50 protein-coding genes, 1 other RNA gene and 1 pseudogene (2 of these 52 running past the window's edge) are annotated in these 57,198 nt (G+C 68.0%); 24 read left to right on the top strand and 28 right to left on the bottom strand.

What is annotated here, in order from left to right:
* Positions 1–103, top strand: the 3' portion of a protein-coding gene (gene rlmB / locus V7Q48_RS07245; RefSeq protein ID WP_333837196.1) for a 23S rRNA (guanosine(2251)-2'-O)-methyltransferase RlmB. It extends 746 nt beyond the left edge of the window; the window shows 103 of its 849 coding nt (coding positions 747–849); its start codon lies off the left edge, out of view; the stop codon is at positions 101–103.
* A gap of 70 nt (positions 104–173) precedes the next feature.
* Here the strand turns inward: rlmB and V7Q48_RS07250 are convergent, their stop codons facing one another.
* Positions 174–446 carry an HU family DNA-binding protein gene (locus V7Q48_RS07250; RefSeq protein WP_333837197.1) on the bottom strand — a complete coding sequence of 91 codons (273 nt, stop codon included), beginning with the start codon at positions 444–446 and terminating at the stop codon, positions 174–176.
* 333 nt (positions 447–779) lie between these two features.
* Positions 780–3,185: an endopeptidase La gene (gene lon, locus V7Q48_RS07255; protein WP_333837198.1), complete on the bottom strand. Its 2,406-nt coding sequence runs from the start codon at positions 3,183–3,185 to the stop codon at positions 780–782.
* Between the two features lie 270 nt (positions 3,186–3,455).
* Here lon and V7Q48_RS07260 point away from each other — a divergent pair, with 270 nt between their 5' ends.
* Entirely contained in the window at positions 3,456–4,292 is an 837-nt protein-coding gene (locus V7Q48_RS07260; RefSeq protein ID WP_333837199.1) for a hypothetical protein, read from the top strand.
* 4 nt (positions 4,293–4,296) lie between these two features.
* On the opposite strand, the gene V7Q48_RS07265 is transcribed toward V7Q48_RS07260, so the two are convergent.
* The 3 genes from V7Q48_RS07265 to V7Q48_RS07275 all read right to left on the bottom strand — a co-directional run bounded on the left by V7Q48_RS07265 (position 4,297) and on the right by V7Q48_RS07275 (position 7,778).
* Positions 4,297–5,478: an MlaA family lipoprotein gene (locus V7Q48_RS07265; RefSeq protein ID WP_333837200.1), complete on the bottom strand. Its 1,182-nt coding sequence runs from the start codon at positions 5,476–5,478 to the stop codon at positions 4,297–4,299.
* A 93-nt stretch (positions 5,479–5,571) separates the two neighbouring features.
* The gene (locus V7Q48_RS07270) at positions 5,572–5,907 is read right to left on the bottom strand and encodes a YbaB/EbfC family nucleoid-associated protein (protein WP_333837201.1); all 336 of its coding nucleotides are present in this window, start codon (positions 5,905–5,907) and stop codon (positions 5,572–5,574) included.
* Positions 5,904–7,778, bottom strand: coding sequence for a DNA polymerase III subunit gamma/tau (locus V7Q48_RS07275; protein ID WP_333837202.1), 1,875 nt, complete (start codon positions 7,776–7,778; stop codon positions 5,904–5,906). Before V7Q48_RS07275 ends, V7Q48_RS07270 begins: the two co-directional genes overlap by 4 nt.
* A 107-nt stretch (positions 7,779–7,885) precedes the next feature.
* On the opposite strand from V7Q48_RS07275, the gene V7Q48_RS07280 reads away from it, so the two are divergent.
* Positions 7,886–8,368: a DUF4188 domain-containing protein gene (locus tag V7Q48_RS07280; RefSeq protein WP_333837203.1), complete on the top strand. Its 483-nt coding sequence runs from the start codon at positions 7,886–7,888 to the stop codon at positions 8,366–8,368.
* Positions 8,369–8,397: 29 nt separating this feature from the next.
* Here V7Q48_RS07280 and ffs read toward each other — a convergent pair.
* From ffs to wrbA, 8 genes are all read right to left on the bottom strand, one after another.
* An RNA gene (ffs, locus tag V7Q48_RS07285) (signal recognition particle sRNA small type) lies at positions 8,398–8,493 on the bottom strand.
* A gap of 49 nt (positions 8,494–8,542) precedes the next feature.
* Entirely contained in the window at positions 8,543–8,821 is a 279-nt protein-coding gene (locus V7Q48_RS07290) for an ETC complex I subunit (RefSeq protein ID WP_333837204.1), read from the bottom strand.
* A 49-nt stretch (positions 8,822–8,870) separates the two neighbouring features.
* On the bottom strand, positions 8,871–9,335 hold the full coding sequence (locus V7Q48_RS07295) for a low molecular weight protein-tyrosine-phosphatase (protein ID WP_333837205.1): 465 nt from the start codon (positions 9,333–9,335) through the stop codon (positions 8,871–8,873).
* A gap of 85 nt (positions 9,336–9,420) precedes the next feature.
* Positions 9,421–10,524, bottom strand: coding sequence for a glycerophosphodiester phosphodiesterase family protein (locus V7Q48_RS07300; RefSeq protein WP_333837206.1), 1,104 nt, complete (start codon positions 10,522–10,524; stop codon positions 9,421–9,423).
* A gap of 73 nt (positions 10,525–10,597) precedes the next feature.
* A complete protein-coding gene (locus tag V7Q48_RS07305; protein WP_333837207.1) occupies positions 10,598–11,509 on the bottom strand; it encodes a carbon-nitrogen hydrolase family protein in 912 nt (303 codons plus the stop codon).
* Between the two features lie 7 nt (positions 11,510–11,516).
* Positions 11,517–12,107: a GNAT family N-acetyltransferase gene (locus V7Q48_RS07310; protein ID WP_333837208.1), complete on the bottom strand. Its 591-nt coding sequence runs from the start codon at positions 12,105–12,107 to the stop codon at positions 11,517–11,519.
* The gene (locus tag V7Q48_RS07315) at positions 12,104–12,517 is read right to left on the bottom strand and encodes a ketosteroid isomerase-related protein (RefSeq protein WP_333837209.1); all 414 of its coding nucleotides are present in this window, start codon (positions 12,515–12,517) and stop codon (positions 12,104–12,106) included. The genes V7Q48_RS07310 and V7Q48_RS07315 overlap by 4 nt, the downstream gene beginning before the upstream one ends.
* A 211-nt stretch (positions 12,518–12,728) precedes the next feature.
* The gene (wrbA, locus tag V7Q48_RS07320; protein WP_333837210.1) at positions 12,729–13,328 is read right to left on the bottom strand and encodes an NAD(P)H:quinone oxidoreductase; all 600 of its coding nucleotides are present in this window, start codon (positions 13,326–13,328) and stop codon (positions 12,729–12,731) included.
* Positions 13,329–13,652: 324 nt separating this feature from the next.
* On the opposite strand from wrbA, the gene purC reads away from it, so the two are divergent.
* A complete protein-coding gene (gene purC / locus V7Q48_RS07325) occupies positions 13,653–14,435 on the top strand; it encodes a phosphoribosylaminoimidazolesuccinocarboxamide synthase (RefSeq protein WP_333837211.1) in 783 nt (260 codons plus the stop codon).
* Between the two features lie 66 nt (positions 14,436–14,501).
* Here purC and V7Q48_RS07330 read toward each other — a convergent pair whose 3' ends face one another.
* Positions 14,502–18,626 carry a calcium-binding protein gene (locus V7Q48_RS07330; RefSeq protein WP_333837212.1) on the bottom strand — a complete coding sequence of 1,375 codons (4,125 nt, stop codon included), beginning with the start codon at positions 18,624–18,626 and terminating at the stop codon, positions 14,502–14,504.
* Between the two features lie 234 nt (positions 18,627–18,860).
* On the opposite strand from V7Q48_RS07330, the gene V7Q48_RS07335 reads away from it, so the two are divergent.
* The 4 genes from V7Q48_RS07335 (at position 18,861) to V7Q48_RS07350 (ending at position 23,591) form a co-directional block, all read left to right on the top strand.
* On the top strand, positions 18,861–21,713 hold the full coding sequence (locus tag V7Q48_RS07335) for a M16 family metallopeptidase (RefSeq protein ID WP_333837213.1): 2,853 nt from the start codon (positions 18,861–18,863) through the stop codon (positions 21,711–21,713).
* An 88-nt stretch (positions 21,714–21,801) separates the two neighbouring features.
* On the top strand, positions 21,802–22,038 hold the full coding sequence (purS, locus tag V7Q48_RS07340; RefSeq protein WP_333837215.1) for a phosphoribosylformylglycinamidine synthase subunit PurS: 237 nt from the start codon (positions 21,802–21,804) through the stop codon (positions 22,036–22,038).
* Entirely contained in the window at positions 22,038–22,718 is a 681-nt protein-coding gene (purQ, locus tag V7Q48_RS07345) for a phosphoribosylformylglycinamidine synthase subunit PurQ (RefSeq protein ID WP_333837216.1), read from the top strand. The genes purS and purQ overlap by 1 nt, the downstream gene beginning before the upstream one ends.
* Before the next feature lie 195 nt (positions 22,719–22,913).
* Complete coding sequence (locus V7Q48_RS07350; protein ID WP_333837217.1) at positions 22,914–23,591, top strand: CDP-alcohol phosphatidyltransferase family protein; 678 nt, start codon at positions 22,914–22,916, stop codon at positions 23,589–23,591.
* Positions 23,592–23,682: 91 nt separating this feature from the next.
* On the opposite strand, the gene glmS is transcribed toward V7Q48_RS07350, so the two are convergent.
* The 4 genes from glmS to glmU form a co-directional block, all read right to left on the bottom strand.
* On the bottom strand, positions 23,683–25,506 hold the full coding sequence (gene glmS / locus V7Q48_RS07355; protein WP_333837218.1) for a glutamine--fructose-6-phosphate transaminase (isomerizing): 1,824 nt from the start codon (positions 25,504–25,506) through the stop codon (positions 23,683–23,685).
* A 19-nt stretch (positions 25,507–25,525) separates the two neighbouring features.
* Entirely contained in the window at positions 25,526–25,891 is a 366-nt protein-coding gene (locus V7Q48_RS07360; protein ID WP_333837219.1) for a PIN domain-containing protein, read from the bottom strand.
* A gap of 11 nt (positions 25,892–25,902) precedes the next feature.
* Positions 25,903–26,097: a ribbon-helix-helix protein, CopG family gene (locus V7Q48_RS07365; protein ID WP_333837221.1), complete on the bottom strand. Its 195-nt coding sequence runs from the start codon at positions 26,095–26,097 to the stop codon at positions 25,903–25,905.
* A 108-nt stretch (positions 26,098–26,205) separates the two neighbouring features.
* Positions 26,206–27,588, bottom strand: a complete 1,383-nt coding sequence (gene glmU, locus V7Q48_RS07370) for a bifunctional UDP-N-acetylglucosamine diphosphorylase/glucosamine-1-phosphate N-acetyltransferase GlmU (RefSeq protein ID WP_333837223.1) — start codon at positions 27,586–27,588, stop codon at positions 26,206–26,208.
* A 61-nt stretch (positions 27,589–27,649) separates the two neighbouring features.
* On the opposite strand from glmU, the gene V7Q48_RS07375 reads away from it, so the two are divergent.
* From V7Q48_RS07375 to V7Q48_RS07395, 5 genes are all read left to right on the top strand, one after another.
* Positions 27,650–28,321 carry an HAD-IA family hydrolase gene (locus V7Q48_RS07375; RefSeq protein ID WP_333837224.1) on the top strand — a complete coding sequence of 224 codons (672 nt, stop codon included), beginning with the start codon at positions 27,650–27,652 and terminating at the stop codon, positions 28,319–28,321.
* 111 nt (positions 28,322–28,432) lie between these two features.
* Entirely contained in the window at positions 28,433–29,554 is a 1,122-nt protein-coding gene (locus V7Q48_RS07380; RefSeq protein WP_333837225.1) for a 5-methyltetrahydropteroyltriglutamate--homocysteine S-methyltransferase, read from the top strand.
* Between the two features lie 105 nt (positions 29,555–29,659).
* Positions 29,660–31,243 carry an amidase gene (locus tag V7Q48_RS07385; RefSeq protein ID WP_333837227.1) on the top strand — a complete coding sequence of 528 codons (1,584 nt, stop codon included), beginning with the start codon at positions 29,660–29,662 and terminating at the stop codon, positions 31,241–31,243.
* The gene (locus tag V7Q48_RS07390; RefSeq protein ID WP_333837228.1) at positions 31,240–32,256 is read left to right on the top strand and encodes a serine hydrolase domain-containing protein; all 1,017 of its coding nucleotides are present in this window, start codon (positions 31,240–31,242) and stop codon (positions 32,254–32,256) included. The genes V7Q48_RS07385 and V7Q48_RS07390 overlap by 4 nt, the downstream gene beginning before the upstream one ends.
* Positions 32,257–32,322: 66 nt before the next feature.
* On the top strand, positions 32,323–33,171 hold the full coding sequence (locus tag V7Q48_RS07395; RefSeq protein ID WP_333837229.1) for a transporter: 849 nt from the start codon (positions 32,323–32,325) through the stop codon (positions 33,169–33,171).
* Between the two features lie 9 nt (positions 33,172–33,180).
* On the opposite strand, the gene V7Q48_RS07400 is transcribed toward V7Q48_RS07395, so the two are convergent.
* The 4 genes from V7Q48_RS07400 to V7Q48_RS07415 form a co-directional block, all read right to left on the bottom strand.
* Entirely contained in the window at positions 33,181–33,927 is a 747-nt protein-coding gene (locus V7Q48_RS07400) for an IclR family transcriptional regulator (RefSeq protein WP_333837230.1), read from the bottom strand.
* 135 nt (positions 33,928–34,062) lie between these two features.
* Positions 34,063–34,458, bottom strand: coding sequence for a nuclear transport factor 2 family protein (locus V7Q48_RS07405; protein WP_333837231.1), 396 nt, complete (start codon positions 34,456–34,458; stop codon positions 34,063–34,065).
* Positions 34,459–34,493: 35 nt separating this feature from the next.
* Positions 34,494–35,627 (bottom strand): cobalamin-independent methionine synthase II family protein, encoded by a 1,134-nt coding sequence (locus tag V7Q48_RS07410; RefSeq protein WP_333837232.1) that lies wholly within the window; start codon positions 35,625–35,627, stop codon positions 34,494–34,496.
* A 92-nt stretch (positions 35,628–35,719) separates the two neighbouring features.
* Positions 35,720–36,559, bottom strand: a complete 840-nt coding sequence (locus tag V7Q48_RS07415) for a helix-turn-helix domain-containing protein (protein WP_333837233.1) — start codon at positions 36,557–36,559, stop codon at positions 35,720–35,722.
* A 127-nt stretch (positions 36,560–36,686) separates the two neighbouring features.
* Between V7Q48_RS07415 and pobA the strand changes: the two genes are divergently transcribed.
* Positions 36,687–37,856, top strand: a complete 1,170-nt coding sequence (gene pobA, locus V7Q48_RS07420) for a 4-hydroxybenzoate 3-monooxygenase (protein WP_333837234.1) — start codon at positions 36,687–36,689, stop codon at positions 37,854–37,856.
* Between the two features lie 231 nt (positions 37,857–38,087).
* Positions 38,088–38,759 (top strand): response regulator transcription factor, encoded by a 672-nt coding sequence (locus V7Q48_RS07425; RefSeq protein WP_333837236.1) that lies wholly within the window; start codon positions 38,088–38,090, stop codon positions 38,757–38,759.
* A 10-nt stretch (positions 38,760–38,769) separates the two neighbouring features.
* Here the strand turns inward: V7Q48_RS07425 and V7Q48_RS07430 are convergent, their stop codons facing one another.
* Positions 38,770–39,486, bottom strand: coding sequence for a UTRA domain-containing protein (locus V7Q48_RS07430; RefSeq protein ID WP_333837237.1), 717 nt, complete (start codon positions 39,484–39,486; stop codon positions 38,770–38,772).
* A complete protein-coding gene (locus tag V7Q48_RS07435) occupies positions 39,483–40,877 on the bottom strand; it encodes a formimidoylglutamate deiminase (RefSeq protein WP_333837238.1) in 1,395 nt (464 codons plus the stop codon). The genes V7Q48_RS07430 and V7Q48_RS07435 overlap by 4 nt, the downstream gene beginning before the upstream one ends.
* 59 nt (positions 40,878–40,936) lie before the next feature.
* On the opposite strand from V7Q48_RS07435, the gene hutI reads away from it, so the two are divergent.
* From hutI to hutU, 4 genes are read left to right on the top strand one after another with little or no spacing between them, the layout of a single operon-like run.
* Positions 40,937–42,136, top strand: coding sequence for an imidazolonepropionase (gene hutI, locus V7Q48_RS07440; protein ID WP_333837239.1), 1,200 nt, complete (start codon positions 40,937–40,939; stop codon positions 42,134–42,136).
* Positions 42,133–43,692, top strand: a complete 1,560-nt coding sequence (hutH, locus tag V7Q48_RS07445) for a histidine ammonia-lyase (protein ID WP_333837241.1) — start codon at positions 42,133–42,135, stop codon at positions 43,690–43,692. Before hutI ends, hutH begins: the two co-directional genes overlap by 4 nt.
* A complete protein-coding gene (gene hutG / locus V7Q48_RS07450) occupies positions 43,689–44,480 on the top strand; it encodes an N-formylglutamate deformylase (RefSeq protein ID WP_333837243.1) in 792 nt (263 codons plus the stop codon). The genes hutH and hutG overlap by 4 nt, the downstream gene beginning before the upstream one ends.
* Positions 44,481–44,483: 3 nt before the next feature.
* Positions 44,484–46,151 carry a urocanate hydratase gene (hutU, locus tag V7Q48_RS07455; RefSeq protein ID WP_333837244.1) on the top strand — a complete coding sequence of 556 codons (1,668 nt, stop codon included), beginning with the start codon at positions 44,484–44,486 and terminating at the stop codon, positions 46,149–46,151.
* Positions 46,152–46,329: 178 nt separating this feature from the next.
* Here hutU and V7Q48_RS07460 read toward each other — a convergent pair whose 3' ends face one another.
* On the bottom strand, positions 46,330–46,989 hold the full coding sequence (locus V7Q48_RS07460; protein WP_333837245.1) for a polysaccharide biosynthesis/export family protein: 660 nt from the start codon (positions 46,987–46,989) through the stop codon (positions 46,330–46,332).
* Positions 46,990–47,466: 477 nt separating this feature from the next.
* Between V7Q48_RS07460 and V7Q48_RS07465 the strand changes: the two genes are divergently transcribed.
* The 3 genes from V7Q48_RS07465 to V7Q48_RS07475 all read left to right on the top strand — a co-directional run bounded on the left by V7Q48_RS07465 (position 47,467) and on the right by V7Q48_RS07475 (position 52,682).
* Positions 47,467–49,662: a GumC family protein gene (locus V7Q48_RS07465; RefSeq protein WP_333837246.1), complete on the top strand. Its 2,196-nt coding sequence runs from the start codon at positions 47,467–47,469 to the stop codon at positions 49,660–49,662.
* A gap of 259 nt (positions 49,663–49,921) precedes the next feature.
* Complete coding sequence (locus V7Q48_RS07470; protein WP_333837362.1) at positions 49,922–50,959, top strand: glycosyltransferase; 1,038 nt, start codon at positions 49,922–49,924, stop codon at positions 50,957–50,959.
* Between the two features lie 217 nt (positions 50,960–51,176).
* Positions 51,177–52,682, top strand: coding sequence for a hypothetical protein (locus V7Q48_RS07475; RefSeq protein WP_333837247.1), 1,506 nt, complete (start codon positions 51,177–51,179; stop codon positions 52,680–52,682).
* Positions 52,683–52,990: 308 nt separating this feature from the next.
* On the opposite strand, the gene V7Q48_RS07480 is transcribed toward V7Q48_RS07475, so the two are convergent.
* Positions 52,991–53,557, bottom strand: a complete 567-nt coding sequence (locus V7Q48_RS07480) for a carboxymuconolactone decarboxylase family protein (RefSeq protein WP_333837248.1) — start codon at positions 53,555–53,557, stop codon at positions 52,991–52,993.
* Between the two features lie 161 nt (positions 53,558–53,718).
* Between V7Q48_RS07480 and V7Q48_RS07485 the strand changes: the two are divergent.
* Positions 53,719–53,805, top strand: a pseudogene (locus tag V7Q48_RS07485) (RNA polymerase sigma factor SigJ); the annotation flags it as partial.
* Positions 53,806–54,020: 215 nt separating this feature from the next.
* Positions 54,021–54,524 carry a hypothetical protein gene (locus V7Q48_RS07490; protein ID WP_333837249.1) on the top strand — a complete coding sequence of 168 codons (504 nt, stop codon included), beginning with the start codon at positions 54,021–54,023 and terminating at the stop codon, positions 54,522–54,524.
* Here the strand turns inward: V7Q48_RS07490 and mdoH are convergent.
* Positions 54,521–56,356, bottom strand: a complete 1,836-nt coding sequence (mdoH, locus tag V7Q48_RS07495) for a glucans biosynthesis glucosyltransferase MdoH (RefSeq protein ID WP_333837364.1) — start codon at positions 56,354–56,356, stop codon at positions 54,521–54,523. The genes V7Q48_RS07490 and mdoH overlap by 4 nt on opposite strands.
* 5 nt (positions 56,357–56,361) lie before the next feature.
* Positions 56,362–57,198: the 3' portion of a glucan biosynthesis protein gene (locus tag V7Q48_RS07500; RefSeq protein WP_333837251.1), read on the bottom strand. The gene runs 759 nt beyond the window's last position; only the last 837 of its 1,596 coding nucleotides appear in the window; its start codon lies beyond the right edge, outside the window; it ends in the stop codon at positions 56,362–56,364.

The raw sequence follows: 57,198 nt of genomic DNA on the forward strand, positions 1-57,198 counted from the left end.
CGCCCGGCTGCCGATCAGCGGCGCGATCGAGAGCCTCAACGTCTCCAACGCTGCCGCCATCGCGCTCTATGCCGCCGCGGTGCGCGACACGGCCGAGGACTGATGGACGAAGGGCCGCGTCACCTGTGACGGTGACGCGGCCCTTACCAGCGGCTTGGCGCCGGTCGCGCGTATCAGTTGACGGCGTCCTTCAGGCCCTTGCCCGGCTTGAACTTGGGCTGCGACGAGGCCTTGATTTCCATCGGCTCGCCCGTCCGCGGGTTGCGACCGGTCGACGCCTTGCGCGTGGCCACCGAAAAGGTGCCGAAGCCGACGAGACGAACTTCGTCGCCCTTGGTCAGCGCCGCACTGATGGAATCGAAAACGGCTTCGACAGCCTTGACCGCATCGCTCTTCGACAGGCCGCTCACATCCGCCACGGCACCGATCAGATCGTTCTTGTTCATATGCGGAACCCCCTAGGTCTCTTAGGAAATGTACGCTTGTAACGGTAACTTTCGTTGGCCGGGAAAAGAGCGGAGAAAGGCATACCTGTCAAAGGCTATTGCACCGAAACGGTAGCAATCCGGACGTGTTGATGCAGGTTTTTCGCGGAGTCGTGCATCGCGTGCAACATCGTTGCGCGCAGGTACCGTCGAACTACGGTGAACCCAAGAAGCGAGATCCGCCGGCCATAGGCAAAGGGCGCACAACGGCACGAGACGCGCGCGAATCCGCGTGAGCGTGGGAAGGAGTCGAACGCGGGAATCCTCCCCGCCCAGCGGCGGGGAGGATATCCGTCAATGCGCGGTCGCGCCGCCTGCAGGCGCGGGCACGACCGTGACCGGCTGGGTCGCCAGGTCGTCGGCTTCGGTCCACTCGATCGCCTCGACCGGTGCCGCCAGGGCACGGGCAAGGACCTCGTCGACGTGGCTGACCGGCACGATCTCCAGACCCTCCCGGATATTGGCCGGAATCTCGGCCAGGTCCTTGCGGTTCTCCTCGGGGATCAGCACGGTCTTGATGCCGCCGCGCAGTGCGGCGAGCAGCTTTTCCTTGAGCCCACCGATCGCCAGCACACGGCCGCGCAACGTAACCTCGCCGGTCATCGCCACGTCGGCGCGCACCGGCACGCCGGTCAGCGTCGAGACCATCGCGGTCACCATGCCGATGCCCGCACTCGGCCCGTCCTTGGGCACCGCGCCCTCGGGCAGGTGGATGTGCAGGTCCTTGCGCTGGAAGATCGAGGGCTTGATGCCGTAGGCCGGGCTGCGCGCCTTGACGAAGCTGAACGCCATCTGGACGCTCTCGCTCATCACCTCACCCAGCTTGCCGGTCGTGCGCACCGCGCCCTTGCCGGGCACCGTGACGCTCTCGATCGTCAGCAGTTCGCCGCCGACTTCGGTCCAGGCCAGGCCCGTGACCGCGCCGACCTGGTTCTCGTCGTCGGACTCGCCGTGGCGGAACTTGCGCACACCCGCGAAGTCGGCAAGGTTTTCGGGCGTGATCGTCACGCTCTTGTCCTTGCCTTCAAGGATGTTGCGCAGCGACTTGCGCGCCAGCCGGGCGATCTCGCGCTCCAGCGTACGCACGCCCGCCTCGCGGGTGTAGTAGCGAATGAGATCGCGCAGGGCCGCCTGGGTCAGCGTGAACTCGCCCTTGCGCAGGCCGTGGGCCTCCACCTGCTTTTCGACGAGGTGCCGCTCGGCGATCTCGACCTTCTCGTCCTCGGTGTACCCCTCGAGGCGGATGATCTCCATGCGGTCGAGCAACGGCTGCGGCAGGTTGAGGCTGTTGGCCGTGCACACGAACATGACGTCCGACAGGTCGACGTCGAGCTCCAGGTAGTGGTCCTGGAACTTGGCGTTCTGCTCGGGGTCGAGCACCTCGAGCAGCGCCGAGGCCGGATCGCCGCGGAAATCCTGACCGAGCTTGTCGATCTCGTCGAGCAGGAACAGCGGGTTGGCCGTGCCGGCCTTGCGCAGGTTGGTCACGATCTTGCCTGGCAGCGAGCCGATGTAGGTGCGGCGATGCCCGCGGATCTCGGCCTCGTCGCGCACGCCGCCCAGCGACTGGCGGATGAACTGGCGCCCGGTCGCCTTGGCGATCGACTTGCCCAGCGAGGTCTTGCCCACGCCCGGCGGGCCGACGAGGCACAGGATCGGCCCCTTCAGCTTGTTGGTGCGCGCCTGCACCGCGAGATACTCGACGATGCGGTCCTTGACCTTGTCGAGCGCATAATGATCGGCATCGAGGATCGCCTGCGCGCCCGGGATGTCCTTCTTGAGCTTGGAGCGCTTGCCCCACGGCAGGCCGAGCAGCACGTCGAGGTAATTGCGGATGACCGTCGCCTCGGCGCTCATCGGCTGCATGGTCTTGAGCTTCTTGAGCTCGGCATTGGCCTTGGCGCGCGCTTCCTTCGACAGCTTGAGCTTGTCGATCTTGTCCTGCAGCTCCTGCAGTTCGTTGGCCTCGCCCTCCTCACCATTGCCGAGTTCGGACTGGATCGCCTTGAGCTGCTCGTTGAGGTAATACTCGCGCTGCGTCTTTTCCATCTGGCGCTTGACGCGCCCGCGGATCTTGCGCTCGACCTGCAACACGCCGAGTTCGCCCTCCATGAAGGAGAGCACCATCTCGAGGCGCTTGAGCGCATCGCTCTCCGACAGCACGGCCTGCTTGTCGGCCACCTTGGCGGCAAGGTTCGCGGCGACGGCATCGGCGAGCTTGCCGGCGTCCTCGATGTCGCCCAGCTGGCCGCCGGCATCCTGCGGCAGCTTCTTCGACAGCTTGGCATATTCGCCGAACTGGTCGACCACCGAGCGCATCATCGCCGAGACCTCGGTCCCGGTCACCTCGACGGGCTCGATCTGCTCGACCTCGGCCATGAGCATTTCGCCATTGCCGTTCGTCTCGGCGGTCAGCGTCTTGAGCTCGGCGCGGTGATGGCCTTCGACCAGCACGCGAACGGTGCCGTCGGGCAGCTTGAGCAGCTGGAGCACGCTGGCGATGACGCCGGTCTCGTAAAGATCGTCGCGATCGGGATCGTCGCAGCCGGGGTCGAGCTGCGCGAGAAGGAAGATGTCCTTCGATCCGGCCATCGCCGTTTCCAGCGCGGCGACCGATTTCTCACGCCCGACGAAGAGCGGCACGACCATGCCCGGGAACACGACGATGTCGCGCAGGGGCAGAAGGGGAAAGCTAGTCATAATCACAAATATCCGTCCCGCCTGCCGCGCAAGGACACCGCGCCGCAGGGCTTGTCGCGAATATGGGTTCTAGGCCGCCGCGCCGCAATGCCCCGTAGGCAAGACGATTGGGGATTGCCCCTATAACTCCATATTCGTGCAGGCTTGCGATTGAGAGCCGCTGGCGAGGATCATACTATTCGATCGCTCTAGAAATCCGGATGGGATGAAGATATGCGACGCATGGTCCTATTGCTTTCGCTCGTGTCACTGCTGTGCGGCTGCACGCCAATGCGCGCCAAGTTGGGCACATTGAAAAACCCCTACCCCGTCATGGTCCAGCCGATCCGTGTCGCTGACAAGGTCAATCCGGGAAGGCAGCCGGAAAACCCGTTCGTCGCCGCCAACTACATGATATTGATGACGGCCGTGAAAACCGACACGCCGACGGGCCTGCCCGCCCTGCGGACAGGCAAGGTCGATACCGCGACGATGCGACAGTACCTCGACGCCGGGTTCGCGTTGTCGGACATCTATTGCGCCCACTATTTCCGCGACGCCGAGGAATCACGCCGCCGCCGCCAGTTCGGTCGGTCGATCACCAACGATACCGGAACGGCGATCTCGACCATCCTCAGCCTCGCCAATGCCGGGCAGAACATCGTCGGCGGCACGGCCGCCTTTTTCGGCCTCGCCGACAAGACATGGCGCAGTTACGACGATGCCTTCGTCGTCGCCCCCGATCTCTCACAAGTGCGCGAGCTGGTCGTCAACGCGCAGGACGTGTTCCGCAAGCGCACCATGGAAGATGCCGGAGGGCAGGACGCCTTCCCGACCAATTACGCAAAGGCGCAATCGGTGATCCAGCGCTATGCCGAAATCTGCTCGACGCTGGGGATGCGGGCGCTGCTCAACAGCGCAACCGCAGACAAAACGCTGGATCTTCAGTCAAAGATCAAGGCCCCCGCCGCGCCGGTCACCGCAGGCCAGAGCAATGGCGCAGGCAAAGACACGCCAGCCAGCGGCACGACAGGGAAGTCCATCGGCGACGATCCAGCGAAGGGCCCTGCGGGAACTTCCGAACACCCCAATGCCCCGCAGGGCATCCCCCTGCCCATCCCCGGCTGAGCGTTCAGCCGGCCGGAGGCGTCGGAACCCCGGGGTCGGATGTGGCCGGAGCAGGAGTGGCAGGCTGGGATGGCACGGGCGCAGTCGGGACTGCGGCGGGCGCCGGTGCCTGGGGTGCGGTGGCCTCGGCGGGTGCATCGTCCGCATCCTCGGGCGGCGGGACGGGGATGCCCAGGCCCGATTGCGGCGCCGGCGGCGGCGCGACGTGCGGCGCGCCGGGCACATGGCGGAAATGCAGCGCCTCGATCTCGGCCTTGCGGGAGGCGAGATAAGCCTCCTTGGTCGCGGTATAGGGATCGCCTGCCTTGCGCATGGCCTTGATCCGCTCGTCATCGGCAAGGCGATCGTTGAGCGAGCGTACCACGAAGCTGCCGATCACGTAGGCTGGCGAGCGCAGCGGTCCGCCCACGGACAGCGGCAGCGCGGCACGGTCGATGCCCAGGCCGATGACATCGCGCAGCGTCGTCGGACCCACCAGCGGCAGGAACAGGTACGGCCCCGGCCCGATGCCGTAATAGCCCAGCGTGTAGGCAAAGCCGTTGCGGCGATACGGCAGATTGAAGGTCTTGGTCTTGGCGACATCGAGCAGACCGCCGATGCCGATCGTCGAGTTGATCGCGAAGCGGCCCAGCGTCTCGGCAGCCTTGCCCGGATGCAGTTGGAGCAGGAAGTTCAGCGCGATGACGGGTTCGGTCAGGTTCGCGAAGAAATGGCGCAGGCCCGCGCGAATTGGGCTGGGCACGGCCTTGGCATAGCCCTTGGCCGCGGGCTCCATCAGCGCCTGGTCGACCGCCTGGACAGCGACGAAGGCGGCCTTGTTGAGCGCGACGACGGGGTCGCCCGGGGGCGGCCCGGTGCGGCCGCTGACGACGATCGCGCCCGCATCCGCCGGGGCGGTGGCCGCAGCGTCGGGTGCCGGCGGGAGCGGCGGAAGGACGATGACGGGCGTCGTTGCCGGTGTCGGTGACGCGGCCTCTGCGGGCGCGACCGTGGCGTCGGCGGCGGGCGTCGAATTGGGCGCCGAAACAGGCACGGCGGTCACGGGCACGGCAACAGCAGGTGTCGCCGATGGCGGCGCGTCGGCGCCAGCCGAAGGCTGCGCCGGTGCAGGGACCGTCGGCTGAATGTCTGTGGTCTGGCTCTCGGGCGCGGCAGCGGCCAGCGAGGCGGCAAGCAAAACGATCATCGCTTCCCAGTAATGGCTCCCGCCATGACCGCAAGCTGAACATTGCTCGCCACCGCCCCGGCCGCCGGCTCGGGCCTGGTCAGGATAATCGCGTCAGAACGGCAGCTTGAAGCCCGGCGGGATGCCGGCGGCCATCTGCACCTTCTGCATTTCCTCGCCGGCTGCGGCGTCGGCCTTGGCGCGCGCATCGTTGAATGCGGCGGCGACGAGGTCTTCCAGAATGCCCTTGTCGGCGGGCACCAGCAGGCTGTCGTCGATGCTCACGCCGATCACGCGGCCCTTGGCCGAAGCCTTGATGCGCACGAGGCCACCGCCCGCGGCGCCCTCGACCTCGATACCGTCGAGGCGCCCCTGGGCGTCCTCCATCTGGCGCTGGATCGTTTCGGCCGCCTTCTGGGCAGCCTGGATCATTTCTTCCATGGACTTCATGCGTGTCTGCTCCGCGCGGACTGCCACGGCCGACGTTCGGCGGTGGCGGGGTTGGATTCATCGAGGATTTCGGCGCCCGGGAAAGCCTCCAGCGCGGCACGAACCAGCGGGTCGGCCCGCATCGTCGCCTCGGCTTCGGCTTCGGCGGCCTGCTTGCGTTCAACCAGGCTGGGCTGCGCGCCCGCTGCCGCCTCACCATCGAGGCGCTCGACCTGCCAAAGCTCGCCGGTCACGGCCTGCAGCGCCTTCTTCATGTCGGCACTGGGGTCGCCCGGCAGCCCCGGCGCCAGTTGATAGCGCAAGGTGCCACGTTCGAGCGCGATCAGCCGCACCGAGAGGCGCATCGTCGCCCCGGTCAGCGGAGAAACCTCCTCGACCTGCTCGACCAGCGTCTCCCAATCCAGCCCGCGCGCGACAGCCTGGGGTGCGGGCGTGTGGCCGGCGGACGGCGTGCCGCCCTGAACCTCACCTGTGGCCGCCATCGCCGCCGCAAGCGCAGGACCCTGCGCCATCATTTCCTCGAGCTTGCGGACCAGACCGCCGGGGTCCGGCAGTTCGGCGGCATGAAGCACGCGCAGCAGCGCCATCTGCGCTGCGACCAGCGGATCGGGCGCGGTGCGCACCTCGTCGTGGCCCTTGAGCAGCAGTTGCCACAGGCGGTGCAACTGCCCGGCGGTGAGTTCGCCCGCCCAGCCCTCGACCGCCGCGGCCTCCTCGGGCGAGCGCGCATCGGCATCGCCGCCGCTGATCTGCGCGACCGTCACCTTGTGCACCAGGTCGAGCTGGGCACGCATCATCGCCACCGGCTCGATGCCGAGCCCGTACTGGTGCGCCACTTCGTCAAGCAGACCGCGCGCGTCGGCCGACAGCATCGCCGCGAACAACCGGCGCTGCAGCGTCTTGTCGGCGAGGCCGAGCATGTCCTGCACTTGCGCGGTGGTGATGTGGATGGCCCCGCTCTCCCCCCCACCGCTAACGCTGCCCGCCAGATCGGCATGGCTGATCGCCTGGTCGAGGATCGACAGCCCGTCGCGCGCCGATCCTTCGGCCGCGGCCGCCACCATCGCCAAGGCCTCGGCCTCCGCTTCGACGCCTTCGGCCTCGCAGACATGCGCGAAATGGCCGGCGAGCAGCTTGGTCGGGATGCGCTTGAGGTCGAAGCGTTGGCAGCGCGACAGCACCGTGACCGGCAGCTTGTCGACTTCGGTCGTCGCGAACAGGAACTTCACATGCGCCGGCGGCTCTTCCAGCGTTTTAAGCAGCGCGTTGAACGCGTTGCGGCTGAGCATGTGGACTTCGTCGATGATGTAGATCTTGTAGCGTGCCGAAACCGCGGCGTAGCGCACCGCCTCGATGATCTCGCGCACGTCGTCGACGCCGGTATGGCTGGCGGCGTCCATCTCGATCACGTCGATGTGGCGCCCCTCCGCGATCGCCACGCACGGCTCGCACTGGCCGCAGGGGTCGATCGTCGGGCCGCCCTGCCCGTCCGGTCCGATGCAGTTGAGCGCCTTGGCGATGAGGCGCGCGGTGCTGGTCTTGCCCACCCCGCGCACGCCGGTCATCAGGAAGGCATGGGCCAGCCGATCCCGGCGGATCGCGTTGGCCAAGGTCTGGACCATCGCCTCCTGGCCGATCAGCGCGCTGAAGGTCTGCGGGCGATACTTGCGCGCCAGCACGCGATAGGGCTGTGCCGGCGATGCGGTCTGCGCAGCGGGTGCAGCCGGTGCGGCAGGGCGCGCCTCGGCCACCTTGGGCGCAGGGTCGCCGAACATCGCGGCCTGTCCCGCAGCCTCGAGTTCCGCCGCCGAGGGGGCTGCGTCTGCGTCGGGTGCGGGGCTGTCGCCAAACATGTCGGTTGAATCGGCCATCGCCCTCTAGGTAGGCGCTCGCGGCGCAAATGTCGAAGGGGCTCCACAGCTTTCCCCCATCTTGCCGTGCTGTTGCACGCATGCCTTGTGCGGCGTAGGCTTGGCCCATGCCCATGATCCTGCCCGGGCGGCACACCGCCGCGCACCCCGACGCCCTCGTCGTCTTCCTGATCGGCGCCAGGATCAACAGGTTCTATCGGCCCCAGGCTTGGCTGCCCGTCGTGCGCGCCATGCCCGCGATGCTCAAGGAACTGACCGCCGCGCCCGAGAGCGGCTTCATGGGCTACCAGCCGTTCATTGCCGGCCTGCGCACGGTGATGATGGTGCAGTACTGGCGCGATTTCGACTGTCTCGAGGCTTACGCCCGCGCGACCGACAAGGCGCACTGGCCGGCCTGGACGGCGTTCAACCGTGCGTCTCGCGACAACGATGGCGCGGTCGGGATCTTCCACGAAACGTATGTCGTTGCGAAAGGGCAGAGCGAGACGATCTACGTCGACATGCCGCGCTTCGGCCTCGGCATGGTCGCGGGCACCGAGCCGGCGACGGGATCGCGCGCGCAGGCACGGGACCGCATGCGCGCGGACTGACGATGGCGCTGTGTTGACGAAGATGCGTTGAAGAAGGAGCCGGGCGACCCGCCGCAAATCGTTGTGGCTGCTTCCTTCCGGACCTGACCAGGTTGGCGAACGCTAAACGTCCGCCCGACTCCCGGCCCGGCCTATGCCGCCGGCGCCTGCCGATTGCAAGCACCGGTTTTCGGCTCAGCGGAAATTGTCGGCGTAGCTCTGCAGCTTGAGGCGGCGCGGCGGCGTGGGCGTGACATGCACGGCAATGCCGTACTTGTCGGCATAGGCGCGCGCATCGGCCTCGCTCTCGAACTTGAGGATGACCTGGCTCTGCGTGTCGCCGGAACCGGCCCAGCCCATGAGCGGGTCGGGCCGCTTGGCCTCGGCCGGAGCGAATTCCAGGAGCCAGTCGGCAATCCGGGCCTTGCCGGACTGCATGGCGTTCTTCGGGCGCTGATAGATGCGTGCAGGCATGGGCGGTGCTTTCGTGCCAAACGGCGTGCAAATCAAGTGGTATAAAGCCTCAGCGCAGCATCCGCGCCACCAGCCGGCGCGCGGCCTCGCTGACATCGTCCCAGGCCTCGGCGAAATCCTGCTCGCTGCCATAGTAGGGGTCGATCACCGCGGTCCCTTCGCGGCCCGGCACCAGGTCCATCAGCAGTCCGACCTTGGCCAGCGTGCGGCGCGGGGCCACTCGCTTCAGATCCTGCAGGTTCTGCGAATCGAGGGCAAAGATCTGGCCGAAGTGGAGGAAGTCCTCCTCCTTCACCTGGCGCGCGCGATATTTGGAGATGTCGATCCCGTGCTCCAGCGCCACGGCCTGCGCGCGCGGATCGGGCGGGTTGCCGACGTGCCAGTTGCCCGTGCCCGCCGAATCGATCGACACGGCAAGGCCGGCCTTGACGGCTTCGGCGCGAAATGCCGCCTCGGCCAGCGGCGAGCGGCAGATGTTGCCCAGACAGACGAACAGCACGGCAGGCTGGCTCACCGCATCCCTTTCCTTGGTGTGCGCGGCCTCATGCCTGTCGCAGTGCAATAAAATACGCTGCAGCGCAAAAAGTCCAGCGTGAAGGTCAGCCCATGTCGACGGCGCGGCGCCCCAGGGCCGGGTCGTCGGTGAACACGCCATCGACACCGGCGGCAAGGTAGGCGCGTATCTCGGCCACGCTGCCGGTCTCGCAGCGCAGCGCCGTGCCGCACTGGCGCAGCGCCGGCGGCAGGAACTTCGGCTCGGGCCGGAAGGTGTAGCACCCGACCTTCAACCCCGCGGCATGCGCATCGGCGATGATCGGACGCGGCGTCTGCAAGGCGCCATCGGCACCCTCGGCCATCAGGGTGCGCGTCCAAGGTGCGACCCAGTCGGCATAGCGCGCGACCTCGGCAAGCCCGGCCGGCGTCAGCATCGCGCCGTAGGTCAGGCTGCCTCCGGCGGCCAGCACGTCGCCCGGACGCATCGGCTCCTCGTCGGCCAGCTGCATCAAGGCGATGTTGCGATAGGGTGCCAGCATCGGGCGCAGGCGCTTCAGGTTGGACACCTCGAACGACTGCACGATCACCGGGGCGCTGCGCAGGAAGGCGTGGGCACGGATGCGGTCGAGCAGCTTGGCCTCCATGTCGTGGCCGAGCGTGCGGAAATGCGTCGAATGCTTGATCTCGGGGATCAGGCCCAGCGGCCGGGAGCGCAGCTTTGCCGCCCCTTGCGCAAACTCCACGATCTCGTCGAAGGTCAGGACCGGGAACTGTCCGTCGAAGGCCATGCTCTCGGGCCGCAACGCGCCGAGCCGCTCCTTCGCGCGCAGCGTCTTGAGTTCGGCCAGCGTGAAGTCGGTGACGAACCAGCCTTCCTGCCGATCGCCGTCGATCACCTGTACGCTCTTGCGCCCTGCGAATTCGGGCCGGCTCGCCACATCGGTCGTCTCGGTGATGTTGGGCTCGTGACGCGAGACGAGTATGCCATCGCGCGTGGGCACGAGGTCCGGCTCGATGAAATCGGCGCCATCGGCCACCGCACGCTGGTAGCTCGCCAGCGTGTGTTCGGGCCGGTGCGCACAGGCACCGCGATGGCCCAGCACCAGCGCCTTGCGGGCAACAGCGGGCCGACTGCGCGCCAACGCCGGCAGGGCAGACAGCGCGCCCCCTGCGGCTAGCATGGTGCGGCGGGTCCAGCGATCGGGCATGGCAGACAACTCCCTCAAGAACCAACGGCGCCTAAAGGTTGCTTAAGTCGATCCGGTGACAGCGCCACATCCGTCAGCGCAGCACGACCTGCCTCACCGGCGGCAGCGGCACGGCGCCCGGCTGCTCGCTCCAGTGCGCGACCGGCAGCACGCCGCCATCGGCGCGCATGGCCGCCACGCGCGCGGTGTCGATCGTGGCATAGACCCAGCCGCTGGCGCCCTCCTCGCCCAGCGCGATCACGCCATCGGCGGGCATCCCGCCGCCCGCCGGCGCGGCGTCGGGCGGGCCATAGACCCCGGCCGCGCCGCGGTTGACGTCGACCGCCGGCGACCACGCTGCCTCGCCAACCGTGGGCGACTGCACCACGAAGCACTGCCCCTCAAGCGCGCGCGCCTGGCTGCCGATGCGCACCCGCCAGTATCCGTGCAGCGTGTCGGTGCAACTCGGCACCAGCAGCACCTCGGCCCCTGCCTCGACCGCGGCGCGCGCCAATAGCGGGAACTCGCTGTCGTAGCAGATCGTGATCGCCAGCCGGCCCAGTGCGGTGTCGAAGACGGTCAGCTGCTCGCCCCCGCGCACGAACCATTCCTCGCGCTCGAACCGGGTCATGATGAGCTTGTCCTGCGCGCCCACGCCCCCGTCCGGCGCGAACAGGCGCGCGGTGTTGCGCACCGCGCCACCCTCTACCCGGCGCGGTGCGCTGGCGGCGAGGATGTAGACGCCATGACGGCCTGCGAGCGCCATGTGCAACGCATCGACCTCGGGCAGCAGGGCCGAGACCGTGTCGATCGAGCCCGCCAGATCCCCCATGCTCGCCGGATCGAGCGAGGCCAGTTCCATCGCCCCGTATTCGGGGAATACGAGAAGCCGGGCGCCCTGCCCCACCGCCTCCTCCACCCAGCGGGTCAGCTTGGCGACATAGGCGTCCCAATCCGCCAGCAGGTCGATCGGATATTGCGCGGCGGCAACGGTAAAGACGGTCATGGCGCGATCATCCCCAGCGCTTGATCCAGTATTGCATCGGCTTGGCGGTCTCGTCCGCCGCGCCATGTTCCTTCCACGCCAGCTCGGTCACGAGGCCATCGATCGGGGCATAGCCGCGACCCTGCCAGAACGCGTCGAGCGGGCGATGTCCTTCGGGGCGCTCTGGATGATCCTCGGGCCGGATCACCGCGGCAAAGCACGCCGCCGTGGCCCCGGCGCGCATCGCCGCGGCCTCGCGATGGTCGAAGAACGCATGGCCCACGCCGTGGCCGCGATACTGCGGCAGAAGCACGCTCTCGCCGAAATAGAACAAGGCGTCGGTCGCGATCCCGCGCGCCTCGAACGGGGCGCGGAACGCATCCTTCTGGTGGCGCATCGGTGCCGCCGTGGCCGCGCCGACGATGCGCCCGTCATCGAACGCAGCGACGAGCACGGCATCGGGCGCGGCGGCATATTCGGCGAGATAGCGCGCCTCGTAGTCGCGATCGCCGTCGTAGAGATAGGGCCAGGCCGCGAAGACCGCGATGCGCAAGTCCGCGAGGTCGCCCAGCGCCGCGGCGATCTCCTCGCCGCCCAGCGCCCGGACCGTCAGGCTCACGCCCCGACCACCTGCGCGGTCCAGTCCGCCAGGTTGTAGTACATGGTCAGGCGGGTGATCCTGCCCTCGGCGATCGCGAGGAATGCGCCGGCGGGCAGCACATAGGTCTGCCCCTGTGCCTCGGGCAGGCCCTCGTCCGTGGCGAGGTAAGTGCCATGCACGACGAACTCGGCCGCCGCGCGGGTGCCGTCCTCGCTCGCCATCAGCACGATGTCCTCGAGCCGTTCCTTGTAGCAGCGTTCCATGTGGCCCAGGAACGTGCGGAAGGTGTCCTTGCCGGTCTGGCGCTCGCCCTGGTTGATGTCGTGCGCAACGTCGTCCGACAGACAGGCCAGCATGCCATCCCAGTCACCCGCATTGAACGCGGCGTAATAGGTTTCGAGCAGGGCAAGCGTGGCGGTGCGCGACATTGGTGTCTCCGTCTTGGGTCCAGTCAGGCGCCGTGGCTAGCGCATGCGCCGGGCGCGGGCCACCGCCAGTTTTGGCATGGTGCGTTGCCTAGTTGCAATGACGCCCCCTGAACGCAAGACGGCCGGATCGTGCGGGGGGACACGCTCCGGCCGTAAGCCGATCGATCGGGGGCCCGATCGGCATGGTCGGCTTTTCAGCCGGAAGTCGCGATCAGCCGAACAGCTTGTTCGCCGTGGTCGCCACGCGGCGGCCGAGGTAGCGTGCGCCATCGAGCTCGACATCGCTCGGCTGGCGGCTGCCGTCACCTGCGGCGATCGTGGTGGCGCCATAAGGCGCGCCGCCGTGGACCGCGTCGACCGACAGCTGGCCCTGGAAGCCATAGTCGAGGCCGACGATGGTCATGCCGAAGTGCAGCAGGTTGGTGAGGATCGAGAACAGCGTGGTTTCCTGCCCGCCGTGCTGGCTGGCGGTCGAGGTGAACGCCGCGCCGACCTTGCCGTTGAGCGCGCCGCGCGCCCACAGGCCGCCGGCCTGGTCGAGGAACGATGCCATCTGCGAGCTGATGCGGCCAAAGCGCGTGCCGGTGCCGACGATGATCGCGTCATAGTTCTCGAGCTCGGCGACGGTGGCGACGGGCGCTTCCTGGTCCAGCTTGAAGTGCGCGTTCTGCGCCACTTCCAGCGGCGCGGTTTCGGGCACGCGCTTGACGTCGACGGTGGCGCCGGCTTCGCGCGCGCCCTCGGCGATCGCGTGGGCCATCGTCTCGATATGGCCATAGCTCGAATAGTAGAGAACCAGAACCTTGCTCATGGTGGGATACCTTCTACTGGGAAACAGGACTGTACCGGCCGATTGTTGCAACGCCGATGGCTGCAACCGGGTGGCGATCGGCCGGCGGTTGAATGTCTTATGCCGCAGCGCGACCTTTCGACATACCGCTATAAGATTGCACGAAATGATCGAGGGTATTGAACACCGCTGACCGATTTGCGTTTCCGGCTGTTTTCGCCTATGCGCGGTCAGGAATGCCCCGGCCCACACGATGCAGTCGCCACGCGGCTCCCTCGTTTGCCGGGGTTTCTTGTTTTTCCATGGGGGCTGCCGAGTCGCCCCCGTCATGCAGGAAGAAGCCGCATGTCGCGTCGCCGCCAGATCTACGAAGGCAAGGCCAAGATCCTCTACGAGGGTCCGGAGCCGGGTACCATCATCCAGTACTTCAAGGATGATGCCACCGCGTTCAACGCGCAGAAGCGCGGGACGATCAACGGCAAGGGCGTGATCAACAACCGCATCAGCGAGTACGTGTTCACGCGCCTCGCCCACATCGGCATCCCCACGCACTTCATCCGCCGCCTCAACATGCGCGAGCAGCTGGTGCGCCAGGTCGAGATCATCCCGATCGAGGTCGTGGTCCGCAACGTGGCCGCCGGCTCGATCTCCAAGCGCCTCGGCATCGCCGAGGGCGAGCCGCTGCCGCACACGCTGATCGAATACTACTACAAGGACGACGCGCTCGGCGACCCGATGGTGGCCGAAGAGCACATCGCGTGCTTCGGATGGGCCAACAACGAGGAAATGCAGGACATTTCCGCGATGGCCATCCGCGTGAACGACTTCCTGTCGGGCATGTTTGCGGCGATCAACATCCGCCTCGTCGACTTCAAGCTCGAGTTCGGCCGCATCTGGGACGGCGACTACAGCCGCGTGATCCTGGCCGACGAGATTAGCCCCGACGGCTGCCGCCTGTGGGACATGGTCACCGGCGAAAAGCTCGACAAGGACCGCTTCCGCCGTGACCTCGGCGGCGAGGAAGAAGCCTACCAGGAAGTCGCGCGCCGCCTCGGCCTGCTCGACAACGACGGCCCGAGCGAAGTGCTCGACCTCGGCGCGCACCGCAAGCTGCGCACCAAGAAGTAAGCACCGGCGCTCCGGCGCCCGCGAAAAACAGGCCGGCCCTCGCAAGAGGTGCCGGCCTTTTTCGTTTCAGAGCACGAAGTCGTCGGCGACCAGTGCCTGCGTCCCGTTCAGGATGAAGAACTGGTCAGCCATGCGATTACCGTCGAGGTCGATCGACAAAAGCGTGCTCGGTCCCGCTGCCTCGAAATGAACTTCGCCCGCGATGCCGGAAAACGCCGCGCCGCCAATGAATGACAAGGGCGACCCCAGAGCGTCGCCGATTGACGATAAATCGATGCGATCGCCCTGAGCGTGACTGAAATCCACGATCCGATCCATAGTTGAAAGCGTGCCCGACGACGGGTCGTCTGCGAGCGCTGCAAAGACGAACCTGTCGCTGCCACTGCCACCGAGCATGGTATCAGCGCCGTCACCGCCGACCAGGATATCGTCGCCAGCACCGCCGGTCAGGTAATCGGCGCCGCTACCGCCGTCGAGCAGGTCATTGCCACTACCGCCGTCGAGTCGGTCGTTGCCGCCCGCGCCGAACAGGCGATCGTTGCCGTCTCCGCCCACCAAGACATTGTCAGCGACGTTGCCCGTCATGGAATTGTCGAGCGCATTTCCGGTACCGTTGATGGCTGCGCTTCCTGTCAGCACGAGATTCTCGACATTGCCGCCAAGTGTCCATCGCACGCTCGACAGGACTGTATCGATACCCGCAGACGCAGCTTCGATCACCTTGTCGGTCGCGCTATCGACGACATAGGTGTCGTTTCCAAGTCCTCCACGCAGGACATCAACGCCCGCGCCACCATCGAGCACGTTGTCGGCGGCGTTGCCCACGATCGTGTTGTCGAGCGCATTTCCCGTCCCGTTGAGAGCAGCCGTTCCCAGCAGCATCAGGTTTTCGACATTCGCGGTAAGGGTGTAGGAGATGCCCGCACGCACGGTATCGATCCCTGCGGACGCCGTTTCAACCACGACATCGCCGGTATCGTCCACGACGTAGGTATCGTTGCCCGAGCCGCCCGCCATCGTGTCTGCCCCGCCGCGGCCGTCGATGAAATTCGCCGCGGCATTGCCGGTGATGACGTTGGCAACATCATTGCCGGTGCCGCCGATCGTTGCCGTTCCGGTCAACGTCAGGTTTTCGACATTGGCGCCAAGGATCCACGAAATGCTCGAGCGTACCTCGTCGACACCTGCGTTTGCGGTCTCGATGACCCGATCCCCCAGCATGTCCACGACATAGACGTCGTTGCCGAGCCCCCCTCGCATGCTATCGGTGCCGGCCCCACCGTCGATGACGTTGTCCGCGTCATTGCCGGTAATGGCGTTGTCCAGCGCATTGCCGGTACCGTCGATTGCACGATTGCCGGTGAGCACCAGATTTTCGAGGTTCGCCGCCAGATTGATCGTGAAGGCCGACTCGACACGATCGATGCCCCCGTCCGCCAATTCGATGATCTTGGGCAGCAGCTCGTTTACCACCCCATCCGGTGAGATGGTGTAGACGTCATCTCCGCCCCCGCCTCTCAAGACGTCGTCCCCGCCGCCACCATTGATGCGGTCCGCGAAGCTGGTGCCGGTGATGACGTTGCCTGCGCTGCTGCCAATGATCTCTACGCCGTTGGCGATGGCGGCGGCATTGACCCCAGTCGTGCTCGATTGCCAGCCGGCGGGTGCCGCAGTGATCACGATGCGTTCGATGCCGGTGTCGCCCGTAAAGAAGACATAAACACCGCTTTCCAGCGAATTGAGCCGAACCTCGTCGACGCCACTTGGCCCCGTGTCGGTGATTTCGGCGCCGGTATGCTCGGCAGCGCTATTAAGCAGATAGACATCGCTGCCCGCGCCGCCATCCATCAGATCCCGCCCGGTTCCACCATTGAGAATATCGCTTCCCGACATTCCGTAGAGCAGGTCGGCACCATCAAGACCGCTGAGGACATTGTCGCCGTTGCTGCCGACGATCGTGTTGGCCAACGCGTTCCCGGTCGCGCTGCGCGCAGCACCCGTCAGCGTGACGTTTTCGATTTCGCTTCCGAGTGTCCAGTCTACCGATGACCGAACCGTATCGACGCCGCCGGCGAAGTATTCCAGCACGGTGTCGTCGGCATTGTCCACGACGTATGTGTCGTCGCCAGCGCCGCCGCGCATCACGTCTGCGCCCGCTTTCCCGTCCAGGATATTGGCTGCACCGTTCCCGGTCAGCATATTGTCGAGTGAATTGCCGGACCCGTTGATACCCGCCGACCCGGTCAACAACAGGACTTCGACCTGGTCGGGAAGCGCGATAGACACGGAGGCTTCGATCCGGTCGTTGCCACCACCGGCAAGTTCTATGACCCGGTCGAGCACGTAGTCGACGACATAGACGTCGTCGCCCGAACCGCCTTCCATGCGATCCGCACCGCCCCGTCCGTCAAGCACGTCGTTGCCTTCCAGCCCCAGCAACACGTTGTTGGCAGCATTTCCGATGAGCACGTTGTTAGCAGCGTTGCCGGTCCCCGAAATGGCTTGCGTGCCGGCAAGCGTCAAATTCTCGAGGTTGCCATCGAGCACATAGCTGAAATCGGCAACGACGGTGTCGCTGCCCTCACCGGCGTTCTCAATGATCGTGTCGGACCGGTCGATGATGTACGTATCGTTTCCAAGTCCTCCGGCCAGAACATCGGCCCCGCCAGCTCCGTCGAGCAGGTTGGCCCGCGAATCCCCGGTCAATGTGTCGTCGAAGCGCGAGCCGACGACGTTCTCGACATCGGTCATGCGATCGCCGTCGGCGCCGGTTGCATTGATCTTTACCGTGACGCCGGCTTCGGCCAGGCGATAGTCGATCGTGTCGATTCCGGAACCACCGTTGAAGGTGTCCGCACCACCGACGCCGCTGATCAGGGTGTCATCGCCCGAGCCGCCGTTGATCACATAACCACGCGCGCCGGTGGTAATGACATCATCGCCGCCGCCCGCCGTCAGGGTCAAGCTCAGCACCGTCGATGTCAGAGCGAACCGGTCGGCCCAGTCTGTGCCGGTCACAGCCAGGGTTTCGATGCCGGTAAACGATCCCGTCCCGAGTGAGGTGACATCATTCGTCGCCACAGTGTTGATCGTAATGTCGACACCCGATCCCGCGCCGGAAAGGTTGACGTTGAGGAAGTCCGTCCCGGCCCCGCCGTCGATGATGTCGCCCCAGCCGGCAAAGATGCGGTCATTGCCGCCGCCTGCATTGACGATGTCGACCTCGGCGCCGGTATCGACCTGGTTGGTCTGCGCAGCTTCCAACCCTGAAACTGGACCGCTGGTGCTGACGTAGTCGTTGCCGCTTCCCAAGGTCAGCGTATCGCCTCCGTCGCCGCCAAAGACGGTGGCTTCGCGTCCCCCAACCACGATGATGGTATCGTCGCCGCTCCCCCCGGACGCCAGAGCGCGATAGGCTTGACCGATGGGGCTACCCGCGAGGAAAATCCGGTCATTGCCCGAATCGCCGTAAACGGTGCCACCGGCGCGCACGATGTCGTCACCGGCCCCGGCGCTGACGGTGCCCAGCATGCCGAAATTCTCTATCTCGTCATTGCCGCTGCCACCCAGCAATCTGATCGCAGCGGTCTCGGAGTTTCCAACGATATGATCGTTGCCATCTCCACCATCAATGTAATTGGTCGTTGCCGAACCGATGAGCCTGTCATTCCCGCCGAGACCATAAATGGCTGTCGAAATGGGAAAGCCATTTGTCCCAACCGGCCCAGTGATATCATCATCGAAATTCGTGGCGTAAATTTCGGCAATGGCCTCGATGTTCTTGTATGTGCCGCCGCCCAGGGCAAAATCGCCGATGACAAACGCATGGGATATGCCGACAGGCGAACCTGCGAGTGACAGATAAAGCGTGTCGAGCCCGTCTCCCCCATCGACATCGTCACCATACCCTGCCCAGATGCTGTCCTGCCCGGGACCAGCCGTGACGATGTCGTGTTCGGCGCCGTTGTCCTGCGGAAGGGCTATGAACGGATATGTCGCATAGGGCCTGCCTGTGAAGAGGCGGTCGTCGCCCGCTCCGCCATCGATCGTGTCGGCCCCGGCACCACCCGAGATCGTGTCGTTCTGTTCACCACCTGAAAGCTGATCATCGCCGCCAAGGCCCTCGATCACGTCGGGATCCGGCGTACCTGCAAAGACGTCTGCCCCGTTCGTCCCCGTAAAATTGGCCACGCTTCAGGATCCCCTCAAAATTTCGCAAATCGTTGCGTACTATTGCGTATACTGCACGGCGCGGCGTGCAACCCTTGGTTGTGCAAGCGACACCGAAACGGAACAGTCTGGGCCTCTTACAACGGATGCGGCGCGGGATTGCGCCTGACCGCCGCCCCGGGCAAACGCTTGGGCATGACGTCCCAATTCGCACGAATTTGCCATATCGCCACCCGCACCCCAGTTACATTGGCTGTGGCCATCCCGTTCGTTTTGGCCGGATGCGCCACCGTTTCGCACCGGGCACCAACGCCCTCAGCGGTGCGCCCCGCCCCCACTCCCGCCTGGGCTTTCGAGCGCTCTGACCTCGCCCCCGATCCGGCCTTCCGGTTCGGGCGGCTGGCCAATGGCATGGCTTACGTGATCCGCCCCAATGCGACGCCCAAGGGCACCGTCCAGGTGCGCATGGACGTCGCTGCCGGATCGCTCGACGAAAGCGCGCAGGAGCGCGGCTTTGCGCATTTCGTGGAGCACATGGCCTTCAACGGCAGCACCCGCGTGCCCGAGGGCGAGATGGTCCGCCTGCTCGAGCGCAAGGGCCTGGCCTTTGGCGCGGACACCAATGCCCAGACCAACTTCGAGCAGACCACCTACATGCTCGACCTGCCGCGCAACGACGCCGATCTCGTCGATACCGCGCTGATGCTGATGCGCGAGACCGCGAGCGAGCTGACCTTCAGCCCCGAGGCCGTGGCGCGCGAGCGCGGGGTCGTGCTGTCCGAACTGCGCGACGGGCAGGGTTATGCGCTCGACAATCTCAAGGACCAGCTCGCCTTCCTCTACCCGCAGGCGACCTATCCGCAGCGCCTGCCGATCGGCACCGTCGCCACGATCGACGGCGCCACGGCCCAGACGCTCAAGGCCTTCTGGCAGGCGCACTACGTCCCCGCCAATACCACGCTGGTCGTCGTCGGCGATGTCGATCCCGCCGCGATCGAACAGGCGATCCGCACCCGCTTCGGCGACTGGGCACCGCGCACCGCGCCGCCGCGCCCCGACGAGGGCCGGGTCGATCCGAGCCTGCGCGGCAAGACCGAGGTCTGGCTCGATCCCGCGCTGGCCGAGCGCGTCGCGGTCTCGCGCCACGGCCCGTGGCTGGACGAGCCCGACACCATGGCGCAGCGGCGCGAGAACCTGTTGCGCCAGATCGGCTACGGCATCGTCAACCGGCGGCTGCAAAGCCTGTCGCGCCAGGCCGATCCGCCGTTTCGGGGCGCCGGCTTCGGCACCAGCGACGTGTTCCACATCGCGCGCACCACCAACTTGCTGATCGACACGCCCGACGGCCACTGGGCGCGCGGGCTCGCCAGCGCGGCCCAGGTCTGGCGCACCGCGCTGCGCGACGGGTTCACCCGCGCCGAAGTGGACGAGCAACTCGCCAACCTGAAGACCGGCATCGTCAATGCCGCTGCCGGCGAGGCGACGCGCAGCAACGGCACGCTGACCGCCCTCGTCCTCTCGCTGCTCCACGACGACATGGTGCCGACGACGCCCGCCAGCGCGCTGGCCCGCTTCACCGCCTTTGCGCCCACGATCACGCCCGAAACCGTGCTCGCGGCGCTGCGGCGCGAGGCGGTCCCGCTCGACCGGCCGCTGATCCGCTTCCAGGGCCGCAAGGCGCCGGCGGGCGGTGCGGCGGCGCTGCGCCGGACCTGGCAGCAGGCCTTGCGCGGCCCCGACCGCAATGTCGCGCCTGGCGCCGTCGCCCTTGCCACCACGACCTTTGCCTATACCGACTTCGGCCCGCCCGGCGCGGTGGTGGCGGACAGCACCGATCCGCAGTTCGGCATCCGCCGCATCCGCTTTGCCAACGGCGTCATGCTCAACCTCAAGCGCACCAGCCTCGAGGCCGATCGCATCCACGTCCGCGTCGCGATCGACGGCGGCGACATGCTCGAGACCAGGGACCAGCCGCTGCGCGTCGACATGGCCTCGTCGCTGCCCGCCGGCGGGCTCGGCCGGCACAGCGTCGATGCCTTGCAGACCCTGCTGGCCGGCCACGCGGTGGGCAGCGGTTTTGCCAGCAACGCCGATACCTTCAACGCCGGGGGTGCCACGACGCGTGCCGACCTCCTGCTGCAACTGCAACTGATCGCGGCCTATGTCACCGATCCCGGCTATCGGCCCGAAGCCGAGGTCGCGTTCCACCAGAACATGAGCAACTATTTCGCGAGGGTTCGCGCCACGCCCGGCTCGGCGCTGTCGGCGAGCCTCGGCGGCATCCTCTCGGCCAACGATCCACGCTTCACGCTCCAGCCGCCGGCGGCCTACCAGGCGCTGACCTTTGCCGGGCTGAAGCAGGCCATCGCTGACCGGCTGGCGCACGGCGCGATCGAGGTGGCGCTGGTCGGAGACTTCGACGAGGCGCAGGCCATCACCGCGGTCGCCACGACGCTGGGCGCCCTGCCCGCGCGCGAGCCGGCGTTCGGCGCTTGGGCCGAGGCGCGCCGACGCAGCTTCACACCGCAGCGCGGGCTATCGGTGGTGCGGCACAAGGGCGCGGCCAACCAGGCGATCGTTCGCATGGTCTGGCCCACCACCGACGAAAGCGATCCCGTGCAGACGCTGACGATGGACCTCGTCGAACAGGTCGCAGGGCTAGAAGTGATCGAAAACGTGCGCGAGAAACTGGGCAAGGCCTATTCCCCCGGCGCGTCGAGCGACATGGCGCGCGCCTGGCCGGGCTGGGGCACGTTCACGCTCCAGGCCTCGGTCGACGTGGCCGACGTGGCCGCCACCCGGGCCGCGCTGCTGGAAACGGTGCACGAACTCGCCGCCGCGCCGGTCGACGCCGACATTCTCGCCCGCGCTCGCGCACCCATGCTCGAACGCCTCGACAATGCGCTCAAGGGCAATGGCGGCTGGCTTGGCCTTGCCGAACGCGCGCAGTCACAGCCGGACCGCCTCGCCCGCTTCGCGGCCGCCCGCGCGCGGCTCAAGGCCCTGACGCCGGCCGACCTGCAGGCCGCAGTGCGCCGCTGGCTGGCGCCGGACAAGGCGGTTACCGTTCTGGTCCTGCCCGAGGGTGCGCCGGCGCCTGCATCATGAGGCACCACTTGCCCTTGGCCGCGGACGGGGGCATAGGCGCGCACGAGTCCCGACTATCGTTATCGTATTTGTGAAAGGCCCACCGGCGATGAAGGTCCGCGTCCACGTCAGCCTCAAGAACGGCGTGCTCGATCCCCAGGGTCGTGCCATCCACCACGCTCTCGAGGGTCTCGGCTTCACCGACGTGAACGATGTGCGCGCCGGCCGGCTGGTCGAACTCGACGTGGCCGACGATACCACCGACGCCGCGCTCGACGAGATGTGCCGCAAGCTGCTCGCCAACATGGTGATCGAGAACTACCGCATCGAGAAGGTCGCCGCCTGATGTCGTTCACCTCTGCCGTCATCACCTTTCCGGGTTCGAACTGCGACCGCGACATGGCGGTGGCGGTAGAAGAGATCTGCGGCGGCACCGTCCACCGCGTATGGCACGGCGATGCCGGCCTGCCCGATGGCCTCGACTTCATCGCCCTGCCCGGCGGGTTTTCCTATGGCGACTACTTGCGCTCGGGCGCGATGGCCGCGCGTTCGCCGGTCATGCAGGCGGTGATCGCCGCTGCCGGGCGCGGCGTGCCCGTGCTCGGCGTGTGCAACGGCTTCCAGGTCCTGACCGAAGCCGGGCTGCTGCCGGGCGCGCTGATGCGCAATGCCGGCATCCGCTTCGTGTGCCGCGAAGTGGCGCTGACAGTCGACAACGCCGACACACTGTTCACGCAGGGCTACGCCAAGGGCCAGACCATCACGATCCCGGTGGCCCATCACGACGGCAATTACTTCGCCGATGCCGAGACGCTGGATCGACTCGAGGGTGAAGGGCGCGTTGCTTTCCGGTATGCCGAGCCGGTCAACGGGTCGCAGCGCGACATCGCCGGCGTTCTGAACGACAAGGGCAACGTGCTGGGCATGATGCCGCATCCCGAGCGGATGATCGAGGCGGCCCAGGGCGGCAGCGACGGCCGCAAGCTGTTCGAGGGCATTCTCGCCGGCCTCAACGTCGCCGCCTGATCGCCTGCCGAACATTGACAAAGGCCGCTGTCCCTCCCGGGGCGGCGGCCTTTGTCGTGACAATCGCCAACATGGTACACAAATTTCTGTAACATTTGCGCGGTAAGCGATATTCCTGCAAGGATTTTGCGTTGATGCATCGCAACAACTGCAAACTTCGCTTGCCGTAACCGGGTCATGGGCCGATAAGGCGCCATGACAGAACGGTTACACCCCACCGCCGGCAAGCTGAACCGCATCCAGCAGAACGTCCTGGCCGACAGCGAGCGGCGCCTGCTCATCAGCATGTGCGCCAAGATGCCGGCTTGGGTCACGCCCGACCGCCTGACTTCCTTCGGTCTCGCCGGTGCCGCGCTGGTCGGCGCGGGTTACGCACTCAGCAATTTCGGACCGGCCTGGCTGCTGCTGACCTTCGTCGGTTACGCCATGCAATGGTTCGGCGATTCGATGGATGGCAGCCTCGCGCGCTTCCGCAAGATCGAGCGGCCTTCCTATGGCTACTTCATCGACCACAGCTGCGATGCGCTGACCATCCTGTTCATCCTCGGCGGCATGGGCGCCAGCCCTTACGTGACCATGGATGTCGCGCTGTTCGCGCTGGTCGGCTACCTCATGCTGTCGATCCACGCCTACCTCTCGGCACGCGTTCTGGGCGAGCTCAAGCTGTCCTACCTCGCCGCTGGCCCGACCGAGCTGCGCTTCCTTCTGCTCGGCCTCACCGCCATGATGATGATCCTGGGCGCGGGCCCCGGCATGTTCGGCGCGATCTCGGGCTTCGACATCTTCGTCGGCGCCGTCGCGGCGATCCTGGTGATCCTGTTCGTGCTGCAGACGCTGTCGAGCGGCCGCCGCCTCGCCCGCCTCGGGGGCTGATGACACACGGGACGAGCCTTCCGCTCTGACCTTTTGAGCAACAGGCCCTCCCCCAACCCCTCCCGCATGCGGGAGGGGTTTTATTTTGGCTTCACTCCACCGTCACGCTCTTGGCCAGGTTGCGCGGCTGGTCCACGTCGGTCCCCTTGGCCACGGCGACGTGATAGGCCAGCAGCTGCACCGGCACGGCATAGACCAGCGGTGCGATCAGCGGGTGGACCTTGGGCATCTCGATCGTGGCGAGGCAACCCTCGCCCGCCTCGGCCAGCCCCTCGGCATCGGAAATCAGCACGATCTTGCCGCCGCGCGCGCGCACTTCCTGCATGTTCGATACCGTCTTCTCGAACAGCGGCCCCGACGGCGCCAGCACGATCACCGGCACGGCTTCGTCGATCAGCGCGATCGGCCCGTGCTTCATCTCGCCCGAGGCATAGCCTTCGGCATGGATGTAGCTGATTTCCTTGAGCTTGAGCGCGCCTTCCAGCGCCAGCGGATAATCCGGCCCGCGCCCGAGGTAGAGCACGTCGCGCGCCGGCGCGATCAGCGGGGCCATCGCCGCGATCTCGTCGTCGTGCGACAGCGCGGCATTGAGCGCGGCGGGCGTCTCGGCAAGCTGGTCGACGATCACCGCTTCCTCCTCGCGCGTCAGGCGCCCACGCTTGACCGCGAGGTGCGCCGCGAGCGCCGCCAGCACGGCCAGCTGGCAGCTGAACGCCTTGGTCGAGGCGACGCCGATTTCCGGCCCGGCGTGCGTGGGCAGCAGCAGGTCGGCCTCGCGTGCCATGCTGCTGGTCGGCACGTTGACCACCACCGCGATGGTCTGGCCCGCAGCCTTGCAGTGGCGCAGCGCGGCGAGCGTATCCGCGGTCTCGCCCGACTGCGAGATAAACAGCGCGAGACCGCCGGGCTCGAGCACGGGATCGCGATAGCGGAACTCGCTCGCCACATCGATGTCCACCGGCAGGCGCGCGAACTGCTCGAACCAGTACTTGGCAACCATGCCGGCATAGAAACTGGTGCCGCAGGCGACGATGGTGACGCGATTGATGCTGGCAAGGTCGAAATCGATCTGCGGCAGTGAGACCGTCTGCTCGACGCGGCGCAGGTACGAGCGCAGCGTCTGCGCGACCACGATCGGCTGCTCGAAGATCTCCTTCTGCATGAAGTGGCGATAATTGCCCTTCTCGATCGCCGCGGCCGTCGCGCCCGAGGCGACGACGGCGCGCGTCACCGGGTTGTTGTCGACGTCGAACACCTCGACGCCTTCGCGCCGGACGACGACCCAGTCGCCCTCCTCGAGGTAGGAGACCTTCTGTGTTAGCGGCGCCAACGCCAGTGCGTCGGACCCAAGGTAGGTCTCGCCTTCGCCATAGCCGACGACCAGCGGTGAGCCGAGGCGCGCGCCGATCAGCATGTCGGGGTGCTGGCGGAAGGCGATGGCGAGCGCGAAGGCGCCGCGCAGCTGCGGCAACACGGCCTTGACCGCCTCCTGCGGGCTGGCGCCACCCTCGACCAGTTCGGACACCATGTGCGCGACGACCTCGGTATCGGTCTCGCTCTCGAAGTGGCGGCCGCGCGCGATCAACGCCTCGCGCAAGGGGCGGAAGTTCTCGATGATGCCGTTGTGGACCAGCGCCACTTCGCTCGTTGCGTGCGGATGGGCATTGCTGGTGGTCGGCGCGCCGTGCGTGGCCCAGCGGGTGTGCGCGATCCCGATCTGGCCCGGCGCGGGATTGCCGGCCAGCTCGCGCACAAGGTTGTTGAGCTTGCCCTCGGCGCGGCGGCGCACCAGTTCGCCCTCGAACACGGTGCATACCCCGGCACTGTCATAGCCGCGGTATTCCATGCGGCGCAGGCCGTCGACCAGGCGGTCCGCCACTTCATCCTTGCCGACGATTCCGATAATTCCGCACATGGCTTGGCCCAGACTTTCTTCAGGATTGGTAGGGAACGCGGATGCCCGGCATCATGGCCGGGAAATCCTTGGTATTTCGTGTCACCAGAATCGCACCACTGACTTGCGCGGTGGCGAGCACCACCGCCGGCGTCAATCCCAGGCCCATCCGCGCCATGAGATCCGCCGCAGCCGCCGCTATACGCCCGTCGAGCTCTACGATTTCGAACGGCGCGATTAATTCGCGGACATGATCGCGGCTTTCCATCGGCTCGGCGGCGCAGAGTTCGGTCCAGCTCAGCCGGCTGATCCGGTGGCGCGGATAGCGCAGCAGCTCGGCCTCGGCGGCAGCCTTGCCGGCCAGCCAGTCGGCGACGATGCCGGTGTCGAAGATCGGGTCGGACATCGGCCTGGCGATCAGGAGCCGCCGGGCAGGTCGCCCCGCCCGCGCCAGTACCCCGCGCCGCGCCCGATCCAGTCCTGCCCCGACTTGCGCAGCAGATGCGCGCGCACCGCCTCACGGATCTCCGCCGCACGCGACCGCCCGGCGCGCGAGGCCAGCGCGTCGAGCTTGTCGATGTCGTCGTCGGGAATGTCGACCAGAGTACGCACGCGAACCTCACTGCAGATATGATATGGCGATATCATATCGGTATATCATATTGCAAGAGGTTGGCCCTGCTTGGACTTAAGCCACTCCAAGGGCCGCGCTTGTATCTCCTACTTCTTCCCCTCGGCCTTCTTTTTCTTCATCGCGTCGTGGAAGCGGTCGGCCCAGCCAGGCTTGACCAACTGTTCGCCGCGCACCAGCCGCAGCTCGCCATCCGACACGTCGCGCGAGACTGCGCTGCCCGCCGCGACGATGGCGTCGGCGCCGATGCGGATCGGGGCGATCAGCGCGGAGTTCGATCCGATGAAAGCGCGCTCGCCGATGACGGTGCGGTACTTGAAGTAGCCGTCGTAATTGCAAGTGATCGTGCCCGCACCGATGTTGGCGCCCGCGCCCACGTCCGCGTCGCCGAGGTACGTCAGGTGGTTGGCCTTGGCGCCCGCGCCCAGCCGCGCGTTCTTGACTTCGACGAAGTTGCCGACGCGGCTGCCGGTCTCGAGCCTTGCGCCGGGGCGCAGGCGGGCGAACGGGCCGATCGAGACGCCGCTGTCGAGGGTGCAGCCCTCGAGATGCGAGAAGGCGTGGATCACGACATGGTCCGCCACCGTCACGCCGGGGCCGAACACCACGTTCTGCTCCACCGTCACGTCGCGGCCGAGCACCGTGTCGAAGGCGAACCACACGGTCTCGGGCGCGACGAGCGTGGCGCCATCGGCCATGGCGGCAGCGCGGCGGCGTTCCTGCCAGCGCGCCTCGGCCTGGGCGAGTTCGCCGCGGCTGTTGATGCCGGCCACTTCGTACTCGTCGTCGGTCACCACCACTGCGCAGGTCTTGCCTGCCGCATTGGCGACGTTGACGATGTCGGTCAGGTAATACTCGCCTTGCGCGTTATCGTTGCCGACCTGGTCCAGCAGGCCGAACAGGTCCGCCCCGCGCACCGCCATCAGCCCGGAGTTGCACAGGCGGCAGGCGCGTTCCGCGTCGGTCGCGTCCTTGTGCTCGACCATCTTCACGATGCGCCCCTGCTCGGCGATGACGCGGCCATATTGCAGCGTGTCGGCCGGCTCGAAGCCGAGCACGACCACCGCGGGCGCATCCTCGGCGTGAAGGCGGGCGAGCATCCGCTCCATGGTCTCTGCACGCACGAAGGGCACGTCGCCATAGAGGATCAGCACGTCGCCAGCGAAACCGGCCAGCGCGCCTTGCGCCTGCTGCACCGCGTGGCCGGTGCCGAGCTGCGGGTCCTGCACGGCAATGGTCGCGCTATCGCCCAGTGCCTTTTCCAGCTGGTCGCGCCCGTGCCCGGCGACGACGACCTGACGCTCGGGCGCCAGCGCGGCGGCACTCGCCATCAGGTGCTGCAGCATCGGCCGGCCCGCGATCGGGTGCAGCACCTTATGCAGGTCGCTTTTCATGCGGGTGCCCTTGCCAGCGGCGAGGACGACGAGCGCAAGCGGGGCGCGGGCGGACGAGACGGGAGCAGGTTCGGTCATGCGCGCATCCTTGCCAGCTTATCCTTGCAGTTTCCAGAACGGGGCGGCACTGGCACGGGCCATGGGCAATTTTCCTTATTCGATCGTCGGCTTCGACCTCGACGGCACGCTGTGCGACACGGCCTGGGACCTCGGTGTCGCGCTCAACCGCACGCTGGAACTGGCCGGTCGACCGACCTTCGGGCTCGACGAGGTACGCCGCTTCATCGGCGGCGGCACCGGGCAGATGTTGCGCGGCGCCCTGGACGCAACCGGCGGCTACGATCCGGCGGACGTGCCGGCGATGCAGGCCCAGCTGTTCGGCTTCTACGAAGAGGCGATCGCGGTGCACTCGCGGCTCTATCCCGGCGGCGCCGAAATGCTCGACGCACTGGCCGCGCGCGGTGTGACCATCGCCGTCGCCACCAACAAGCGTGAGGATTTTGCGGTCAAGCTGCTCGGCGAACTCGGCCTCTCGGCGCGCTTCGCCACGGTGATCGGCGGCGACACGCTCGGCCCCGGCAAGGCCAAGCCCGCCCCCGACATGCTGCTCGAGATGGTCCGGCGTTGCGGCGGCGGCCGCGCCGCCTTCGTGGGCGACACGACGTTCGACATCGGCGCGGCGCGCGCGGCCGCGCTGCCGGTCGTGGCCGTCAGCTTCGGCTTCAACGATCGGCCGGTCCACGACCTCGGCGCCGATGCGGTGATCAACCATTTCGACGAGCTGGTGCCGACGCTCGAGCGGATTGGCTGATATCCGAGAGGATATAAAGAAATCCTTATATCAGACTTGACGGTGAGGCCGCGATCGGCTTGAGCGCCGGCGCGGATCGTTCGCGCCCGCGTTTTCCGTCAAGGAGTTCCCATGCCTGCCAAGCCCCCGTTTCGCGCCGACCACGTCGGCAGCTTCCTGCGCCCCGAGGCGCTGCTCGATGCCCGCGCCGCCCATCGCGAAGGCACGCTCGACGCGGCCGGCCTGCGCGCGGCGGAAGACGCGGCGATCCGTGACGTCGTCGCCTTCCAGGAAGGCCTTGGGCTTCAGGGCATCACCGACGGCGAATTCCGCCGCACCTTCTTCCACACCGACTTCCTGCTCCAGCTCGACGGGATCGAGGAACAGGGCGGCATGGAAGTGTCGTTCAAGCACGCCGCCGGCAAGGACATCAACTATGCCCCGCCGCGCATGGTCGTGACCGGCAAGATCCGTCACGCCCGCCCGATCCAGCGCGCGGACTACGAATTTCTCGCGAGCGTGACCAACCGCACGCCCAAGGTCACGATCCCCTCGCCCACCATGCTCCACTTCCGCGCCGGCCGCGAAGGGATCAGCGAGGCGGTCTATCCGGACATGGAGGAATTCTTCGCCGACGTCGCCGCCGCTTACCAGGCCGAGGTCGCGGACCTCGCCGCGGCCGGCTGCCGCTACCTGCAGCTCGATGACACCAACCTCGCCTACCTGTGCGACGACACCCAGCGCGCCAATGCCCGCGCGCGCGGTCTCGATCCCGACGATTTGCCGCGCCACTATGCCGGCATGATCAATGCCGCGATCGCCGGCTCGCCCGAGGGCATGACCTTCGGCGTGCACTTGTGCCGCGGCAACTTCCGTTCGAGCTGGGCGGCCGAGGGAGGCTACGAACCCGTCGCCGAAGTCATGTTCAACGAGCTGAACATCCAGGCCTTCTTCCTCGAATACGATGACGCGCGCTCGGGCGATTTCGCGCCGCTGCGCTTCGTGCCCAAGGGCAAGACCGTGGTCCTCGGCCTCGTCACCACCAAGCTGGGCGAGCTGGAGACCCGTGACACCGTCCTGCGCCGGATCGAAGAAGCGGCCAAGTTCATCCCGCTCGACCAGCTGGCGCTGTCGCCGCAGTGCGGTTTCTCCTCGACCGTGCACGGCAACGACATCGCGCTCGACCAGCAGCGCGCGAAGATGGAACTGGTGATCGACGTCGCCCGCGAAGTCTGGGGTGCCGACGCCGCCTGATCGGCGATAATCGCCTCGGTCCTAAGGCCGTCCCAAATACGGTGTTGGCCACAGTGTGGCGCCGTGCCAGTCTGTGGCCAACACGCTTCTTGGGGGGCCGAGCCGATGAAACCTGCGATCCTTTTTGCCGCTGCGGCCACCATGGCGCTTGCCACCGGGTCGGCAGCCCAGGCCAAGGTCCGCCCTGCCCCGGCGTACGACGTCACCGAAAAGTCGATCGACACGCTGCGTAGCGACCTGGCTGCGGGGCGCGTCACCGCGGTCCAGCTGGTCACCGCCTACGAAGCGCGGATTGCGCGGCTCGATCCCCGGCTGCACAGCGTCATCGCGCTCAACCCACAAGCGCTGGCGCAGGCGCGGGCTGCCGACGTCGCGCGCCGCACCCGCCGCGTCCCCGGCCCGCTGCTCGGCATCCCGGTGCTCATCAAGGACAACATCGAGAGCGCGGACCCGGTCGCCACCACGGCCGGCAGCCTTGCGCTGGCGCACAACGTGACCGGCCGTGATGCGCCGCTTGTGGCGCGGCTGCGCGCGGCAGGCGCCATCGTGCTGGGCAAGACCAATCTGTCGGAATGGGCCAACATCCGCTCCAACCATTCGATCAGCGGCTGGAGCGCGACGGGCGGGCAGGCGCGCAATCCCTACAATCCCCGGCGCAGTACCTGCGGGTCGAGCGCCGGGTCCGGCGCTGCCGCCGCCGCCAGCTTTGCCGCGGCTGCGGTCGGCACCGAAACCGACGGGTCGATCACCTGCCCCTCCGCCATCAACGGTCTCGTCGGGTTGAAGCCCACGGTCGGCCTTGTGTCCCGCACGCATGTCGTGCCGATCAGCCATAGCCAGGACACCCCGGGCCCGATGGCGCGCAGCGTGCGCGATGCCGCGATCCTGCTCGGCGCGATGGCCGGCAGTGACCCCGCCGACCCCGCCACCGCCCGCGCCGATGCCATGGGGCACGACTTTGCCGGCCAGTTGTCCCCCGCCGCGCTGAGAGGCGCGCGCATCGGCGTGATGCGCTACGCCGCCGGCTTCCACCCGGAAACCGACGCGGTGTTCGCCCGCGCGCTCGACACACTGCGCGCCGCCGGTGCGACGCTGGTGGAGATCAAGGCCCCGCCGCCCGAAACGCGCGACCTGGGCGAGGCGGAGCAGCTCGTGCTCTCCACCGAGCTCAAGGCCGACCTTGCGACCTACCTCGCCTCGACTAACCCAGCCAAGGTGCCCACCCGCACGCTGGCCGACCTCATCGCCTTCAACAAGGCGCATGCCGGCGAGGAGCTTTCCCTGTTCGGCCAGGAATTCTTCGAGGAGGCCGACAAGACCAGGGGCCTCGCCGATCCCGACTACGTCAAGACCGCCGCCGAAGCGAAGCGCGGGGCCGGGCCCGGCGGGATCGACCGCATGCTGGCCGAGGCCAAGGTCACCGCGCTCGTCGCGCCGACGCTGGGGCCGGCCTGGCTGATCGACCCGGTGCTCAAGGACAATTTCGTCGGCGGCGGCGCGGGCGGACTGGCAGCGGTGGCGGGATACCCGCACCTTACCGTGCCGATGGGCCTCGTCGGCGGCCTGCCCGTCGGCCTCTCGTTCGTGGGCACGGCTTGGGACGACGCCCGGCTGCTCGGCTATGGCTACGCCTTCGAGCAGGCGGCCCAGGCGCGCCGTGCGCCCCGCCTCGACGAGACCGCGCGATGAAACAAGCCCGCGTGCGCGCGCTCATGCTGGGTATGTCCCTGATGGCCTGCGGATCGTCCGCCAGCGCCGAAACCATCGAGGCCGTGGCCGCCCGCCATGGTTTTGCCGGCGAGATCCTCGTCGGGCGTGGCAGCGGCCGCGATGCGAAGCTGCTGGTCGATCGCGGGTTCGGCACGGTCACGCCCCGTGGCAGCGTGGCACATACGGCCGGGCAGCGCTGGCGGATTGCCTCGATCAGCAAGCAGGTCACCGCCGCGCTGCTGGTGGCCCGTGCACCGTCCGCGCTGGACCAGCCGGTCGCCATTCCCGGCCGCCGCGTGGCGCGCGCCCTCCCCACGCTGCGCGCGCTGCTTACCCATCATACCGACCTCGCCAACCCTGACGACACACCCGCCGCCGCCACGCAGATGCCGGCCTTCTACCGGTCCCCGCGCCCCAATCTCGCCTATTGCCTGCAGCGCCCCGCCACGCCGGCCACCGCGGCCTTGCCGTTCCGCTACAACAACTGCGACACGATCGTCGCAGCCAGCGCCGGCGCTCCGCTGCGCTGGCCCGTCGGCCTCGCCATGGCCCGCCCGGGCGAACGCGGTGTTCCCGGCTTCATCGGCGGCAAGCCCGAACCGGTTTTCGAGCTTGGCAGCTTTGGCGCGGCCGGCGGTCTTCTCGGCACGGCCCGTGCGCTCTGGGCCTTCGACCAGGCGCTGATGGATGGGCGGATCGGCTCGCCCGCGGTGCGCGACGTGCTGTGGACCGCAGAAGGCCAGGGCAGTTATCAGGGCCTTGGCGCCTGGATCTTCACCGCGCCGCTGGCCGGATGTGCCAAGCCGGTGCGTATCGTCCAGCGCGACGGCGAGATCGCGGGCGTGCAGACGCGCAACTTCATCCTGCCCGACCAGCGCCTGACGGTGATTGCCTTCACCAACCGCTCGACCGATGACTTTTCCTTCGGAGAGGTCTGGCAGCAATCCGGTTTCGCCTACGAATTGCTGTCGGCCGCCGCCTGTACCGGGTAAGCCCGCGAGCCTTTCGGAACACTCGCCCCAAGCGCACGTTCATGCCCCGATCAACGAGGGGCACACATGAAAACGATCATCGCCGGCGCTTTGCTGCTGTCCGCCGCACCCGCCGCCGCGCAGGATACCGGCACGCCCGACGAGGTGGCGCAGGACAGCACCCGCCACCCCACGCTGCGCGACCTGTGCAGCGATCGCCCCGGCCTCAACACTCCGGCCTGCACCGTCGATCCGGGGCGCCTGCAAGTGGAGGTCGGCCTCGCCAACTGGACGCTCGACAAGCAGCCGGACCAGCGGCATGACACGATCGAGGCGGGCCAGATCCAGTTGCGCTACGGCGTGACGCCGACGACCGAAGTGCGCCTCGGCTGGACAGCTTATGGCCGCGCCCGCACCCGTGACATCACCACCGGCGCGGTCGATAGCGTCCAGGGCGTGGGCGACGTGACGCTGGGCCTCAAGCAGAACCTGCGCCACCCGGCCGAGGGCAAGACCGGGCTGGCAGTCGCGGTCCTCCCCTTCGTGACGCTGCCGACCGGGCGCACCGATGTGGGCGCCGGCGATTGGGGCGCAGGCCTGATCGTGCCGACGAGCTACAAGATCGACGACACCGTCTCGCTCGAATTCTCGCCCGAAATCGACGCCGCCGTGAACGAGAGCGGCGACGGGCGGCACCTCAGCTATGGCGCGGCGATGGGTGTGCAGGTGCACCTGTCGAAGGCCACCCGCCTGACCCCGGAGTTGCAGTTCGTGCGCGACAACGATCCCGAACACCACGCGACGATGAGCCGCGCCTCGCTCTCGTTCGACGTCCAGCCCGCCAAGATGCTGCAGTTCGACGTTCAGGCCGTGGCCGGGCTCAACCGCGACACGCCCGACGTGGAACTGAGCTTCGGCGTGTCGCGCAAGTTCTGAGGGTGCGCCTCAGGCGACGGCCGCCGCTGCGCGCAGCAGCGCCTGGCGGATGCGCCGGGCGAGCGCCTCGTCGAAGCGCACCTCGGGCACCGCGACGCTGAACGCGCCGACGACCTGGCCGTTCACGCGCACCGGCACGGCGGTGCCGCAGATGCCCAGCGTCGCCTCGTGGCAGGCGGTGCCGATGCCCTCGGCGCGGATGCGATCGAGGTCGGCGCGCAAGTCCGCATCGCGCACGCGGGTATGCTCGGTCATCGCCGCCCGCGTACTCTCGGCGAAATAGCGATGCAGGTCCGCATCGGGGAGATGGGCGAGGATGACCTTGCCCGCCGCGAGGCAATGCAGCGGCCGGCGCGTGCCCGGCTCGATCGCATAGCGCAGCGCATGGTCGCCGGCCTCGGTCACCAGCGATTCCGCCTCCCAGCCGACGCGGGTGAGGAAGCTGGCGGTCTCGTTGAGCTCGGCCTTGAGCGCGCGGACCAGCGGCGCCATGCGATCTGCCAGTGGCAGGGCCGAGGGGCTGACGCGCAATCGCTCGAGCCCCGGCCCCGGCACGTATCGCCGCCCCTCGCGCGCCAGATATTGCCGGTCGACCAGCGTCGCGAGCAGGTAGGACAGGCTCGACACCGGAATGCCCAGCGCCTGCGCCACATCCTGCGCCACCACGCCACCGGCATGGGCGACGACATACTCGATCACGTCAAGCGTGCGCAGCGCCGACTTGACGGGAGCGGAAGCGGACGGCGTGGAAGACATGAAGCGAGGTGGTCCTTCTCCTGCTCCCCCTCTTCTTCAGAGGAGGGGGTCGGGGGGTGGTGGCGGCCAAAAACGAGGTTTGAGATATCCACCACCCCCAACCCCCTCCTCCAAAGAGGAGGGGGCTATCGACGGTCAATCCTGGAACAGCAGCGAACCGCGCCGTTCGGCGAAGCGCCAGCCCTCCGCAGTGCGCACGAACCGATCGTGGAACGAGCCCACCAGCGGCGCGGGGCCACCCGTAAACAGCAGCATCGCGCTTTCGCCGCGGGCGCTGTCGGCACTCTCCACCTCGATCACCACGTTGCTGCAGACATGGCGCGTCACGCGCGGCGGGCGCACCTGGAATGCCGCCAGGATCCCAGCCCGGCCGCTGACCGGCGCGTCAGGCGCGGTCGGGCGAACCATCACGCCATCCTCGGCATAAAGCGCGGCTACTTCGTCCCAGCGCGCGGCGTCGTTGAGGTTGGCGTAAAGCGCGATCAGCCGCGCGCAATCGGCCTCGGCGGCGCGGCGTTCATCTGCCGTCATGGCGACAGCGCCCACATCCCCACTCATATCCCCGCTCACAGGCGCGCCCCCGCGATGTCCGCGCCTTCGCGCAGCGCGCGCAGCTTGCGCCAGGTGACAATCGGGTCGATCTTGCCATATCCGGCAAAGGTGCCGAAGCCACAGTCGGTGCTCGCCACCACGCGATCGGGCCCAACGATGCCGGCGAACCGCTCGATGCGCTGGGCAACGAGTTCGGGATGCTCGATATAGTTCGAGCAGGTGTCGATCAGGCCGGGCGCCAGCACCTTGTGATCGGGCAGCTTCGCATCCGCCCAGACCTTCCACTCGTGTTCGTGGCGCGGATTGGCCGCCTCGAACAGCACGGTGGCGGGGCGCGCCTTGATGACGATGTCGATCACCCGCTCGAGCGGGATGTCGTGATCGTGCGGGCCTTCGTAATTGCCCCAGCACACGTGCATGCGCATTTTTTCGGGCGGGATATTGGCGGTCGCGGCGTTGAGCGCCTCGACATTGGCCGCCGCCACCTTGAGGAATTCGTCCTCGGACAAGTCCTGATACCCGGTGTGGCGCGACATCGCGAGATCGGGGCAGTCCAGCTGCAGCTGGAAGCCGGCGGCCACGATCGTCTCGTATTCCTCGCGCATCGCATCAGCGAGGTCGGCGAGATAGGCCTCGTGGCTCGGGTAGTGGCGGTTGACCTGGAACGCAGTGATGAGGCCCGGCGAGGCGGCGTTCATGAACGCCTCGGTGTCCGGCGCGGCATGCGCGTCGAGTGCGGCGCGGAAGCGACGGATATCGTCGTGCAGGGGCTGGAGCGTGACCTTGCGGACCGGAGCGATGCACGAGGCGCGCACGAACTCCTGGCTGCCCATGATCGCCGAGAGCTTCTTGGCCAGCTGCGGCACTTCGGCGAGGTCTGCCGCCGGCTTGCGATCGATGTGTCCGCCAAAGCCCGAGAGGCGCTCGATCATGTAGGTCGAGTATCCGACCTTGCCGAGTTCGCCGTCACTGACCACCGAGACCCCGGCCGCGACTTGCTGGCGCACCGCCTCGGAGACGGCCGCGCCGACCTTGGCGTCGAAGTCCGCTGCGTCATAGGGCTGGCCCGCATCGCGCGCGAGCAACAGCGGCGTCAGCTCCTCGCCGCGCGGCAGGCTGCCGACATGGGTGGTCTTGATATGGGCCATGCGGCCTCTCCCCTCGATTACGAATTGACGCGAGATTTCACGGTTGTGAAGATTTCATAGCCGGATTGCGCGGGGCCGCAAGCACGATCGCGTCACCCGCGATCCTGCGCCGGGCGGCGTCCGGTCATGCGCACGTAAAACCGCGAGAAGTACGACGGGTCCTCGAAGCCGAGCTCGCCGGCCACCTGCGCGGCGGTGGCATTGGTATAGCGCAGCAGACGGCGCGCCTCGCTGGCAAGGCGGCGGTGGACGAGGTCCATCGGCGTGCAGCCCAGCCGCGCCGCGGTCAGCCGCGCCAGCGTGCGCGGCGTCATGCCCAGCGCATCGGCATAGAACGCCAGGTCGCGGTGGCTGCGATAATGCACCTCGACCAGCTGGCGGAAGCGATCGAGCCGCGCATCGCCCCCGGCCACCTGCGCGACGGGTGCCGCGACGCAGCGCGCCAGGGTCTCGGCCATGGCGAGCAGCAGCGCCGGATCGCGCTGCGCCCAGTCGTCCTGCAAGGCCTGCATTTCCTGCGCAAGCCATCCGGCACGCCGCGCCGCCGCCGGCTCGAGCGCCAGGGCCTGTCCCGTGGCCAGCGCCCGATGCAGCGCATCGTCTGCCTGCGGCGCGCGCGCGATGAAGTCGGCCCCCAGCGTCACGACATGCCCCTGTGTCCCTGCGCGAAAGCGGAAGCCGTGGACCACGCCCGCCGGGACGATCACCGCCAGCGGCCCGTCCAGCGCATGGTCGGCACCATCGAAGGTGACCAGCGCCTGTCCCTCCTGCACCAGCAGCAGCTGGACGAAATCACCGTGCCGATGCGGCCTGATCTCCCAATCGTGCAGCGCCGATCGCGCGGCAATGGTCTCGATATGCGCAAAACCATGGGCGATGCCGTCGGCATCCTCACCATAGAGGGCATAACTGGGAATGGCGCTGCGCGTCATGGGCTTTGTCCGGATTGTACCAGCGAATGTCGGCTCCATGCCTTCCTGCCACGCGGCCGCGCTGTCAAGATCGTGACCATCGCATGCAGCCCGCATCACCGGGCGCCCGCCGGGAGAGACCAAACCCATGAAGACCCAAGTCGCCATCGTCGGCGCCGGCCCCGCCGGACTGCTGCTCGGCCACCTGCTCCGCGCCGAAGGCATCGACTGCATCGTCGTCGAGCGCCAGACCGGCGACTACGTGCTCGGCCGCATCCGCGCCGGCGTGCTCGAATCGATCACCGTCGACCTCATGGCCCGCCTTGGCCTCGACGCCCGGCTGCGCGCCGAAGGGCTTGTCGAGGAAGGCTTCAACCTTGCCGACGGCGAGCGCCTGATCCGCATCGACGTTGCCGACCTCACCGGCAAGACCGTGACCGTCTATGGCCAGACCGAAGTGACGCGCGACCTGATGGACGCAGCGCCCGAGCGCGGCCTCGAGGTGATCTACGGCGCCGGCGACGTGGCTCTGCACGAAATCGAGAGCGACGCCCCCTGGCTCACCTTCACGCGCGACGGCCGCGAGGAGCGCCTCGACGCGCGCTTCATCGTCGGCTGCGACGGCTTCCACGGACCCTCGCGCCGTGCGATCCCGGCCTCGGTCGTGCGCGAATACGAGCGCGTCTATCCCTTCGGCTGGCTCGGCATCCTGGCCGACGTGCCGCCCTGCAATCACGAGCTGATCTACGCCAATCACGAGCGCGGCTTCGCGCTGGCCTCGATGCGCAGCCACACCCGCAGCCGCTATTACGTCGACGTACCGCTGACCGAAAAGATCGAGGACTGGAGCGACGAGCGGATTTGGGACGAACTGGCCGTGCGCCTCGGCCCCGAAGCCGCCGCCAACATGACGCGCGGCCCCTCGATCGAGAAGTCGATCGCGCCGCTGCGCTCCTACGTGTTCGAGCCGATGCGCCATGGCAGCCTGCTGCTCTGCGGCGATTCCGCGCATATCGTGCCGCCGACCGGCGCCAAGGGCCTCAACCTTGCAGCCAGCGACGTGCACTATGCCGCGCAGGCGCTGACCGGCTTCTTCAAGTCCCTCGATGCCGATGCCATCGCCGGCTATTCCGCCAAGGCGCTGGCGCGGGTGTGGAAGTCCGAGCGTTTCAGCTGGTCGCTGACCAAGCTGATGCACCGCTTCCCCGACGACGGCCCGTTCGAGCGCGCGATGCAAGTCGCCGAACTCGACTATATTGCGACGAGCCGCGCCGCGCAGACCAGCATCGCCGAAAACTACGTCGGCCTTCCGGTTTGACGCCGCCGATGTGACGCGCTTGCCGCCCTGCCTCGCCTCGACATGCGAGCAGGGCCCGGCACGACCGGGCGGTGCGGGGCCTCTCTCCCGCGCCGCCCGGTTTCCGTTGATACCGCCAGGGGCCGCTCCCTTCCGCAGCACGCAATCTGTGACAGCAATCGCGTGCAAGTCATGCCGCCGTCACAAACTGCCACCACATAGCGCCCAGTCATCCTTCCTGACGGGCACCCCATGCGCCAGATCGACATTCTGCTGACCAACCCGCTCGAGGGCGGCCACGATCCGTTCGCCCATGGCGAACTCAAGGTGATGTTCCACCCCTGGCGCTGGAACGGCCCGCTGCCCCTCCTCGACGGCCGGCCCTGGGCTTTCGTCGACTGGCTCCTGCCCGAACTGTCGGGCCTCGAATTGTGCCGCCGGCTGCGCTGCGATGCCATGACCGAGCAGGCGCACGTGACGATGATCCTCGAGGAAGACGATCCCGACGCCAAGCGCCGGGCCTTGCGCGCCGGTGCGGACGACTACATCGTCGGGCCGATCGATCGCGGGACCGTGCTCGATCGCGTGCTTTCGGTGCAGTTGCCCGATCGCGAAACCGTGGCGCGCACGCTGCGCCTCGGCGAACTCAGCCTCGATCTCACCGCCTTGCAGGCCCGGTGGAAGGACAAGCCGATCGCACTGATGCCCAACGAGCTGCGCCTGCTGCGCTACCTGATGGAGCAGCCGGGCCAGGTCTTCTCGCGCACTCAACTGATCGCGGCGCTGGGCAAACAGGGCCAGCCGATCGACGAGCGCACCGTCGATGCCTGGGTCAGCCGGTTGCGGCGCGCGCTGCGCGATGTCGGCGCGGGCTATCCGCTGCGCACGGTGCGCGCGCTGGGCTACGTGCTCGACAAGCCTTGAGGGCGCCGGCTCAAGGCCCGAAGCGCGCGACGAGATCGTAAAGTTCGCCGGGAAAGACCTGGCGGACCAGCGTGATCGCCTCGTCGCCGCGCCAGGTGCGCCTTTCGATGCACAGGCAGGCATGACCGGCCGCCACGCCGAGCAGCGCGGCCTCCTCGCGCGTGGCGCCGGCGGCGGTGATGCGCGTCTCCGCCTCGGTCCAGGGAATGTGCCGCAGGAGCCAGGTGCCCGGCCCGTCCTCGCCCAATCCATTGGCGCCCAGGGCCGCCTCGCGCATAGCAGGTACGGCAGCAAGGCTGACCAGCCGGTGCTCGACCGCCAGCGGGCGCCCGTTGGCCCGGTGCAGGCCATCGAGCGCAAGCAGCCGCCCGCCTGCCGCCAGCGCGACCTCGCCCGCCTCGCCGCGCTGCGGGCTGCGTTCGCTGCACGCCAGCAGTTCAAAGGCATAGGCCTGCCCTTCGTCGCGGACGCGCGCGGCAAGGTCTGGCACGTCGAGAACCATGGCATGCACGCGCGGGTGGGCGACCAGCGTTCCGGCACGCTTGCGCCGCTCGACCAGCCCTTCCGCCGCGAGCGCAGTCAGTGCCTTGTTCACCGTCATGCGCGAGCAGCCATAAGCCTCGCACAGCTCCGCCTCGGTCGGCAGGCGATCGCCGGGCGCCAGTTCACCGGCGCGGATGCGCGCGGCGAAATCGGCGCGGATCGTATCGTGCAGCGAGGTCTTCACCCGCACAAGTCTCCCAGCACAGCGGCGTAGCGGCGCGCGATCGCCTCGCGCGCATGATGGCGTCCGCCGCTAACCACTTTCGCGCCATGGCGCCATACGCCATCGATCGCGCCACGGCCCGCCGCAAAAACCCATGCATCGAGCAGGCTTTCCGGCCCATGGCCGATGAGGCCGGGATGGTGGGAATCGAGGCTGACGATGTCGGCCGAAGCGCCTGCGACCAGCCCGCCGCTGGATCCGAGCGCCTGCGCACCGCCCATGACGCTGGCGTCGAACAGGGTTTCGGCGGTCGAGGCGCCCGGAGCGCCCGCCAGCACGGCGCGGCGGCGCAGGGCCAGCCGCTGGCCATATTCGAGCAGGCGCAGCTCCTCCGCCGCGTCGATCCGCACGTTGGAATCGCTACCCACGCCGATGCGCCCGCCAGCGGCCAGAAACGCCTCGGCCGGGAACAGCCCGTCGCCCAGGTTCGCCTCGGTGATCGGGCACAGACCCGCCACGGCGCCACTGGCGGCAAGCGCGGCGGTCTCCGCCCCGGTCATGTGGGTCGCATGGACCAGGCACCAGCGCGCGTCGACCGGGGCATGATCGAGCAGCCACGCGACCGGGCGCTGCCCCGACCAGGCCAGGCAATCGGCGACCTCGCGCTCCTGCTCGGCGACGTGACAATGGATCGGCGCGTCGCCAGCCAGGTGCGGCACGTGCGCCAGCTGGTCCGGCGTCACCGCGCGCAGGCTGTGCGGCGCCACGCCGACCACGGCATCGGGCAGTCGCGCCGCGTGCCGGCGCGCCGCCTCGAGCAGCCGGGCAAAGCCGTCCACGTCGTGGACGAAACGCCGCTGCCCCGGCTGGGCCGGCAGGCCGCCAAAACCCGAATGCGTATACAGCACGGGCAGCAGCGTCAGGCCGATGCCGGTCTCCGCCGCCGCCGCGACGATCGCCGCGCTCATCGCCGCCGGATCGTCATAAGGGCGCCCGTCGGCGTCGTGATGCAAGTAGTGGAACTCGCCGACGCGGGTAAAGCCGCTCTCCAGCATCTCGACCTGCGCCTGCGCGGCGATGGCGAGGAGGTGGTCCGGCGTCATGCGCCCGACGAAGCGGTACATCGCCTCGCGCCAGGTCCAGAAACTGTCGGAAGCCTGGCTCCCGTCTTTCTCGCCCCCTTGCGGTCCCCGCCGCTCGGCCAGCCCGGCCATGGCGCGCTGGAAGGCATGGCTGTGCAGGTTGGGCAAGCCCGGCAGGCCCCAGCGATGCTGCGCCTCCCCGCCCCGCGGCCCGACGTCCCGCTCGACCCGCGCGATACGCCCTGCAGACAGCATCAGCCGCACGTTCTTCGCCCAGCCGCCGGGCAACCACGCCGCCTCGAAATGGAGAGTGTCAAAATCCGCTTGCATCGCCGCGCTCCTTGCCTGAATATGTATATACATTATTCAGCCTCTCGCAAGGACCGCCCATGCGCTGCGACACGATCTGGACCAACGCGCACCTGGCTACGATGGCCGGCGACGATATGGGCGTGGTGCACGATGGCGTCGTCGCTGCGCGCGACGGGATCATCGCCTATGCCGGCCCCGCCGCCGAAGCAGGCGATCTGACCGCGCCGCGCGTCGTCGATTGCGGCGGGCGCTGGATCACCCCCGGCCTGATCGACGCACACACCCACATCGTCCATGCCGGCAACCGCTCCGACGAGTTCGAGGCACGGCTGGCGGGCAAGAGCTATGCCGAGATCGCCCGCGAAGGCGGCGGCATCATGGCCAGTGTCCGTGCCACGCGCGCGGCGGGCGTGGACACGCTGGTTGCCGAAACCCTGCCCCGGCTCGACACGCTGCTGCGCGAGGGCGTCACCACGATCGAGATCAAGTCCGGCTATGGCCTGACGCTGGAGGCCGAGCGCACGATGCTGCGCGCCGCGCGCCGGCTGGGCGAACTGCGCCGGCTGCGCGTGGTCACGACGTTCCTCGGCGCCCATGCCCTGCCCCCCGAATGGCACGGCAATGCCGACGGCTACGTCGCCGAACTGGCCGACCACTGGCTGCCAACACTGGCCGCCGAGGGCCTGGTCGATGCGGTCGATGCCTTTTGCGAGGGCATCGCCTTTTCGCGGGGCCAAGTCGACCGCCTGTTCACCGCCGCCCGCGCGCTCGGCCTGCCAGTCAAGCTCCACGCCGAACAGCTCTCGAACCTCGATGGCGCGGCACTTGCCGCCGGCCACGGCGCGCTTTCGGCCGATCACCTCGAACACCTCGACGAGGCCGGCATCGCGGCCATGGCACAGGCCGGCACCGTGGCGATGCTGCTGCCCGGCGCATTTTACGCGATGCGCGACACGCTGGCGCCGCCGATCGGGGGCTTGCGCGCCGCCGGCGTGCCGATCGCGCTGGCGACGGACTGCAACCCGGGCACTTCGCCCCTCACCTCGCTGCTGCTGGCGCTCAACATGGGCGCTACGCTGTTCCGCCTGACCGTCGAGGAATGCCTGCGCGGCGCAACGGTCAATGCCGCGCGCGCGCTGGGGCTTGCCGGCCAGGTCGGCCAACTCATCCCCGGCCAGGCCGCCGATCTTGCGATCTGGAGCATCGCGCGCCCTGCCGACCTTGTCTATCGCATGGGCGCCAATCCGCTCCATGCCCGTATCCGGAGTGGCTCATGAACCCCGTCCTCATCACCCCCGGCGCAACGACGTTGGGTCAATGGCGCGCGATCCATGCCGGCGCGCCGGTCGCGCTCGATCCCACCGCCTGGCCCGCGATCGAGGCCAGCGCCGCCGCCGTCGCGCGCATCTTGGCGCGCGGTGACGCGGTCTATGGCATCAACACCGGCTTCGGAAAGCTGGCGAGCGTGCGCATCGCCGACGCCGACCTCGCCGCGCTCCAGCGCAACATCGTGCTGAGCCACGCCGCGGGCACCGGCGCCCCCTCGCCCGTGCCGGTGGTGCGGCTGATGATGGCGCTCAAGCTCGCCAGCCTGGCGCAGGGCGCCTCGGGCGTGCGCGCCGATACCGTGCGCCTGCTCGCCGCCATGCTCGAGGCGGGGCTGGTGCCGGTCGTGCCGTGTCAGGGGTCGGTCGGCGCCAGCGGCGACCTTGCCCCCCTCGCGCACATGACCGCCGCGATGCTTGGCGTGGGCGAGATCATCGTCGAGGGCCGCACCGTCCCCGCTGCCGAGGCGCTGGCCGCCGCCGGGCTCGCCCCGATCGCGCTGGGACCGAAGGAAGGACTCGCGCTGCTCAACGGCACGCAGTTCTCCACCGCCAATGCGCTGGCCGGACTGTTCGCCGCCGAACGCCTGCTCGCGACCGGCCTCATCACCGGCGCACTTTCGACCGAGGCGGCGCGCGGCACCGACACCCCGTTCGACCCGCGCATCCACGCGCTGCGTGGCCATGCCGGACAGATCGAGACCGCCGAGGCGCTGCGCGCGCTCATGGCCGGCAGTGCGATCCGCGCCAGCCATGCGATCGACGATCCCCGTGTGCAGGACCCCTATTGCCTGCGCTGCCAGCCGCAGGTCATGGGCGCCGCGCTCGACCTGCTGCGCCAGGCCGCGCGCACGCTCGAGATCGAGGCCGACGGCGTCACCGACAATCCGCTGATCTTCGCCGATACCGACGAGGCGCTGTCGGGCGGCAACTTCCATGCCGAGCCGGTGGCCTTCGCCGCCGACATGATCGCGCTGGCACTCGCGGAAATCGGTTCGCTGTCCGAGCGGCGCCTCGCCATGCTGGTCGATCCGGCGCTCTCGGGCCTGCCCGCGTTCCTCACGCCGCTGCCCGGCCTCCATTCCGGTTTCATGATCCCGCAAGTAACCGCCGCCGCGCTGGTTTCGGAAAACAAGCAGCGCGCCGCGCCCTGCAGCGTCGATTCGATCCCGACCTCGGCCAACCAGGAAGACCATGTCTCGATGGCCGCGCATGGCGCGCGCCGCCTGGCCGACATGGCCGGCAACCTCGATGCAATCCTCGGCCTCGAACTGCTCGCCGCGGTCCAGGGCATGGAATTTCACGCCCCGCTGCGCTCGAGCGAACCGCTCGAGGCGGTGCGCGCACTGTTGCGCGGTGCCGTGCCCGCGCTGGTCGAGGATCGCCACTTCGGCCCCGACATCGCCGCCGCGCGCGCGCTGGTCGAGACCGGCGCCGTGCTCGCCGCCTGCCCGCTCGCCCTGCCGATGCTCGCCCCTTTGATGCCGGCCCCGTCGATGCCGGCATGACCGACTGGCTGCACATCGCGCAGGGCGATGCGCCGCTGGTCGTCGCATTCCCCCATACGGGAACGGACCTGGCCGGCTGCACCTTCGCCTCGGAGTGGCTGGCGCGCCGCGATGCCGACTGGTGGATCGACGAGGTCTATGACTACGCCCGCACGCTGGGGGCGACGACGATCCGCACCACCGTCTCGCGCAGCGTGATCGACGTGAACCGCGACCCCAGCGGCGCCTCGCTCTATCCCGGCATGGCGACCACCGGGCTGTGCCCCGAAGAGACGTTCGATGGGGAGCCGCTCCAGACGCTCGCGCCCGACGAGATCGAGCGGCGCCGGCTGGCCTACCACGCGCCCTATCATGCCGCCCTCGCCGCCGAGATCGCGCGGCTGCGCGGCGGCCACGCCCGTGTCGTGCTCTACGACGCCCATTCGATCCGCAGCGTGATCCCGCGCCTGTTCGACGGCGAATTGCCGATGTTCAACATCGGCACCAACGAGGGCACGACCTGCGCCCCCGAACTCGAAGCCGCGATCGCGCAGGTCTGCGCGGCGAGCAGCGAAAGCCACGTCGTCAACGGCCGCTTCAAGGGTGGCTGGACGACGCGGCACTATGGCGATCCGCCAGGCGGCGTCCATGCCGTCCAGATGGAGCTGGCGATGCGCGCCTACCTCACCGAACCTGACAACCCCACGCCCGACAACTGGCCGCTCCGCCCCGATCCGCGGCGGCTTACCATTCTTCAACCTGTGCTGGCCCGCGTGCTCGACGCCTGCCTCGCCTTTGCCGGAGACTGACCGATGACCCGTATCGACAACACCCGCGTGATCCGGCCGGCCATCGGCACCGAGCGCACCGCCAAGTCTTGGCTGACCGAAGCGCCGCTGCGCATGCTGATGAACAACCTGCACCCCGATGTGGCCGAACGCCCCGAGGAACTGGTCGTCTATGGCGGCATCGGCCGCGCCGCGCGTGACTGGGACAGCTACGACCGTATCGTCGATACCCTGCGCCGGCTGGAGGACGATGAGACGCTGCTGGTCCAGTCGGGCAAGCCCGTCGGCGTGTTCCGCACCCATGCCGATGCGCCGCGCGTGCTGATCGCCAATTCCAACCTCGTGCCGCAGTGGGCCAACTGGGACCACTTCAACGAACTCGATCGCAAGGGCCTGGCCATGTATGGCCAGATGACCGCCGGTTCGTGGATCTACATCGGCACGCAGGGCATCGTGCAGGGCACCTACGAGACGTTCGTCGAGATGGGGCGCCAGCATTACGGCGGCGACCTGGCGGGCCGCTGGCTGCTCACGGCCGGGCTTGGCGGCATGGGCGGTGCGCAGCCGCTTGCCGCGGTCATGGCCGGGGCCTCGTGTCTCGCCATCGAATGCCAGCGCAGCCGGATCGAGATGCGCCTGCGCACCGGATACCTCGACCATGCCGCCGAGACGCTGGACGAGGCCATGGCGATCATCCGCCGCTCCTGTGCCGAAAAAACGCCGGTCTCGGTGGGCCTGCTGGGCAACGCCGCCGAGATCCTGCCGCAGATGCTCGAGGCCGGCATCCTGCCCGACCTGCTCACCGACCAGACCAGCGCGCACGATCCGGTCAACGGCTATCTCCCCGCCGGTTGGACCGTGGCGGAGTGGATCGACAAGCGCGAGCGTGAGCCGCAGGTCGTTGCCAAGGCCGCGCGCGCCAGCATGGCCCGCCACGTCGAGGCGATGCTGGCCTTCCGCCAGGCCGGCGTGCCGACCACCGACTATGGCAACAACATCCGCCAGGTGGCGCTCGACGAAGGCGTCGCCGATGCCTTCGCCTTCCCCGGCTTCGTGCCCGCCTACATCCGCCCGCTATTCTGCCGCGGCGTCGGCCCATTCCGCTGGGCCGCGCTGTCGGGCGACCCGGAAGACATCTACAAGACCGACCAGAAGGTGAAGGAGCTTCTGCCCGACGACGCGCACCTGCACCGCTGGCTCGACATGGCGCGCGAGAAGATCCGCTTCCAGGGCCTGCCCGCCCGCATCTGCTGGGTCGGCCTCGGCGACCGGCACCGCCTCGGCCTTGCGTTCAACGAAATGGTCGCCAGCGGCGAGTTGAAGGCCCCGGTGGTGATCGGCCGCGATCACCTCGACAGCGGTTCCGTCGCCAGCCCCAACCGCGAGACCGAATCCATGCGCGACGGCTCGGACGCGGTCTCCGACTGGCCGCTGCTTAACGCCCTGCTCAACTGCGCCAGCGGCGCGACCTGGGTCTCGCTGCATCACGGCGGCGGCGTCGGCATGGGCTATTCGCAGCATTCGGGCATGGTCGTCGTCGCGGACGGCACGCCGGAAGCAGCACGCCGGCTGGAGCGCGTGCTGTGGAACGACCCCGCCACCGGCGTCATGCGCCACGCCGACGCAGGTTATCCCGAGGCGCTCGACTGCGCGCGCGAGAAGGGACTCGATCTGCCCGGCATCCTCGGCTGACGGGCCCTTCGCGAGCCTCAAATAAGTAGGCTGTAAAAGGCCGGCTGCGGCACGATCGAGCGTCGCTGGCGGGTTGAATCGTCAGCGAGCCTTTCACGACACCGCAACGCCCACGCCCTGCGCCTGTCTGCAACATGGCGTGGGCGCTGCCGCCGTGATCGTGGCCCGCCCCGCGACGTCAGAAGTAGCGCTGCCCGATGCGGATCGTATCCCCCGGCAGCACTGCCACCGGCCCGCCGCTGCGCAGCGGCACCGCGCGTTCGCTCGCCGCTGCCTGACGCCGCAGGAATACGTTCTTCTCGTTGGCGCGATAGGTAAACCCGCCGGCCTTGGCGATCGCCTGCTCGACCGTCATGCCCGAGGCATAAGGATACTCCCCCGGCTTGTTCACCTCGCCCAGAATGTAGAACGGGCGATAGTCGAGCACCTCGATGCTGACACGCGGATCGTTGAGATAGGCGCCCGAGAGCCGGCCAGTGATCTCGTGCGTCAGGTCCTCGATCGTGCGGCTGCCCGCCTCCACCACGCCGATCAACGGGAATGCCACGCCGCCTGCGGGCGTCACGTTGTATTCCCCGGTCAGCGAAGGTTCGTTGAACACCGTGATCCGCAACTTGTCGCCTGCGCCCAGCCGATAGCCCGACAGGTCCGCTGCCTGTTCGGCCCCCGTCATCGGTGGCGCGGCCGAACTGGCGCACCCCGGCAGGGCGGCAAGCGCCGCACAGGCAAGGCTCAGTGCCCAGCGCCGTTTCCCCGCTGCTCGTCCGACGGCTGGTGTCTTCCCGTGGTTGCGGCTGACCGCAATGCTGCCCCGGCGCTGCTGTGTTGGTGCCTTCATCGTCGTGCCCCCTGGTGGCCTTGTGTGGTCGCATTTCTATGCCCAGGCGGCGCGATGACAATGGATGGCGCCAGGGTGAAACCTCCGGGATGGAGATGTTCGCGCAAACGCGCCGGGCATCGCGAGCCGGGTCCGCAAAGCCCGGAAACACGGGCATTGCGGGACTCGCCGCCCCGCTATCGCCGCCGCCGCATCCGCAAAAGCGCTACGCAATACTGCCATGGACTACGGGGCTTTGCGGATCACACCACAGGCCGCTGCCACCGCTTCGGACAAGGCTTTTGAGCGGTTTGGCGACGGGTGTGCCAAGCCTGCCGAGGCTCCGTCGCGGCGGGGCTTGCTATTGCTCCGCAGCGGATATGCTTCGCCTTCCGTGGCGGGGCGAACGGCCACAGTCTGCAGGCATCCGGCAGGGCGTGGCCGTCGAGAGGCGTGCGCCCGGCCATCCGTCACCGCTTGGGGCCGAAGGGGGCAAGTGTGAACACTGCAGTAGACATCTATCGCTCGCCGGGGGGCATGATCGCGACCGTGCCGTCCGAGGCTCATGGCAGCACCGCTGCGGCGACCGACCGGATCGACCTGCGCCGCCTCGTCGCCATATTCCGCAGGCGGCTCGGCCTGTTCGTCAGCATCGTGCTGGCGGCGCTGGTCATCGGCATGATCGTCACCGCCCTCCAGCCGCGGACCTATCTCGCGCGGGCCGAGGTGACCCTCAACGCCAAGCCGGAAGACGTCACCCCGACATCGAGCAACGATCGCGCCGTGCAACCCGCGATCCCCAGCGAAAGCTTCGTCGACACGCAGGTCTCGATCATCACGTCGGAGGCCAACACTGCCGCAGTGGTCGATGCCCTCAGCCTCGCGCACCAGCCGCGCTTTGCCGATCCGAAGCTGGCCGGCGGCATTCGCGCCGATGGGCACAACGCGCTGTCCCCGCGCGAGGCGGCGATCACCTATCTGCAGAACCACATCACCGTGCAGCGGATCGGCACGACTTACGGCATCGCCATCAGCTTCGAAAGCCGCGACCCGCAGGAGGCTGCGCGCATCGCCAACGCCTTTGCCGAGCAATATACGCTCGGCGCTCTGCAGGCCAAGCGCGCCGGGGCGCACGGCACCACCGCCGCGATCGCCACGCGGATGGAGCAGTTGCGCACGCAGGCCCTGGCCGACAGCGCCGCCGTCCAACGCTATCGCAGCGCGCACAACCTGCTCGGCACCGCGCAGGGCACGCTCACCGAACAGGAAATCTCCGCCTACAATCAGCAGGTCACCGCCGCGCGCGCGCAATCGAGCGAGGATGCCGCCCGCCTAGCGGCGGCACGGCGCCAGTTGGCGGGCAACGGCGTCGGCGGGGTCGGAGAGGCTGCTCTCTCGCCGGTGATCGGCCAGATGCGCGCGCAGCAGGCGGTGCTCTCGGGCGAATTCGGTGCACTGTCCGCGCGCTACGGCCCGCAACATCCCGATGTCGTCCGCGCCAAAGCGCAGCTCGATGCCTTGAACCGGCAGATCGCCGCTGAAACGCAACGCGTCCTTGCCAGCCTCGACGCCAAGGCGCGCGTGTCGGCGCAGCGCATGGCCTCGCTCTCGGGATCGCTCGATCTCTCGCGCGGGGCGCTGGTGCAAAGCAACGCGGCGATGGCGGGCCTGAACGACCTTGAAAAGCGGGCCGAGACGTCCAATGCGCTCTACGAAAGCTATCTCAACCGCTACAAGGAACTGACCGCGCGCGAAGGGACCGAACGCGCCGACGCAGACCTGTTGCATCGCGCCGCCGTGCCGCGCCTGCCCAACAGCCCCCACGTCCTCATCAACGGTATCCTGGCGCTGGCGCTCGGCATCGGCCTGGGGACCGGCGCAGCCTTCATCGCCGAGATGACCTTCACCGGCCTCACCACCGGCGACGACATCGAGGAGCGGATCGGGGTGCGCTATCTCTGCGCCATTCCGGCGCTGCAATCGGCCTCGCGCAAGGGCGAACGCGTCCCGGCCAGCGCCTTGCTCGAGGATCCGCGCTCGGCCTTCGCCGAGAGCTTCCGCTCGCTGCGCGCCTCGATCGCGATGAACACCACCGACGCGCGGATCATCGCGATCACTTCGGCCCTGCCCGACGAGGGCAAGACGACGACGGCGATTTGCCTCGCCCGGTCGATGGCGGCGGCGGGGGACCGCATCCTGCTGATAGACGGCGACTTGCGACGCCAGGGTGTCAGCCGCTTCCTGCGCGGCGCGGATGGTCGCCCGGGCCTCATGGAAGTGCTGCATGGCGCGGCAACTCTCGACGAGACGCTGGTGGTCGACCCGGCAACCGGTCTGTCGATCCTGCCGCTCTCGTCCGAGGCCGGCGACCGTGCCGAACTGGTCACTGGCGAGGAAATGGATCGGCTGCTGGCGCTCGCGCGCGAATGCTTCCACGCGGTGATCATCGACACCGCACCGATCCTGCCGATCGCCGATGCGCGCCTGCTGCTGGGCAAGGCGGACGCTTCGGTCTTCGTGGTTCGCTGGCGGCGGACGCCCGAGGCGGCATTGCGCTCGGCGCTTCGGTTGCTGCCGATCGACCGGGTGCAACTGGCCGGGGTGGCACTAACCCGGGTCGACATGCGCAAGCAGCCACGGTTCGATTACGGCGGCAGCGCCTTCTACCGCAGCTACGAGAGCTATTATGCCTGAGCGCCGCCCGCCTCACCTGCGTCTGGCCGGCGTTGCGGATGCAACGGCTGCGCAGTCTCTTCTTCGTTCGGCCCCGCTCCATGCGGCCCCGCCCCCTCTGCGCACGGCCTGGGCAGCCGGCTCGGCCAACGAGACCACGCTGATCGCGCCAGAACCTGCGCCGTTGCCTGCGGGGCGGACGCTTGCCGGGCTGACGTCCCCCACGGACCCCCGCCAGGCCTTCCGCCGCGTTGCCATCGTGCATTATTGGCTGGTGACCATGCGCGGCGGGGAGCGCGTGCTGGAGCGCCTGCTGCACCTGTTCCCCGACGCGGACATCTTCACGCATGTCTACGATCCCGCCGCGGTGTCACCCGTCATCCGCGCGCGCCGTGTGACGACGAGCTTCATCAACGCCCTTCCCGGCGCGCGCCGGCATTATCAAAGCTACCTGCCGCTGATGCCCATGGCGCTCGAACAGCTCGACCTGCGCGGCTACGACCTGGTCATCAGCAGTGAGAGCGGCCCCGCCAAGGGCGTCATCACCGCACCCGACGCCCTGCATCTCAGCTATGTCCACTCGCCGATGCGCTACCTGTGGGACCATTACCACGACTATCGCGCCGCAGCCGGCACCCTGAGCCGCGCAATGATGCCGCTGTTGTGCCACCGCCTGCGCGCATGGGACATGCAATCGGCGGCGCGTGTCGACCGCATCGTCGCCAACTCGCACTTCGTCCAACGCCGCATCGCCAAGGCCTGGCGGCGCGATGCCGAGGTGGTGCCCCCCCCGGTAGAGGTCGATCGCTTCCGCCCTGCCCCGGCGGTCGGACCAGCCTGGCTGTGGGTCGGGCAGATGGTGCCGTACAAGCGCCCGGACCTGGCGATCGACGCCTTCAATGCCCTCGGCCTGCCGCTGGTCATGGTGGGGGATGGCCCGCTGGCGGAGGCGATGCGCCGCCGTGCCGGGCCGACGATCACGATCCTGTCCCGGCTTGACTTCGATGCCTTGCGCCGCGCCTATGCCCAGTGCCGCGCGCTGGTGTTCCCGGCCGAAGAGGACTTCGGCATCGTGCCGGTGGAGGTCATGGCCTCGGGCCGGCCCGTACTCGCCTATGCCGGCGGCGGCGCACTGGACAGCGTTGCCTCGGGTGTATCGGGCCTGTTCTTCGCCGAACAGACCGTCGCATCGCTCACCGACGGCATTCGCGCCATGGAGGCATGGTTGCCGGACTTCAACCCTCAGGACGCGATCGCGCAGGCGCAGAAATTCGCCCCACAGCACTTTGATCGCGGTATTCTGGAAGCCCTCCGGTGATCGGCCGCGCCGGCCCGCCAGCTGTAGCGGTCAGCGAAGCATCTGCGGCTCCGAGCCGGACCGCAGCAGATTTGTCGGTGGGTCGGAACGGGGCGTGCGTTGCAATCAGCGGGCATGCGGTGTCCTGTCGGCTCCGCCGCGCTCGGCGCCGACCCGACAACTTTGTCGGCTGCACATCACCTCACCCTCTCGCTGCGCAGCCTCATCGGAGCTTGCCATGCTGCTGACCTTCATCGGTGCGATCCAGGTCCTCGTCGGGCTGGCCCTGTTCCTTGGTGGATCGATCGAGGCCATGTTCGCCTTCCTGCTGGTCTCGGCGCTGCTGGGCGGATCGGCCGCCATCCAGCTCCCCTTGCTCGGCGGATCGTCTGTCCCTCCCGTGCAGTTTGCCCTCGTCTTCCTGGCGCTACGCCTAATCGCGCCCGGTGCCGGCGAGGCGGCCGCCGTCGGGCGCGCGGCGCGGGCGAACCTCTGGCTCGCCATATTCATCTTCTATGGTGCGGCGCTGGCCTATATCGGCCCCCGTCTTTTCGCCGGGCACATCGACGTGACGCCGATGCGGGGCAAGGTGGAGGCCCGCTATGTCTCGATGCGCGCCTACATCTACGCCACACGGCCGCTCACCTTCACCACGCAGAACGTCACGACCTCCGTCTATCTGGTCGGGACCTTGCTGGTAGCCATGGCCGCACATGTCGTCTGCGCGCGCGAGCATGGGCGCCGTATCCTGGTGCGCACGATGGCGCTGGTCGGGATGGCGCATGCATTGGTCGGCTTCGCCTCCGTAATAGGCAAGGGCACGGCGGTCGACACGGTACTCGCGCTGTTCCGCAACGGCTCCTACGCGCAGCTCGATCACAGCTATCGCGGTTTCGTGCGCATGGCAGGCTTGTGGCCCGAGGCCTCGGGCTTCGCATGGTTCGGCCTCAACTGGTTCGTCTTCCTCTTCGAATGCTGGCTGCGCCGTGTCGATGGGCGCTGGACAGGGCCGGCAGCCTTCGCGCTCGCGGCCGCCCTGCTGTGCAGCACGGCAACGACGGCCTATGTGGGCCTGGCCCTGTACATGGCGCTGTTCATAGGCCGCAGCGTCCTGTTTCCCGGCGCGTTGCCCGCCGATCGCGCGATCATTCTGCTGGGCGCCGCGCTGGCACTCACCGTGTTGCTGTGCGCCCTGATGATTGCCCATCCCGCCTGGGTCGAACAGGCCGGCGCCCTGGTGCGTCACATGACAGTGGACAAGGGCCAGTCGGTCTCGGGTGAGCAACGCAGTTTCTGGGCCTGGCAGGGATGGAATGCCTTCGTGCGCAGCTATGGCCTCGGCATCGGGCCGGGCAGCTTCCGCTCCTCCAGCCTGTCGACCGCGATCCTGGGATGCACCGGCGTGGTCGGCGCCGCCGCCATGACGGTGCACATGATCCGGGCTTTCAAGCCGAGCCGCATGTCGACCTACGCCCCCTCGCCCGACGCCGCCTTGTCCACGGGCGCGGCCTGTGCCTGGGCCGCGCTGGTCGACGTGATCGTCTCGTCACTGTCGTCGCCGACCTGCGACCCCGGCACCGATTTCGCGATCCTCACCGGTGCCGCGCTGGCCCTGCGCCCGATCGTACCCCACGTTGCGCCTTGGCGAGGGCCGGTCCGCCGCCTGCCGCCCCTGCAATTGTCGCCCACGATGGTGCTGCACAGCACGCTGCCGGAGCCGGCGTTCTCGCTGGCGGCGGAATGACGGCGCGGGCGGTGGGTGTGCGGTGTATGCCGGCGGGAAGGACTCGGGGACGGATGGAAAGCATCCCGACGGGGCGCTGTTCCAGGCGGCAAGCTGGACCCCGGATCAAGTCCGGGGTGACAGAACATAAGAATGTCGTTTTCCCTCGTCACCCCGGACCTGATCCGGGGTCCAGCTGACTTGTTACAACACCGTCGCGCCGTCCCGAACGGCTCAGCTTCCTGTCCGCGCTCCCATCACATCACACCACGACCGCAAGATTCGCTACCGACAGGCCCGCCGCCCTCATCGACGGGCCCATCCGGCATTCAGGGCCGCGCCTTGACCGGCAGCCGGAACGGCGCGCCCAGGCGGTTGAAGGCATTCATCGCGGCGATGCTGATGGTCAGGTCGACGAGGTCCTTCGGATCGAACACCGCCGCCACGGCCGCATAGGCGCTGTCCGATGCGTGCGTTTCGCTAAGCAGGGTGACTTCCTCGGCCCAGGCCAGGGCCGCGCGGTACTGGTCCGAAAATAGATGGGGTACTTCGGCCCAGACCGGCACGAGCGTCACCTTGTCGGGCGCCATCGTCTTGAGAAGATCCCGCGTATGCAGGTCGATGCAATGAGCGCATCCATTGATCTGCGAGACGCGCAGGAACACGAGGTGCAGCATTTCTTCCGGCAGGTTCGTGGCCGTGGTCAGGTATCGGTGAATGCCATACAGCACTTTCGCACCGTCCGGCGCCACGTCATGCCACACCAACCGCTTGATCTCGTTCATGTCGATGTCCCTTGTCTGAAGCGCCCTCAACGGCGCTCGGGGACTTGACGATGTCGGCAGACGCGGTGTGACATCCGGAAAAAATTGCGCGCGCCGCCCGGTCGATGTCACGCTGCGGCATGCACGATCGTCTCAAGGGCATGTCCACACGGGAGACTTCTGTGCGTGAGAGCTGCATCGGGACAGACCCGGTTGAAACCATTGGAGCAAGCGCTCAGCGCATCGCCGATTTCCAGGCAGAGCGCAGCCGTCTGCTGCGCCTGGCTTATCGGATGCTCGGTTCGATCAGCGAAGCCGAGGATGTGGTACAGGAGGCATGGCTGCGCTGGGAGCGCGTTGAGGTCGGGGTCGACGTGCCCGCCGCCTACCTCACCCGGATCGTCACGCGGCTGTGCCTCGACGTTCGCAAGTCGGCGCGCGTGCGACGCGAGACCTATGTCGGTCCCTGGCTACCCGATCCACTGGTGGGATCGACCGAACCTGACGAAGCGGCTGGCGAAGACATCACCGTCACTCTGATGCTGGCGTTGGAGCGTTTGTCCCCCTCGAGCGAGCCGCGTTCATCCTGCATGACGTGTTCGACGTGGCCCTGCCGGAGGTCGCCAGCGCACTGGGCCGGCAACCCGCGGCGGTGCGACAGCTCGCCTCGCGTGCGCGCAAGCACGTGCGGGGGACCAAGCCGCGGTTCGTGGTCGATGCGGTTGAGGCCGACCGCATCGCACGCGCTTTCTTCGCGGCCGCACGCGATGGCGACACGGTGCGCCTGTCGCAGATGCTGGCGCATGACGTCGAGATCCATGCCGATGGCGGGGGCAAGGTCCTCGCATTCCGCAACATCGTGCGCGGTATCGACCGCGCGCTGCGCCTCTTCGCCGGGCTGCGCCGCAAATTCGCGACCCCACCCACGCTCTTGCGCACCGTGATGATCGATGGCCTGCCCGGCTACATCAGCATGGACCGCGGCGATATCCTCCAGACGACGGCGCTGGACATCCATGAGGGCAGAATCAGCGCGATCTATATCGTCCGAAATCCCGACAAGCTCGCCCACATCGCAGCCAGCGCCTGTACGGACTAGCCCCCTGCACGCACCGTGGCGTCGTGCGCTGGCGTATCCACCGCATCCGCTGCCGGATCGGGAATTTCGGCACGGCCGACGCGCATGGTCCTTGCGGGAACGCGGAACAGGCCCCGCCGTGCAGCCGCGTCGCCAAGATCCTCGCGCGAGGTAAGGCTGATGAGCCAGGGCGCGCCCAGCAAGCCGAGTGTGAGCGGGAGCAGCCACAGCGCGGTCATCGTATCGAGCCAGAACGTCGCAGCGAAGACCATCCCGAGCAGCAGGTGATCGCGCATCGAAGGCAGGATCACGCGAACCGGAATCGCCTGCGCGTCACGGTTCTGGACGTTCCAGTGCGAAGGGATGCCGAGCAGGAGACCGACGAGCGACTTGATCTGCAGCACCATCGACACCGGTGCGAACAGGGTCGAGAGCACGAGTTCGGACAGCACCGAGCCCAGCGCCCGCCACGGGCCACCGAACGCCATGCACCGTGTACGATCGGCCAGGATCCAGATCAGACCCATGAGCTTGGGCCCGAACAGCAAAAGGACGGTCAGCGCCAGTACGCCCGGCGGCACAGCGATCAGGGCGTTGCGATCCGCACCCGCACCCACCTGCGCAATCGTGGTCAGCAGCAGCAGCAGCCAGCCCGGCGAGGTCAGGTAAGCCGACGCGCCGATCAGCAGGTGCAGGCGGCTGGTCGTCGCCAGGCCGGCGGCGCCCAGCAGGCGCAAGTGCTGGAGATTGCCCTGCATCCAGCGCCGGTCTCGAAGCGCGTGGTCGACGATCGTCGGGGGATATTCCTCATAGCTGCCCCCGATCATCACCATGTGCACCGCCCACCCGCGCCGGCGCAGCAGCGCGGATTCGAGCATGTCGTGGCTGAGGATGTGCCCGCCGAACGGCGGCTTGCCGGGCAGTTCGGGAAGCCCGCAGCTTTCCGCGAAAGCGCGGGTGCGCACAATCGCGTTATGGCCCCAGAAATTGGCTTCGGTGCCCGACCACCACAGCAACCCTGCCGAGCTGATCGGCCCGTAAGCCTCGCTGGCGAACTGCATCCAGCGCTGGAACAGCGTCCGCGCGTTGGTGATCATCGGCACGGTCTGGAGCAGGCCGATCGATGGCCGCGCCTCCATGATCGAGGCCAGGCCGACGATTGCCGCGCCGGTCATTACGCTGTCGGCGTCGAGCACGAGCATCGTGTCGTAGGCGCCGCCGAAGCGCTGCACCCATTCGGCGACGTTGCCGGGCTTGCGCGCGGTGTTCTGCTCGCGGCGGCGATAATAGACCGCAATCGGCGCGCGGGGGGCAAGCTCGGCCCATGCGGCTTCCTCGCGCTTGCCATGCAGCGCACTGGAATCGCTGAGCACGAAGAAATCGACCCAGGCCGCGCCGCCTGCCCGCGCGATCGAGAAGGCCATGGCCTCCACCCGCGCAAAGGTCGCCTCCACGTCTTCGTTATAGACCGGCATCAGCACGGCCGTGCGCCGCGTGAGCGTGGCCGCGGGCGATGGCACCGGCACGAAGCCCGGATGCGCGCCGCTCATCAGCTGAATGAAGCCGATGGTCGAGCTGACGAAGCCGAAGGCGACCCAGCTGAACAAGGGCACGAAGAACAGCAGCATCGCGATGTCGAACGGGTCGAGCCCGTCACGCGAGAACGCCACCCGCACTTCGCTCGACGCCGCCAGCCCCAGCACCGCGGTCAGCGTGATCAGCAGCAGGCGTTTGACCAGCAGACCATGCGGGCGCGTCGACAGTTCGCGCCGCGCCGGGGCATTGCCGAACAGCCGCTGCACCGGCATGGCGAGCGGCGCTTCGGCCGGCAGCGCGGCCGGGACGGGCGCCATCGTGCTCACGGGCGGACCGACTTGATCACGGTTTCACTCAGCGCACCGCCACTGCGCCGCAGGAACAGGCGAAAATCGCGCGCCGCGAGGCCGTCGGTCCGGATATCCAGCGTCACGCGCCATTGGCGGTCGCGCCCGGCAATCGGACCCACCGCCTTATGCAGCACGACCTTGGGATCAAGGTCGACCTCGGCACTGACTCCGCTGCCGCGGTCGAGCCCGGCCAGCGCATCGCCCTCGAAATCGAAGACGTAGCGCGTCGCGCCCTTGATCGGATCGCCGCCCGGCACCCCGCCGGGGCCGACGAAAATCTTCACGCAGCGCGCGTTGGCATTGGCCGCCAGGTCGCGCGAGGTCCAGGTCAGGCGCCAGGCACAATCGATGCGGTCACCCGCGCGCGCCGGCTTGTCCGCGACCCAGAAGGCGGCGATATTGTCGACCGTCTCCGAAATCGTCGGGAAGGCGTAGAGCATGACAGCGCCTGCGCCCCATTCGCCCTGCGGCTCGACCCAGAGCGAGGGGCGGCGATCATAAAAGTTGAGGTCGTCCTGATAGGATTCGAAGCGCTGGTCGCGCTGCATCAGTCCGAAGGCGCGCACGTTTTCGGCGCGAAAGGCATTGGTGCGCGGCTCGGGCGGGTTCTCCAGCGGACGCCAGATCCGCTCGCCATCGGCCATCCAGATCGCGAGGCCGTCGGAATCATGGACTTCGGGGCGCCAGTCCCGCCGGTCGATCGTCGTCGCCTCGTCGAAGCAGAACATACTGGTCATCGGCGCGATGCCGAGGCGGGCTATGTCCTTGCGCAGGAACAGCGTCGCCTTGACGTCCTGCACCGTCCCCTT

The sequence above is a fragment of the Novosphingobium sp. genome (assembly GCF_036803765.1).
In the GTDB taxonomy this organism is placed as follows: domain Bacteria; phylum Pseudomonadota; class Alphaproteobacteria; order Sphingomonadales; family Sphingomonadaceae; genus Novosphingobium.

Bases quoted from the DNA above. Each gene is read 5' to 3' on its own strand.
- hutU (WP_333837244.1), top strand. From the start codon at position 44,484: ATGACCCGTATCGACAACACCCGCGTGATCCGGCCGGCCATCGGCACC.
- wrbA (WP_333837210.1), bottom strand. From the start codon at position 13,328: ATGAGCAAGGTTCTGGTTCTCTACTATTCGAGCTATGGCCATATCGAG.
- V7Q48_RS07305 (WP_333837207.1), bottom strand. From the start codon at position 11,509: ATGACCGTCTTTACCGTTGCCGCCGCGCAATATCCGATCGACCTGCTG.
- purQ (WP_333837216.1), top strand. From the start codon at position 22,038: ATGTCGTTCACCTCTGCCGTCATCACCTTTCCGGGTTCGAACTGCGAC.
- hutH (WP_333837241.1), top strand. From the start codon at position 42,133: ATGAACCCCGTCCTCATCACCCCCGGCGCAACGACGTTGGGTCAATGG.
- V7Q48_RS07360 (WP_333837219.1), bottom strand. From the start codon at position 25,891: ATGTCCGACCCGATCTTCGACACCGGCATCGTCGCCGACTGGCTGGCC.
- V7Q48_RS07280 (WP_333837203.1), top strand. From the start codon at position 7,886: ATGCCCATGATCCTGCCCGGGCGGCACACCGCCGCGCACCCCGACGCC.
- V7Q48_RS07395 (WP_333837229.1), top strand. From the start codon at position 32,323: ATGAAAACGATCATCGCCGGCGCTTTGCTGCTGTCCGCCGCACCCGCC.
- glmS (WP_333837218.1), bottom strand. From the start codon at position 25,506: ATGTGCGGAATTATCGGAATCGTCGGCAAGGATGAAGTGGCGGACCGC.
- V7Q48_RS07470 (WP_333837362.1), top strand. From the start codon at position 49,922: ATGCGCGGCGGGGAGCGCGTGCTGGAGCGCCTGCTGCACCTGTTCCCC.
- V7Q48_RS07375 (WP_333837224.1), top strand. From the start codon at position 27,650: ATGGGCAATTTTCCTTATTCGATCGTCGGCTTCGACCTCGACGGCACG.
- V7Q48_RS07425 (WP_333837236.1), top strand. From the start codon at position 38,088: ATGCGCCAGATCGACATTCTGCTGACCAACCCGCTCGAGGGCGGCCAC.
- V7Q48_RS07380 (WP_333837225.1), top strand. From the start codon at position 28,433: ATGCCTGCCAAGCCCCCGTTTCGCGCCGACCACGTCGGCAGCTTCCTG.
- V7Q48_RS07270 (WP_333837201.1), bottom strand. From the start codon at position 5,907: ATGAAGTCCATGGAAGAAATGATCCAGGCTGCCCAGAAGGCGGCCGAA.
- V7Q48_RS07390 (WP_333837228.1), top strand. From the start codon at position 31,240: ATGAAACAAGCCCGCGTGCGCGCGCTCATGCTGGGTATGTCCCTGATG.
- V7Q48_RS07290 (WP_333837204.1), bottom strand. From the start codon at position 8,821: ATGCCTGCACGCATCTATCAGCGCCCGAAGAACGCCATGCAGTCCGGC.
- purC (WP_333837211.1), top strand. From the start codon at position 13,653: ATGTCGCGTCGCCGCCAGATCTACGAAGGCAAGGCCAAGATCCTCTAC.
- V7Q48_RS07350 (WP_333837217.1), top strand. From the start codon at position 22,914: ATGACAGAACGGTTACACCCCACCGCCGGCAAGCTGAACCGCATCCAG.
- V7Q48_RS07265 (WP_333837200.1), bottom strand. From the start codon at position 5,478: ATGATCGTTTTGCTTGCCGCCTCGCTGGCCGCTGCCGCGCCCGAGAGC.
- V7Q48_RS07315 (WP_333837209.1), bottom strand. From the start codon at position 12,517: ATGTCGCGCACCGCCACGCTTGCCCTGCTCGAAACCTATTACGCCGCG.
- purS (WP_333837215.1), top strand. From the start codon at position 21,802: ATGAAGGTCCGCGTCCACGTCAGCCTCAAGAACGGCGTGCTCGATCCC.
- V7Q48_RS07275 (WP_333837202.1), bottom strand. From the start codon at position 7,778: ATGGCCGATTCAACCGACATGTTTGGCGACAGCCCCGCACCCGACGCA.
- hutI (WP_333837239.1), top strand. From the start codon at position 40,937: ATGCGCTGCGACACGATCTGGACCAACGCGCACCTGGCTACGATGGCC.
- V7Q48_RS07415 (WP_333837233.1), bottom strand. From the start codon at position 36,559: ATGACGCGCAGCGCCATTCCCAGTTATGCCCTCTATGGTGAGGATGCC.
- V7Q48_RS07260 (WP_333837199.1), top strand. From the start codon at position 3,456: ATGCGCGCCAAGTTGGGCACATTGAAAAACCCCTACCCCGTCATGGTC.
- lon (WP_333837198.1), bottom strand. From the start codon at position 3,185: ATGACTAGCTTTCCCCTTCTGCCCCTGCGCGACATCGTCGTGTTCCCG.
- V7Q48_RS07385 (WP_333837227.1), top strand. From the start codon at position 29,660: ATGAAACCTGCGATCCTTTTTGCCGCTGCGGCCACCATGGCGCTTGCC.
- glmU (WP_333837223.1), bottom strand. From the start codon at position 27,588: ATGACCGAACCTGCTCCCGTCTCGTCCGCCCGCGCCCCGCTTGCGCTC.
- V7Q48_RS07435 (WP_333837238.1), bottom strand. From the start codon at position 40,877: ATGCAAGCGGATTTTGACACTCTCCATTTCGAGGCGGCGTGGTTGCCC.
- V7Q48_RS07300 (WP_333837206.1), bottom strand. From the start codon at position 10,524: ATGCCCGATCGCTGGACCCGCCGCACCATGCTAGCCGCAGGGGGCGCG.
- V7Q48_RS07405 (WP_333837231.1), bottom strand. From the start codon at position 34,458: ATGACGGCAGATGAACGCCGCGCCGCCGAGGCCGATTGCGCGCGGCTG.
- V7Q48_RS07475 (WP_333837247.1), top strand. From the start codon at position 51,177: ATGCTGCTGACCTTCATCGGTGCGATCCAGGTCCTCGTCGGGCTGGCC.
- hutG (WP_333837243.1), top strand. From the start codon at position 43,689: ATGACCGACTGGCTGCACATCGCGCAGGGCGATGCGCCGCTGGTCGTC.
- V7Q48_RS07410 (WP_333837232.1), bottom strand. From the start codon at position 35,627: ATGGCCCATATCAAGACCACCCATGTCGGCAGCCTGCCGCGCGGCGAG.
- pobA (WP_333837234.1), top strand. From the start codon at position 36,687: ATGAAGACCCAAGTCGCCATCGTCGGCGCCGGCCCCGCCGGACTGCTG.
- V7Q48_RS07400 (WP_333837230.1), bottom strand. From the start codon at position 33,927: ATGTCTTCCACGCCGTCCGCTTCCGCTCCCGTCAAGTCGGCGCTGCGC.
- V7Q48_RS07250 (WP_333837197.1), bottom strand. From the start codon at position 446: ATGAACAAGAACGATCTGATCGGTGCCGTGGCGGATGTGAGCGGCCTG.
- V7Q48_RS07460 (WP_333837245.1), bottom strand. From the start codon at position 46,989: ATGAAGGCACCAACACAGCAGCGCCGGGGCAGCATTGCGGTCAGCCGC.
- mdoH (WP_333837364.1), bottom strand. From the start codon at position 56,356: ATGGCGCCCGTCCCGGCCGCGCTGCCGGCCGAAGCGCCGCTCGCCATG.